The sequence below is a fragment of the Streptomyces cyaneofuscatus genome, assembly GCF_042718795.1.
GTDB lineage: Bacteria > Actinomycetota > Actinomycetes > Streptomycetales > Streptomycetaceae > Streptomyces > Streptomyces cyaneofuscatus_A.
The window spans coordinates 1-55,891 of sequence record NZ_JBHXOX010000009.1 but is presented as its reverse complement, the minus strand read 5'-3'; the positions used below and the strand labels follow the sequence as shown (position 1 = coordinate 55,891).

The window sequence follows — 55,891 nt, the reverse complement described above, 5'->3', positions numbered from 1 at the left end:
CCTACGCCGAGGGCTGGGAGCTGCTGGAGAAGGTCGACTCCGTCACCGACGTACGCGAGGTCTTCCGCTCCTGGCAGGAGGGCACGGTCATCCGCTCCTGGCTGCTGGACCTCGCGGTCAACGCCCTGGACGACGACGAGCACCTGGACAAGCTCCGGGGCTTCGCCGCCGACTCGGGCGAGGGCCGCTGGACGGTGGAGGCCGCGATCGACAACGCGGTGCCGCTGCCCGCCATCACGGCGTCCCTGTTCGCGCGGTTCGCCTCGCGCCAGGACGACTCGCCGCAGATGAAGATGATCGCCGCGCTGCGCAACCAGTTCGGCGGCCACGCGGTCGAGTCCAAGTCCGAGAACTGATCGGACCGCCGGCGGCGCGTCGGCAGTGAAACAACCAGCGAAGCACCACCGGGAGAGGTCGGCCACCATGCACGTCACCCATCTCTCGCTGGCCGACTTCCGCTCGTACGCCCGGGTCGAGGTCCCTCTCGACCCGGGCGTCACCGCGTTCGTGGGGCCCAACGGGCAGGGCAAGACCAATCTCGTCGAGGCCGTCGGCTATCTCGCCACCCTCGGCAGCCACCGGGTCTCCTCGGACGCCCCCCTGGTGCGGATGGGCGCCGAGCGGGCCGTGATCCGCGCGGCGGTGACCCAGGGCGAGCGTTCGCAGCTGATCGAGCTGGAGCTCAACCCCGGCCGCGCCAACCGGGCCCGTATCAACAGGTCCTCGCAGGTCAGACCGCGTGACGTGCTCGGGATCGTACGGACGGTGCTGTTCGCGCCGGAGGATCTGGCCCTGGTCAAGGGCGACCCCGGGGAGCGGCGGCGGTTCCTGGACGAGCTGATCACCGCGCGCTCGCCCCGGATGGCCGGGGTCCGCTCCGACTACGAGCGGGTGCTCAAGCAGCGCAACACCCTGCTGAAGTCCGCCGCGATGGCCCGTCGGCACGGCGGCCGGTCCATGGACCTGTCCACCCTCGACGTCTGGGACCAGCACCTGGGCCGGGTCGGCGCCGAGCTGCTCGCGCAGCGCCTGGACCTGATCGCCACGCTCCAGCCGCTGGCCGACAAGGCGTACGGGGACGTGGCGCCGGGCGGCGGCCCCGTAACGCTGGAGTACCGCAGCTCGGTGGGCGAGGGCATCGACCCGGCGAGCACCCGCGAGGTGCTGTACGAGCGGTTGACCGCGGCGCTCGTGGAGGTCCGCAAGCAGGAGATCGAGCGCGGGGTGACGCTGGTGGGCCCGCACCGGGACGACCTGCTGCTCGGCCTGCGGTCCATGCCCGCGAAGGGGTACGCGAGCCACGGGGAGTCCTGGAGCTACGCGCTGGCGCTGCGGCTGGCCAGTTACGAGCTGCTGCGCGCCGAGGGCAACGAGCCGGTGCTGGTCCTGGACGACGTCTTCGCCGAGCTGGACGCCCGCCGTCGGGAGCGGCTGGCGGAGCTGGTGGCCCCGGGCGAGCAGGTGCTGGTGACGGCCGCGGTGGCGGAGGACGTGCCGGGCGTGCTGGCGGGGGCGCGGTACGCGGTGTCGGCGGGCGAGGTGGAGCGGGTATGACCGGCCGGGACGAAGAGCCTGGGGGCGCTGCCCGTACGGACGGTACGGGGGCCGGAGCGGCCGGTACGCCGGCGGCCGCCGGGAGCCCCAAGCCGCCCGAGGTGTCCGGCGTCGACCTCGCCCGGGTCGCGCTGCGGGCGGCGAAGGAGCAGGCCCGGGCGCGGGGTGCGGCGGCCCAGCAGAAGAAGCAGGCCAGGCGGGGCGGCGGGCTGCGCTCCGGGGCCCGCTCGGACGGCCGCGATCCGCAGCCGCTGGGCTCCGCGATCAACCGCCTGATCACCGAACGCGGCTGGGAGACCCCGGCGGCGGTGGGCGGGGTGATGGGGCGGTGGCCGCAGATCGTGGGCGACGATCTGGCCAACCACTGCGTACCCCTCCGCTACGACGAGGACCCGGCCGCGCGGGTGCTCACTGTGAGCTGCGACTCCACGGCATGGGCGACCCAGCTCCGGCTGCTGGCCCCGCAACTGGTGGCCCGGCTCAACGCGGATCTGGGGCAGGGCACCGTACGGATGATCAAGGTGCTCGGTCCGGGGGGTCCGGAGCGCCGGTTCGGGCCGCTGCGGGCGCCCGGCAGCAAGGGGCCCGGGGACACCTACGGGTGAGCGTCCGGCTGTTGATCGTATGGGTTGCTTCCAAGCTCTGATCTGCACTTCTGGCTGAAACTTGTCGTGTTCCTGATACCTGCGCACGGGGCTCGGAGCTGTCCGGTGGTGCCGGTTCGCCGTGGTTCGTACCGGCGGAAACCGGGGGGTGTGGCCGGAGCGTCCCTCACCGTAGCGGGAGGTTGACAGGCCGAAGCGCTCAATGCCCGTCAGAGCCTCTTGGGGCCCCTCCCTGGATATGGGGAGTCGTCAACCGCCGATTCAGGGCGGCACATGCGTACTCAGGTACCGGCAAACCCCCATTCATGTCAGTGCTACCGGTAGACTGGTGAGTAATCCCGCCGCTGAGGCGGGAGTCGTCGATACAAGCCGAACGACGCAGCCGCTCCCGCCTGTCCGGAAGACGGCCTGTGCTGTGCCAGAAAGGGCGCTTCGTGGCCGATTCCGGCAACCCCAACGAGAACATTCCGTCCACAGCCGGTGAGCCGGGCGAGGCCACGGCCTCGTACGACGCCAGCGCGATCACCGTGCTGGAAGGGCTGGACGCGGTCCGCAAGCGGCCTGGTATGTACATCGGCTCGACCGGTGAGCGCGGCCTGCACCACCTCGTGCAGGAGGTCGTCGACAACTCGGTCGACGAGGCGATGGCGGGCCACGCGACCACGATCGACGTCACGATCCTCGCCGACGGCGGCGTGCGCGTGATCGACAACGGCCGTGGCATCCCGGTCGGCATCGTGCCGTCCGAGGGCAAGCCGGCCGTCGAGGTCGTGCTCACCGTGCTGCACGCGGGCGGCAAGTTCGGCGGCGGCGGTTACGCCGTCTCCGGCGGTCTGCACGGCGTCGGCGTCTCCGTCGTCAACGCCCTGTCCACCCGGGTCGCCGTCGAGGTCAAGACCGACGGATACCGCTGGACCCAGGACTACAAGCTCGGTGTCCCCACCGCTCCGCTGGCCAAGCACGAGGCCACGGACGAGACGGGCACGTCGGTCACCTTCTGGGCCGACGGCGACATCTTCGAGACCACCGAGTACAGCTTCGAGACCCTCTCGCGCCGCTTCCAGGAGATGGCGTTCCTCAACAAGGGCCTCACCCTCAAGCTGACCGACGAGCGCGAGTCGGCGAAGGCCACGGCGGGCGCCGACAGCGCCGAGGCCGTCGAGGTGCCCGAGGAGGAGACGACCCGCACGGTCACGTACCACTACGAGAACGGCATCGTCGACTTCGTCAAGTACCTCAACTCCCGCAAGGGCGACGTCATCCACCAGTCGGTGATCGACATCGAGGCCGAGGACAAGGACCGTCTCCTCTCGGCCGAGATCGCCATGCAGTGGAACACGCAGTACACCGAGGGCGTCTACTCCTTCGCCAACGCGATCCACACGCATGAGGGCGGTACGCACGAGGAAGGCTTCCGCGCCGCGCTGACCTCCCTGGTCAACCGGTACGCGCGCGACAAGAAGCTGCTGCGCGAGAAGGACGACAACCTCACCGGCGAGGACGTCCGCGAGGGCCTCACCGCGATCATCTCGGTGAAGCTGGGCGAGCCGCAGTTCGAGGGCCAGACGAAGACCAAGCTGGGCAACACGGAGGCCAAGACCTTCGTGCAGAAGGTCGTCCACGAGCAGTTGACGGACTGGTTCGACCGCAACCCCAACGAGGCCGCCGACATCATCCGCAAGGGCATCGCCGCCTCGACCGCCCGGGTGGCGGCCCGCAAGGCGCGTGACCTGACGCGGCGCAAGGGGCTCCTGGAGAGCGCCTCGCTGCCCGGCAAGCTCAGCGACTGCCAGTCGAACGACCCCACCAAGTGCGAGATCTTCATCGTCGAGGGTGACTCCGCCGGCGGTTCGGCGAAGTCCGGCCGCAACCCGATGTACCAGGCGATCCTGCCCATCCGCGGCAAGATCCTGAACGTCGAGAAGGCGCGGATCGACAAGATCCTCCAGAACACCGAGGTCCAGGCGCTGATCTCGGCCTTCGGCACCGGGGTCCACGAGGACTTCGACATCGAGAAGCTCCGCTATCACAAGATCATTCTGATGGCGGACGCCGACGTCGACGGCCAGCACATCAACACCCTGCTGCTGACGTTCCTCTTCCGCTTCATGCGGCCGCTGGTCGAGCAGGGCAACGTCTACCTCTCGCGCCCGCCGCTCTACAAGATCAAGTGGGGCCGGGACGACTTCGAGTACGCGTACTCGGACCGCGAGCGCGACGCGCTCGTGGCGCTCGGCAAGGAGAACGGCAAGCGGATCAAGGAAGACTCGATCCAGCGCTTCAAGGGCCTCGGCGAGATGAACGCCGAAGAGCTGCGCGTCACCACCATGGACGTCGACCACCGGGTCCTCGGCCAGGTCACGCTGGACGACGCGGCGCAGGCCGACGACCTGTTCTCGGTGCTCATGGGTGAGGACGTCGAGGCACGGCGCTCGTTCATCCAGCGCAACGCCAAGGACGTCCGCTTCCTCGACATCTGAGTCGGCCGTACCCGCGACGCCGCAGCTCGAAAGGACTTTGACCAGCAATGGCCGACGAGAACACCCCCGTGACACCTGAACCCGTGACGCCCGAGGAAGAGACCGTCCCCGGTGTGGGCATGCGTGTCGAGCCCGTCGGGCTCGAGACGGAGATGCAGCGCTCCTATCTCGATTACGCGATGTCCGTCATCGTCTCGCGTGCGCTGCCCGACGTACGGGACGGCCTCAAGCCCGTCCACCGCCGGGTGCTGTACGCGATGTACGACGGCGGCTACCGCCCGGAGAAGGGGTTCTACAAGTGCGCCCGCGTCGTCGGTGACGTCATGGGTACGTACCACCCGCACGGCGACTCCTCCATCTACGACGCCCTGGTGCGCCTCGCGCAGCCGTGGTCGCTGCGGATGCCGCTCGTGGACTCCAACGGCAACTTCGGTTCGCCGGGCAACGACCCGGCCGCCGCCATGCGGTACACCGAGTGCAAGATGATGCCGCTGTCCATGGAGATGGTCCGGGACATCGACGAGGAGACCGTCGACTTCCAGGACAACTACGACGGCCGCAACCAGGAGCCGACGGTCCTGCCGGCGCGCTTCCCGAACCTCCTGGTCAACGGCTCCGCCGGCATCGCGGTCGGCATGGCGACCAACATCCCGCCGCACAACCTGCGCGAGGTCGCCGCCGGTGCCCAGTGGTATCTGGAGCACCCCGAGGCCTCGCACGAGGAGCTGCTGGACGCGCTGATCGAGCGCATCAAGGGCCCCGACTTCCCGACCGGCGCGCTGGTCGTGGGCCGTAAGGGCATCGAGGAGGCGTACCGCACCGGGCGCGGCTCCATCACGATGCGCGCGGTCGTCGCGGTCGAGGAGATCCAGGGCCGCCAGTGCCTGGTCGTCACGGAGCTGCCGTTCCAGACGAACCCCGACAACCTCGCGCAGAAGATCGCCGACCTGGTCAAGGACGGCAAGGTCGGCGGCATCGCGGACGTCCGCGACGAGACCTCCTCGCGTACGGGACAGCGCCTGGTCGTCGTCCTCAAGCGGGACGCGGTCGCCAAGGTCGTCCTGAACAACCTGTACAAGCACACCGACCTCCAGACGAACTTCGGCGCCAACATGCTGGCGCTCGTCGACGGGGTCCCGCGCACGCTCTCGATCGACGCGTTCATCCGCCACTGGGTGACGCACCAGATCGAGGTCATCGTCCGGCGTACGAAGTTCCGGCTGCGCAAGGCCGAGGAGCGGGCGCACATCCTGCGCGGCCTCCTGAAGGCCCTGAACGCCATCGATGAGGTCATCGCCCTCATCCGGCGCTCCAACACCGTGGAGATCGCGCGGGAGGGCCTGATGGGCCTGCTGGAGATCGACGAGCTCCAGGCCAACGCGATCCTGGAGATGCAGCTCCGCCGGCTGGCCGCGCTGGAGCACCAGAAGATCACCGCCGAGCACGACGAGCTCCAGGCGAAGATCAACGAGTACAACGAGATCCTGGCCTCGCCGGCCAAGCAGCGCCAGATCGTCAGCGAGGAACTGGCCGCGATCGTCGAGAAGTTCGGCGACGACCGGCGCTCCAAGCTGGTGCCCTTCGACGGTGACATGTCCATCGAGGACCTGATCGCCGAGGAGGACATCGTCGTCACGATCTCCCGCAGCGGCTATGTGAAGCGCACGAAGACGGACGACTACCGCTCGCAGAAGCGCGGCGGCAAGGGGGTGCGCGGGACGAAGCTGCGGGAAGACGACATCGTCGACCACTTCTTCGTCTCCACGACCCACCACTGGCTGCTGTTCTTCACGAACAAGGGCCGCGTCTACCGGGCGAAGGCCTACGAGCTCCCGGACGCCGGCCGGGACGCGCGCGGCCAGCACGTCGCCAACCTGCTGGCCTTCCAGCCGGACGAGAAGATCGCGCAGATCCTCGCGATCCGCGACTACGAGGCCGTGCCGTACCTGATCCTGGCGACGAAGGGCGGTCTGGTGAAGAAGACCGCGCTCAAGGATTACGATTCGCCTCGCTCGGGCGGTGTCATCGCGATCAACCTGCGTGAGATGCCGGAGGGCGGCGACGACGAGCTGATCGGTGCCGAGCTGGTGTCGGCGGAGGACGATCTGCTGCTCATCAGCAAGAAGGCGCAGTCGATCCGGTTCACCGCGACGGACGACGCGCTGCGGCCGATGGGCCGGGCCACCTCGGGTGTGAAGGGCATGAGTTTCCGTGAGGGAGACGAACTGCTCTCGATGAATGTCGTCCGGCCCGGTACGTTCGTCTTCACCGCAACCGACGGCGGGTACGCCAAGCGCACCCCCGTCGACGAGTACCGCGTCCAGGGCCGCGGCGGCCTCGGCATCAAGGCTGCCAAGATCGTCGAGGACCGGGGCTCGCTCGTCGGTGCGCTGGTGGTCGAGGAGACCGACGAGATCCTCGCCATCACGCTCGGCGGCGGTGTGATTCGTACGCGAGTCAATGAAGTCAGGGAGACGGGCCGTGACACCATGGGCGTCCAACTGATCAATCTGGGCAAGCGGGATGCCGTCGTCGGCATCGCGCGCAATGCCGAGGCCGGTCGTGAGGCGGAAGAGGTCGATGGGGCCGATGATGCTGAGAGCGAGACGGCCGAGGTCCACGCCGCGAGCGTGGTAGAGGGCACTGTCGAGGGCACGGAGCCTTCGACCGGGGAGCACGAGGAGTAGAGCGTGAGTGGAGCCACGGGCGCCGGTTCGGCCGCTTCCGGAGCAGGAGCGAACGGTGCCCGTGGCCCTGCCACGGACTCCCAAGGGGGCACTGTGACGGACACACGAGGGCCTCAGCCCCAGTACGAGGGTTACGCGACCGGGCCGCTGCCCGGCGAGCGTGAGCCCGCACCGGGGCAGTCGGGGCCGTACCACCCGCCTCAGGCGTACCAGGCGCCCGGCGGTGGCACCCAGGGCGGCCAGCAGCGCCCCGGGCAGGGCGGCGGGGGCACGCTGGGCGGCGCGCAGGGCGTGGGCGGTGCCCAGGCGACGCGCAAGCCGCGTACGGGGGCGCGGACCACTCCGCGTACCCGCAAGGCCCGACTGCGGGTGGCCAAGGCCGACCCGTGGTCGGTGATGAAGGTCAGCTTCCTGCTGTCGATCGCCCTGGGCATCTGCACGGTGGTGGCGGCGGCGGTCCTGTGGATGGTGATGGACGCGATGGGCGTCTTCTCCACCGTGGGCGGCACGATCAGCGAGGCCACCGGCTCGAACGAGAGCAACGGCTTCGATCTGCAGTCGTTCCTCTCGCTGCCGCGGGTGCTCATCTTCACGTCGGTCATCGCCGTGATCGACGTGGTGCTGGCCACCGCGCTGGCGACGCTGGGCGCCTTCATCTACAACCTGTCGGCGGGCTTCGTGGGCGGCGTCGAGCTCACGCTGGCCGAGGACGAGTAGCGCGCCGAGTATCGATTTTGGGACTGGCCCCGACGTGCGCTAATCTTCAGAAGTCAGCGCGGAGCAACACAGCGCGGCGGGGCTATAGCTCAGTTGGTTAGAGCGCATCCCTGATAAGGATGAGGCCACAGGTTCAAATCCTGTTAGCCCCACCAGCACGAAGACCCCCAGCCATCAGTGGCTGGGGGTCTTCGCGTTGGTGGGGCGCGGGGGACGGGGTGTACGGGCGTCGGGCGTGCCGGAAGCCTGTTGTCGCAGTACGGCAGCGGCGCTCCTCCTCGGACAGCACACGCACTCCTTGTGCAGCAGGCGCTCCTCGTCCAGCACACGTTCCTCGTGCAGCACACGCTCCTCGTACGGTGCCGGTCGTGCGGCGCCGGCCCCGCCCCCGGGCGCACGGAAAGGGCCCCCGGCCGGTGTGAACCGGCCAGGGGCCCCGGGGTGCGGTGGGCGCCGGGATCAGGGGGGCGGTGCCGGGGAGTCGCCTTCCGGGGCCGTGTGGTGGGCGGCGGCGGTGGTGCGGGCCGTGGACGCCGGGTCGGCCGACAGGTGGCGGGTGGCCGGGGAGGAGCCGTGGGCCTCGGCCCGGATGCGCTGCTTCATCGTGGGCGGCAGGGCCCGGTCACGCGGAAGGGTCCATCGGACCGAGGGAGCGAGTGGAGTTGCCGCGGTGGCACCCGTGTGCTCCTGGGTCGTGGCGCTCGGCTGCGCGGCGTTCGTGGCGTTCGCGGCGCTCGCCGTGGCGGTGGCGAGGCCCAGCGACGCCAGCAGGGCGAAGAAGGCGGTGATGAAGGCGGTCCAGATGCTCTTGGGCTGGAAGGTGCTCATGGCCCCTCGCTTTCGGGTGGTCCGGTTGCTGACTTCTCCGATCATGTGGATCCGGGCCGCGATTTCGGGGAGCGACGCCCGCGCTGCGCCGATCTTCGGATGAACACCACTCGTATGGTGCAACCGGGGCTGACGAGCCGTCCGGAACGCGTTACGGGGGTCGGTGCGGGCTTCGTCGGGGCGCCGGGAGCGGGCTGCTTTTGGGTTCCAGGCAGGTCACCGATCGGTATCGGCCGGTGTGTATAGTCGGCGACAGAAGGCCCCTATTCCAAGGAAAGACGAGGTCGCGCGGTGAAGAAGCTTCTCCTGGTCGCACTGGCTGCCATCGGCGGGCTCCTCGTGTACCGCCAGATCCAGGCGGATCGCGCCGAGCAGGACCTGTGGACGGAGGCAACCGACTCCGTGCCCGCAGGTTCGGGTGTGTGAGACGGCACAGTCTGTTACGGGCCCCGGTCGCTGAGCGGCCGGGGCTTCGTGCTGTCCGGGGCTCGTGGGGGCGTTCGTGCGGGGTGGGCTGTTGCGTGACCGTGACGGCAGCCGCCTTGAGTTCACCTGAGCAAATTAGTAGCTTGCTGAAGCAAATGGACAGGGCTTCCTTCCGGGGGACAGTGGGCCCGGCGGTCGCGGCCAGTACCTGAACAAGTCGGGTGATCCGGCTTCCGCCGGAGACAGCAGTGGTGCGGTCGGGGCAGGATGGACCGGCAGTGCGGCCATGGGGACGACGAGGGGAAGCGCGTGAAGAGGCACCGCAACAGGGGGCGGGCGATGCTGGCGGCACTCGCCGCGATGTGCGCGACGGTGGTGGTGCTGCTGCCGGGACAGGCGTACGCGGACGGCCCGCCGGCGTACGCCTTCGACCCCGACGCGAAGAACGTGCAGGGTGCGGTGCGCAACGCCGAGGCGTCGGTCATGCAGCCGGGGGCGGTGTACCGCAGCTCCATCGAGCCGGGCGAGAAGCTCTACTACCGGGTGAAGCTCGACAGCCTCACCGACGCCTACGTCTCGGCGGTCGCGGTGCCGAAGAGCGGCGGCTCGGTGGCGTACGGGGACGGGATCACCGTCAGCATCCGGGACCTCAACGACTCGCGGTGCAGCTCCAACCAGACCACCTTCGGCTCGGGCGAGACGCCGCGGCCGATCGCCGCGTACGCGCACCGGACCATCGGCAAGGGGTCGAGCACCACCTGCAAGGAGGCCGGGACGTACGACGTCCTCGTCGAGCGCGAGAGCAAGCCCGACTCCAGCCCCGAGGCGTGGAACCTGGAGCTGCGCTTCGTCGAGGAGCCCGCGCTGAGGAGCGGCGGGCCCACGGAGACCACCGCACCGAAGGACTGGCCCTCGGCCACGCCCGCCCCGCTGGACGTGGAGGCGCAGAAGCGTACGGGCGGCAGCAGTTACTACGACGCCACCAGCCTGAAGACCGGTGAGTGGATCGACGGGATCGCCCCGGGGCAGACCCGCTTCTACCGGGTGCCGGTGGACTGGGGCCAGCAGATCTACGCCTCCGCCGTGCTCAGCAACACCACGGTCGACTCCACGGAGTTCATCGGCAACGCGCTCACCCTGTCGCTGGACAACCCGGCCCAGGGGCACATCACGGACACCTCCCTCTCGTACTCGGGCAAGTCCGCGAGCACGGCGCTGAAGCCGCTGCCGCCGGTGGCGTACCGCAACCGGTACGACTACAGCTCGCAGGTCAGCACCCTGCGCTTCGCCGGCTGGTACTACCTGTCGGTGACGCTCAGTCCGAAGGTCGCCGAGAGCTATGGCAAGGACCCGATCGCGCTGACGATGTCGGTCCAGGTGAAGAACGAGGCCGGCCCGTCGCCGTACGAGGGTGACCCCGGGATCTTCGCGGTGACCGAGAAGGACAAGGAGCTGGCCCAGAGCGGCGACAGCGCTCCGAAGGCCGCGAAGAGCGCGACGATGCAGGTTGTCGCGGCGGGGGCGCTCGGGACGGGCGCCGTGCTGGTGCTCGGCCTCGGCGCCTGGACGCTGCTGGCCCGCCGCCGCGCGGCCGCCGCCGGCGGAGCCGGCCAGGGCCACCAATAGCAACCGCCGTTCGGGGGGCCGCCGCAGCAGGGCTGGTGACGTCCGCCCTTACATCTGGGTCAGCGCCCAGATACCGACCGCGAAGCAGATCAGCGCCACCACCAGAACCGGGACCGCCACCTTCGGGGGCGGTCCCGGCCGCGTCTGCCGTACGGGGGCGTGCGCCGGAGTGTGGGCTGCGAGGGGTTGCTGCTGCTGGGCGGTGTAGGGGCGGGTGGTCGAGGCGTCGTACGGAACGCCGGAGGTCGGCGCCTGGGAGGGGTGCGGGGCTCCGACGGCGTACGGGGAAGGGGCGGCGGGCTGGGCGGGCAGCGGGGCCGGCGGCGGGGCGGTGGGCGTGGGCTGGTGGAACTGGGGCTGCTGCGGCTGTGGTTGCTGTTGCTGTTGCTGTTGCTGTTGTGGCGGGGGCGCCAGGTGGAAGCTGCCGGTCTCCGACATCGAGACGGGCGGAGGCGGCGAGACGGGCGGCTGCGGTGTCGCGGATGCCTGAGGCGCCTCGGATACCTCAGGCGTCTTCACGGGGCCGTCCGGGCCGAACCCCGCGGGCAGCGGCCCGATCTGGTCGAACACCTCCACCGGCTCGTCGTCCGGACCCGGCTCGGGCAGCATCTCGACCGCCGCGGTCAGGGCCTTGCGCGCCCCCGTCGCCGTACGGAACCGGGCCTGCGGGTCCGGCTGCAGCAGCCCGGCCAGCACCTGCCAGAGCGGCTCGGGGATGCCGTCGGGGGCGCCCGGGGTGCCGTGGGCGGCGAAGTGCTCCACCAGCGCCTGGGAGTCGGGCTTCCGGCCCTGGAGGAGGTAGAGGGCGACCAGGCCGACCGCGAAGAGGTCCGCGGGGAAGTCGGGCTCGGCGCCCATCATCTGCTCGGGGGCGAAGTAACCGGGCGTACCGACCACGTAGTTGGTCTCGGTCAGCCGGGGCTCGCCCTTGCGCATCGAGATGCCGAAGTCGGAGAGGCGCAGATGCGGGCGGCCCGAACCGGTCGCCTCCATCAGGATGTTGGCCGGCTTGATGTCGCGGTGCACCACTCCTTCGGCGTGCACCGTGGACAGCCCGGAGAGCAACTGATCCAGCAGCAGGCAGACGAAGCGCGGCGGCAACGGGCCGTAGTCGCCTATGACATGGGCGAGCGAGCCGCCGCTCACCAGGTCCATGGTGAACAGGACCTTGTCGTCGTCGGCGGCCCAACTGGCCGGGGCGAGGACATGCGGGTGCTCGATGCGCAGCGCCTGCTCGCGGACGAAGCGCAGCAGCGTGTGCGCGTCGCTCTGCTGCAGGACCTTGGCCGCGACGTACCTGCGGCGCCGTTGGTCCCAGGCCCGCCAGACCGCGCCGACCCCACCGCGTCCGATCGGATCGACCAGCTCGTACCGACCGGCGAAGACCTCACCCATTGCGCTGTGCCCGCTCCCAGTTCCTGTTGTCGCCGCGGCTCTGCGGGGACCAGGGACTCCGGCTGTGCGAGGCCCTGGTTCCGTCGTCGTGCGGCCGTACGGTCGTGCCGTCGTGCCGTCGTGATCCCGAGCCGCTAGCTCTGGTGTCCCTCGTAGTGCGCGACCGCGTCCGCGGTGCGGCCGGCTCCGTACACCCGGAGGAACTCTGCCAGTTCCGGGTGGGTCGGGGCGAGGGCGTCGGCGGCATCGATGATGTCGCCGGCCGCCGAGACCGACCTCAGCAGGGACTGGATCTCACGCACCACGCGGCGGACGGTGGGGGCGCCGCCGGTCGACGTGGTCTGGCCGGTGCCGGTCAGGACGGACCCGCCCTGCGATTTCTTGATCTCTTCCATCCGGTCGGTGGCCTCGCCCGCGCTGACGCTGCCGTCCGCGACCTGGCTCGACAGCTCCTGAAGGGCCTGGACGCGCTGGACGACCGCCGGGTTCCCGATCTTGGCCCGCTGGCCGCTCATCAGCTGGGAGAGCATCGGGGCGGACAGCCCGAGAACCGCGGCGAGCCGTGCCTGGTTCAGGCCGAGATCGTCGATCAGCCGACGGAAGAGCGCCCCCAGCGGCTCCCCGTACCAACTGCGCTGAAGCTCTCTGGCTCTTGCCGTCGCCTCTTGTTGCGCTGCGTCCATTGCGTCTCCCCTTCGCTGCGGCTTCGCTGCTGCGAACCTCGTCGAGCATCTTACGGAGCGTGGTCGTCCACCGGGAGTCCCTATCCTTTTGCAAGATGGGGTGGAGCACCCGGTATTCTGTCGGAGACGGTTGCCGCAGCACGGTGTGTTCCGGCGTTGTCCTTGTTTGCTGTGCTTCGGGGCCTTAGCTCAGTTGGTAGAGCGCTGCCTTTGCAAGGCAGATGTCAGGAGTTCGAATCTCCTAGGCTCCACCTCGATGAACACCCCCTGACCGACGGAAACGTCGGTCAGGGGGTGTTCTGCGTTCCACAGGCGTCGGTCCGGCGGTCACGGTGACGTCGTTGAGCAGAAGCAAAGCGGTCGGGGCGGCGGCGTCATCCGGAGGGCGACGGGGGCGGCACGTCGTCGAGGTTGATGCACTTCGTGTACGTCTTCACGGGCTCGACCAGGGCGGACAGGTCGACCAGGACGTCGTCCACGGCGGCCACGTCGTCGGAGACCACGGCCTCCACGGCCGGGTCGCGGCCGTAGGTGACGACCACCTTCCCGCCGTCCTTCGAGCGGTCCTCGCGGAAGACCCAGTCCACGCCCTCGACGGTCGCGCACGGGTCGAGGGTCGGTACGGGCAGCTCGACACCGCAGCGCAGCACGATCGCGTTCTCGCCCCAGACCGCGACGCCGGGGCGGTCGGTGAACGTCAGCTGCCGGCCGCCGAGGCGGTCCGGGTAGCGGTCGGCGAGCTGCTCGCAGGCGGCGTTTCCGGCGTGCGGTGCGGAGGTGACGCCTTCCCCCGGGGAGTCGGCCCCGCACGACACCAGGACACCGGCGGCCAGTGCGGAGGCCGCCGCCGCGAGGGCGGCCCTCCTCGGCCGGGGGATGCGCAGCACAGGAAGGACCTTTCGTGAGGGCGGGGACGTCCGGGGGAGGCTACTGCTCAGCGGCCGGCGTCCGCGCCGGCCCCTCGTGGATCAGTGTGTCACCCGCCCCTCGGCAGGCTGTGGGTGAGGGGGCACGGCTCGGGGTCCCGCCGGAGGCACCACGAAGAACGCCGGTCCGCCACAGGACCCGTGAAGGTCTGTGGCGGACCGGCGTTCTCTTCTTTTAGGTGCCGTTACGGCGGCGACGCCCTCAGGGGCGGTCGTCGAGGCCCGGGGTGTCCCCGTTCGCCTCGGCCTCGGCCTGCTTGGCCTTGACCTCCGGGTCGAGCACGGCCTGGCCGCTACCGTCGACCGAGCTCAGCGGCGAACGGTCGTCGCCCACCTCGGTGGCGACGGGCGGCTCGACCAGCCAGTCCGGGTTGGCCTGCTTGTCCCACCAGCGCCAGGCGGCATAGGCACCGCCGGCGACGATGCCCAGTACCAGGAGCCCCTTGGTCGCCCGGCCGGCCCTGGCCCGACGCTCGTGCTTGCGGGCCAGCTTCTGGATCTCCTTGGCCGTGACGTTGCTCCGCAGTGCGGCCAGTGCGGCGGCGCTGCGGGCGGTCGCCTGCTCGGCGACCGGCACGGCCACCGCCTTGGCGTGCTCGACGCGCGGCGCGGTGTAGTCGGCGGCGGTCCGGGCGGCCTTCCGGGTCGAGTGCGCCGCACGGTGCGCGGCCTCGTCGACCTTCGGCGGCACATGGGCCAGAGCCTGTTCGAGACGCGGTGCCAGATGGGACTCGTACTGGACGCGGGCCTGCTTGGCGGCCTTCGTCACCTTGGGCGCGAGCTGGACACGGGCCTCGTGCGCGTACAGTGCAGCCTGCTTCTTGGCCGTGTCGGCGTACGGCGCCACCACTTCCGCGGCGTGCTGCGCGCTGTCCCTGGCCGAGTCGGTTGCGGCGCGCACGCTGTCGATGCGGGTCACGGGATCCTCCTCCTTGGTGGCGGGTAGGTACTCCGCCTTTCCGCCCCATGCGAAATCATGCCTGTTGCGGCCATGACCGGCACTCAGAACGAGCATCCGGGTCATGATCGTCATTTCCGTCAAAACGGTTCAAGTAGATAAAACGGTGCAAGTGAAGTGTGCCGACGACAATGCCATGGTTCGGCGGTGAACGCGCCGTTCTGCCAGGCATCCGGCCGTACATTTCCCGGTACGTGGGAGGATCGGCGGACGTCAGCGAAGGATGAGGGAAGGCAGATCGTGGCCGAGGAGCTTTACGCCACCTTGAAGACCAGCCAGGGCGACATCGAGATCCGGCTTCTGCCGAACCACGCCCCCAGGACGGTCAGGAACTTCGTCGAGCTGGCCACCGGACAGCGCGAGTGGACCAACCCCGCGACCGGCGCGAAGTCCACGGACCGGCTGTACGACGGCACCGTCTTCCACCGGGTCATCAGTGGGTTCATGATCCAGGGCGGCGACCCGCTGGGCAACGGCACGGGCGGCCCGGGCTACAAGTTCTCCGACGAGTTCCACCCGGAGCTGGCCTTCACCAAGCCGTACCTGCTGGCCATGGCGAACGCGGGCCCCGGGACCAACGGCTCGCAGTTCTTCCTGACCGTCTCGCCCACCGCCTGGCTGACCGGCAAGCACACCATCTTCGGCGAGGTCGCCGACGAGGCGGGCCGCAAGGTCGTCGACGCCATCGCGGCCACCCCGACCAACCCGCGCACCGACCGCCCGATGCAGGACGTGGTCATCGAGTCGGTCGTCGTCGAGACCCGCTGACGTTCCGCTCCGACGGGAACCAACCGCCCTGCCCGTCCGTACTGTTACATAGCGGACCAGCGGGGCGGCCGTGCGTGCGGTGCCCCGGGGCGAGACCGAGAGGCAGGCCAGGACCGATGGACCAGCAGCCGCCGGCGGGCCGAGGCGTACCGGAGGGCGGGGAGGCCGTGCCGAGGTGCTACCGGCACCCCGACCGGGAGACCGGGATCAGCTGCACGCGCTGCGAGCGGCCGATCTGCACCGAGTGCATGGTCAGCGCCTCCGTCGGCTTCCAGTGCCCCGACTGCGTACGCCAGGGCTCAGGCACCGGCCACCACCCGGCCGCGAGCATGCCCCGCACGCTGGCCGGCGGCACCGTGGCCGCCGATCCGCGGCTGGTCACCAAGATCCTGATCGGCATCAATCTCGCGGTCTTCATCCTGGTCGCGGCCGCTCCGGAGTCCCTGCTCGACGATCTGGTACTGCTCGGCCGGGCCTGGGACCCGACGCCGCCGCCGGGCTCGGTCGAAGGCATCGCCGAGGGCCAGTGGTATCGCCTGGTGACCTCGATGTTCCTGCACCAGGAGGTGTGGCACATCGGGTTCAACATGCTGGGTCTGTGGTGGCTCGGCGGACCGCTGGAGGCGGCGCTCGGCCGGGTCCGCTATCTCGCGCTCTATCTGCTCTCCGGCCTCGCCGGCAGTGCCCTGACCTATCTGATCGCCGCGCCGAACCAGCCGTCGCTGGGCGCCTCCGGTGCGATCTTCGGCCTGCTGGGCGCCACCGCGGTGCTGATGCGCCGGATGAACTACGACATGCGCCCGGTGCTGGTCCTGCTGGCGCTGAACCTGGTCTTCACCTTCACCATGGGCGGGATCGCGTGGGAGGCGCATGTCGGCGGTCTCGTCGCGGGCGTCCTGATCGCGATAGGACTGGTGCACGCGCCGCGTGAGCACCGTACGGCCGTGCAGGCCGGGAGCTGTGCGCTGGTGCTGCTGGCGTCGGTGGCGATCATCGTGGCCCGGACGATGTCCCTGAGCTGAGCCGTGTTCGTAGCGCTTTCGTAGCGCTCATGAGAGCGCGAAAGGGGCCTCTGCCCCCAGGGCAGACCCCAGTTGTCCACAGTGAGGGCAGGATCTTGTGCATGGCAAGGGGAACATCTGTGCCTACCGTCGCTGAGCTGGGTTTTTTCCCTGGGAAATGGGGTGCAGCCCCCCTCGATGAGGGAGGCTGCAGTCACACCGGCGTCAACTTGGGTGCAGGTTATCCACAGATCGTCTGACCTTTTCCCCCGACTGTGGATAACTCTGTGGGTAACTCAGGGCAAGGCTTGCGTGAGGGCGCGCGCTACTTCCACTGCGTGGAGACGGCGAAGCCACCGGCGATGAAGCCGAAGCCCACGACGATGTTCCAGTTGCCCAGAGCGTCGATCGGCAGGTCGCCTTCGGTCACGTAGAACACCACGATCCAGGCCAGCCCGATGAGGAACAGGGCCAGCATCACCGGAGCGACCCAACTGCGGTTGGTCAGCTTTATAGCGGTTGCCTGCTTCGCCGCGGGCGGCGTGAAGTCGGCCTTCTTGCGGATACGTGACTTCGGCACGAGGGACTCTCCTGTCGATGCGCTGCGTGACCGCGCAGGGATCTGTGGCGGGCGCCGGGGCGGGGATGCCAGGGGGCATGCTGCCTCCCCCGGGCGTCCGTTAGCGTAGTGCTTCCATGGCGCCCGATGAGATAAGGGTACGTTGAGCAATTCTGCCGACTCTCCCGAAGGCCCGGTCCGGCACACCTCCGTGTGGGCGGCCCGGGGGCTCACCGCTGCTGTTTTCGCCCTGGCCGGGCTGATCTTCGTCACCAGCGCCAACACGGCCAAGGGCACCAATCTGCGCAGCGACTCCTCCTTGCTCAAGCTCTCCGACCTGATCAAGGAACGCAGCGAGAACAACGCCGGACTGAACGACTCGGTCGCCTCCGCGCGGGCGGACGTCGACGCGCTCGCCCAGCGCGACGACGGCTCCACCGAGGCCGAGGACGCCAAGCTGAAGGCCCTGGAGAAGGCGGCCGGCACCACGAAGATCACCGGCGACGCCGTCAGCGTCACCCTCGACGACGCGCCCCCCGACGCCACCGCCAACCCCGGCTACCCCGAGCCCCAGCCCAACGACCTGGTCATCCACCAGCAGGACCTCCAGGCCGTGGTGAACGCCCTCTGGCAGGGCGGGGCGCGCGGGATCCAGGTGATGGACCAGCGGCTGATCTCCACCAGCGCGGTCCGCTGTGTCGGCAACACCCTGATCCTCCAGGGCCGCGTCTACTCCCCGCCGTACAAGGTCACCGCCGTGGGTGACCCCGGCAAGCTCAAGCAGGCGCTCGACAACTCCACGGCGATCCAGAACTACCAGCTGTACGTGAAGGCGTACGGGCTGGGCTGGAAAGTCGACGAGGACGACGCGGTGACTCTTCCCGGCTACTCGGGCACAGTGGACCTCCACCACGCGAAGCCTGTGGAGTGAACCCGGGCTGACCCCCCGGGAGGCCGTCCGGTGTCGTCACGACCGTCGATGCGATCGGTGGGATCCGGAGGTCCGGCGCGATCGTTACGGCTCGTCGTCAGAACCTTCAGTGAACTGTGCATCACCGTGGGCGCCTTGATCGTCCTCTTCGTCGCCTACGTCCTGCTGTGGACGGGGGTCAAGGCAGCCGACGCGGCCGAGGGCGAGATCGAGACACTGCGCGGCCGCTGGGCCCAGGAGCCCGCGGCCCTTTCCCCGGGCCCCTCTCCGTCGCCGTCCCCGACCCCGTACCGCGATGGAAAGCCCTTCGCGACGCTGCACATCCCCCGCTTCGGCGCCGACTGGGAGTGGCCCGTCCTGGAGAACACCGAGGCCAGGACCTTGCAGAAGGGGCTCGGCCACTACAGCGGCACCGCCCGCCCGGGAGAGAGCGGAAACTTCGCGGTCGCCGGGCACCGCCGGACCTACGGAGACCCCTTCAAGGACTTCCCCCGGCTGCGCCCCGGGGACGCGGTGATCGTCAACGACGGCACGACCTGGTTCACGTACCGCATCGCCAAGGAGCCCTACCGGACCGTGCCCACCGACACCGCCGTCGTCGATCCCGTCCCCCGCCGCTCCGGCTTCGAGGGGCCCGGCCGCTATCTGACGCTCACCACGTGCGAGCCCGAGTGGGGCAGCAGCCACCGGCTGATCGCCTGGGCGCACCTGGACGCGACGCGGCCGGTGAGCGAGGGGAAGCCGCCGGACCTTACCGGCTGACCCGGGCCCGGCCGGGGTTTTCCACAGGCTGACCCACTCTCCGGCCGCGGCACTCTAATCTGGTGCGAGTACCGAACGGAGGGGTCAGCATGTACGGCTGGATCTGGCGGCATCTGCCGGGCAACGCATGGGTGCGGAGTGTCATCGCGCTCGTGCTGGTTCTCGCGGTCGTCTACGCGCTGTTCCAGTACGTCTTCCCCTGGGCGGAGCCGCTGCTCCCGTTCGGTGAAGTGACCGTCGACGGCGCGAGCGCCGGTGGGGCAGGAGCCGGGCAGTGAGCGCACGCATCCTCGTCGTGGACAACTACGACAGCTTCGTCTTCAACCTCGTCCAGTACCTCTACCAGCTCGGCGCCGAGTGCGAGGTGCTGCGCAACGACGAGGTGACCACCGCCCATGCCCAGGACGGCTTCGACGGCGTCCTGCTCTCCCCCGGCCCTGGCACGCCCGAGCAGGCCGGGGTCTGCGTGGAGATGGTGCGCCACTGCGCCGACACCGGCGTTCCGGTCTTCGGCGTCTGCCTGGGGATGCAGTCCATGGCCGTCGCGTACGGCGGTGTCGTCGACCGGGCCCCCGAGCTGCTGCACGGCAAGACCTCGCCCGTGGACCACGAGGGCAAGGGCGTCTTCGCCGGTCTGCCCTCCCCCTTCACCGCGACCCGCTACCACTCGCTCGCCGCCGAACCGGCCGCGCTGCCACCGGAGCTGGAGGTCACGGCCCGCACGGCGGACGGCATCATCATGGGGCTGCGCCACCGGGACCGGGCCGTGGAGGGCGTGCAGTTCCACCCCGAGTCGGTGCTCACCGAGTACGGACACCTGATGCTCGCCAACTGGCTGGAGCAGTGCGGCGACCAGGGGGCCGTCGCGCGGTCGGCGGGGCTCGCGCCGGTGGTGGGCAAGGCCGCGGCGTGACCGGACCTCGCCCCGAGGACGACACCGGACTTCAGGGCCCGTACGCGCGAGGGGTGTACGGGGCCGACGGGGCGTTCGTCGCGGCGGTGGACGGGCTGGCGGACCCGCTCAACGATCCGCTGCCTGGCCCGCTCCAGGACCCGCTCCAGGGCCCGTCGGCCGACCTGCTCGACGATCCCCTCAACGATCCGCTGCCCGGGCAGCACGCCTCCCCGTGGTTCCGGAGCGAGACCGTCCAAGGGGATCCGGGCGGCGGACGGCGGGACGCGGTGCCGGTGGAGGGGGCGGTGCCGCCGACGTCGGCGTACGGGGGGCCTCAGCAGCCGCAGGGGGGCCCGAGCGAGTGGTACGAACCCGAGGGGTACCGACGTGACCGGTACGGCTCCCAGCAGGCCCCTGCGCCCCCTCCCGTGCCTTCTCCCGCGCCGGCTCCGGCCGACGAGACCCTGGGGCTGCGGACCGCGGACACCCGCCGAATAGTGGTGGAGCCGTACGAACGGTCCGAACGAGCCGAGCCTGTTGAAGAAGCCGAGGCGGCCGAGCCGGTCACCGGAGGGCGGGCCGAGCGGCGCCGTGCGGCCAAGGGGCGCGGTGGCCGCCGTCCCGCCCCGGCGGGCACCCGTGCCACCGCGCCCTCCGCCCCCATGTCCCGGATGGAGGCGCGGCGCGCGGCGAAGGCGGCCAAGGACAGTCCCGCCGTGGTCGCCAGCCGGGCCGTCGGCGAGATCTTCATCTCGTTGGGCGTCCTGATGCTGCTGTTCGTCACCTACCAGCTCTGGTGGACCAACGTCCGGGCCGAGCAGATCGCCGGCAGCGAGAAGGACAAGATCCAGGAGGAGTGGGCCAAGGGGGCGGGCAAGCCCGGGGTGTTCGCGCCGGGCCAGGGCTTCGCCATCATGCACATCCCGAAGCTCGACGTCGTCGTCCCCGTAGCCGAGGGCATCAACAAGGAGAGGGTCCTCGACCGGGGCATGCTCGGCCACTACGGCGAGGGCAAGCTGAAGACAGCGATGCCCGAGGACAAGCAGGGCAACTTCGCCGTGGCGGGCCACCGCAACACCCACGGCGAACCGTTCCGCTACGTCAACAAGCTCAGCCCCGGCGACCCGATCGTGGTCGAGACGAGGACCGCGTACTACACGTACGAGATGACCAGCCTCCTGCCGTCCACCCTGCCGTCCAACGTCTCGGTGATCGAACCGATCCCGGTCGGATCGGGGTTCACCAAGCCCGGCCGGTACATCACGCTGACCACCTGCACACCGGAGTTCACGAGTACCTACCGGCTGATCGTCTGGGGCAAGATGGTCGACGAACGGCCGCGCAGCGAGGGGAAGCCCAAGGCGCTCGTCGGCTGAACATCATCACGACAGGGGCGGTGCGGTGACAGCGAGGACCGAGCACGACGAGCGGACCGACGTGTCCGCGCCCCCCGCGCCCCGGCCGATCAGGCACCCCGTCGCCACGGCCGTCAGCGTCCTCGGGGAGCTCCTGATCACCGCGGGGCTGCTGCTCGCGCTCTTCGTCGCGTACTCGCTGTGGTGGACCAACGTGCTCGCCGACCGCGAGGCCGACAAGCAGGGCGACACGGTCCGCAGCAAGTGGGCGGACGGGCCGGGCGCACTGGACACCAAGGACGGCATCGGCTTCCTGCACGTCCCCGCCATGAAGAACGGCGAGGTGCTGGTCAAGAAGGGCACCGACCCCGAGACCCTGAACAACGGCATCGCGGGCTACTACACGGACCCGATCCCCTCCGGCCTCCCCTGGGACGACGAGGGCAACTTCACGCTGGCCGCGCACCGGGACGGCCACGGCGCCAAGTTCCACAACATCGACAAGCTGAAGAACGGTGACGCGCTCGTCTTCGAGACCAAGGACACCTGGTACGTGTACAAGGTCTACAAGTCGCTCCCCGAGACGACGAAGTTCAACGTCGACGTGATCCAGCCGGTCCCGGAGGAGTCGGGCGTCAAGAAGCCCGGCCGCTACATCACCCTGACGACCTGCACCCCGGTCTACACCTCGAAGTACCGGTACATCGTCTGGGGCGAGCTGGAGCGTACGGAGAAGGTCGACAAGGACCGTACGAAGCCGGTGGAGCTGCTCTAGCCACTCACTCCGCCCGCCTGCCTGCCGGTACGACGAGGGGCCCCGGTCACCATCCACGGTGACCGGGGCCCCTCTTTCCGTACGTACGACACGTACGACGAGCGGGCGCTACTCGCCCGACGGGCCTCCGAAGAGACCGCCGCCGCCCTGGTCCCCGCCGCCGCCCGGGGTGGCGAAGATGTTGACCGCCGAGTTCTTGTCCACGGTCTCACCCGCCCCCGGCTGCACGACGGCCACGATGGCGTTGTCCTCCTGCGACCCCTGGACGTTGCCGACCTGGAGGCCCGCCTCCTGGAGCTTCGCCTTGGCCTCGCCCAGCGTCATGCCCTGGATCTGCGGGACCTGGGTCTTCTCCGGCTCCGGCGGCTTCGTCGGCTCCGGCGGGCCCTTGGAGACCTTGAGGACGATCTGCGCGTCCTTGGCGTGCTTGCCGGGCTGCGGGGTCTGCTCGACGACGGTGTCCTTCGGCTCCTCGGAGTCGACGTCGGTCCGCGAGATGTTGGTGAAGCCGATGCCCCGCAGTTGCTGTTCCGCCGCCGCGAAGGTGCGGGTGCGCATGTCGGGCAGGTCCAGGGTCTCCTTCTTGGCGACCGTGATGGTCACCTCGGAGCCGTCCTCCGCCTCGCTGCCGCCGTCGGGCTTCTGCCTGATCACCGTGCCCTCGGTCTTCTCGGACTCGACCGCGGTCACGTTGACCGTGAAGCCCTTGTCCTCCAGGGCCTTGCGGGCGCCGTCCTCGGACTTCTCCAGGACGTCGGGCACCTCGATCTTCGGGGCGCCGGTGGAGACCATGACCTCGACGGTCCCGTTCTCGTCCATCTCGCCGTTCTCCGGCGTCTGCGAGCAGATGTCGCCCTTCTCCTGCTGTTCGCACGGCTCCTCGCCGGCGACCTTCAGGACGACCCCGGCTCTCTCGACGAGCTGTTCCGCCTCCTTGACGGTGGAACCGACCAGGTTCGGCACGGGGACCTGGCTGTCGTTGCCGCTGTCGCTGAAGACGGACCGGCCGATCAGGATCGCGCCGATGAGCACCAGGATGCCCGCGACGACCAGCAGGATCGTCGAGGTGTTGCTCTTCTTCGGCTGCTGGCGACGGCGGCCCGCGCGGTCGTCGTAGCCGTAGCCGCCGTCGTCCGGGTTGACCGGGGGCAGCATCGAGGTCGGCGCGTTGTTCGGGTCGGCGGCGCGCAGGGCGGTGGTGGGCTGGTCGGCGTTGTAGCCGTCGTAGCCTCCGTACCCCACGGCGCCCATCGCCGCCGCGGCCGCGACCGGCCGGCCGTCGAGGCAGGCCTCGATGTCGGCCCGCATCTCGTCGGCGGACTGGTAGCGGTAGTCCGGGTCCTTGGTGAGCGCCTTCAGCACGATCGCGTCCATCTCGGGCGTGATCTCGGGGTCGAAGTTGCTCGGCGGCTGCGGCTCCTCGCGCACGTGCTGGTAGGCCACGGCGACGGGCGAGTCCCCGACGAACGGGGGCCGGACCGCGAGGAGCTCGTAGAGCAGGCAGCCGGTGGAGTACAGGTCGGAGCGCGCGTCGACCTGTTCGCCCTTGGCCTGCTCAGGGGAGAGGTACTGGGCGGTGCCGATGACCGCGGCGGTCTGCGTCATGGTCATGCCGGAGTCGCCCATGGCCCGGGCGATACCGAAGTCCATGACCTTGACCTGGCCGGTGCGCGTCAGCATGACGTTGGCCGGCTTGATGTCGCGGTGGACGATCTGGGCGCGGTGCGAGTACTCCAGGGCCTGGAGGATGCCGACCGTCATCTCCAGCGTCCGCTCGGGCAGCAGCCGCCGGCCGGAGTGCAGGAGCTCCCGCAGGGTCGACCCGTCGACGTACTCCATCACGATGTACGGGATGGAGACCCCGTCGACGTAGTCCTCGCCGGTGTCGTAGACGGCGACGATCGCGGGGTGGTTGAGCGAGGCGGCCGACTGGGCCTCACGGCGGAACCGGGCCTGGAAGGACGGATCGCGGGCCAGGTCGGCCCGGAGCGTCTTCACAGCTACGGTGCGGCCGAGCCGGGTGTCGTGGGCGAGGTAGACCTCGGCCATGCCACCACGGCCGAGCACCGAGCCCAGCTCGTACCGGCCGCCGAGGCGACGCGGCTCTTCCATAACTGTTCCAGCCCTCTCCGTCAGTCCTGACCGCACCCGTGTGTGTGGTCCGGCGGTGCGCTGTTCGCGCATACGCTACCGGGCACGGGTGACGTGATCGGCCCGCACCCGTCAGCCGATATCCGACCGGTATCCGATGTCCGGTATGGGCGGGCGGCCGCCGTGACGGGTCTCACTGCTTGCTGTCGACGACCGCCTTCATCACGTCGCGCGCGATCGGGGCGGCCAGTCCGCCACCGGAGATGTCGTCCCGGTTGGCGTTGCCGTCCTCGACCACGACGGCGACGGCGACCGGGGAGCCGCTGTCGGTCTTCGCGTACGAGATGAACCAGGCGTACGGCTTCTCGCTGTTGTTCAGACCGTGCTGGGCGGTACCGGTCTTGCCGCCCACTGTGACGCCGGGGATCTGCGCGTTGGTTCCCGTGCCCTTCTCGACGACGGTCTCCATCATCTGCTGGACCTTCTGGGCGTTCTCGCCGGACAGCGCCCGGCTCAGCTCCTCGGGCTCGGCGGTGTAGATGTCGTCCAGGTTGGGCGCCTGGCGCCTGGCGACCATGTACGGCTGCATCAGCTTGCCGTCGTTGGCGATGGCGGAGGCCACCATGGCCATCTGGAGCGGGGTGGTCCGGTTGGACGCCTGGCCGATGCCGGCCATCGCGTTCTGCGGCCGGTTGTCCTCGGGGTAGATGCTCGCGTCGGCGCGGACGGGCGTGAAGACTTCCTTGTTGAAGCCGAACTTGTCCGTCTGCTCGATCATCTTCTCGTTGCCGAGGTCGTCGCTGACCTTCCCGAAGACGGAGTTGCACGACACCCGCAGGGCTTCGCGCAGCGAGGCGTCCTTGCAGGGGATGTTGCCCTCGTTCTGCAGCGGGAGGGTGCTCTGCGGCAGCGTCCAGGGCAGCGGGGAGTCCGTCTTGGCGTCGATGTCGTCGTAGAGCCCGTTCTCCAGGGCGGCGGCGGCGGTGACGACCTTGAAGGTGGAGCCGGGGGGGTAGGTCTCGCGCAATGCCCGGTTGAGCATCGGCTTGTCCTTGTCCTTCAGGAGCGTCTGCCGGGCGTCCGAGTCCTTGAGCGAGTTCCCGGCGAAGACCGAGGGGTCGTACGACGGGGTGCTCGCGAGAGCGAGGATCGCGCCCGTCTGCGGGTCCAGGGCGACGACTGCGCCCTTCTTCTCGCCGAGACCCTTGAACGCGGCCTTCTGGGCGGCCCCGTTGAGGGTCGTGACGACGTTGCCGCCCTGCTTCTTCTCGCCGGTGAACATCGACATCGTCCGGTCGAAGAAGAGCTGGTCGTCGTTGCCGGTGAGGATGCCGTCCTCGAGGTTCTCCAACTGCGAGGAGTCGAAGGCCTGCGAGGAGTAGCCGGTCACGGGGGCCCAGAGAGGCCCGTCCTTCCAGACCCGCTTGTACGTGAAGTCGCCGTCCTCGGTCTCGACGGAGCCAGTGATGGCCTTGCCGTCCACGATGATGTCGCCGCGCTCGTGGGCGTAGCGCTCGATCTGGACGCGGCGGTTGTACTTGTGGCTGTTCAGCTCGTCCGCACGGACGTACTGGAGCCAGTTGTCCCGGATCAGGAGGGCCAGGACGAGGATGCCGCAGAAGATCGCGATCCGTCGCAGTGGCTTGTTCACGGTCGGACCACCTGCGTCATCTCTGCGTCGGTCGAGGGTGCGGGCGCCGGGGCCGGGCGGCGCGCGGTGTCGCTGATGCGGATCAGGATGGCGATCAGGGCCCAGTTGGCCAGTACGGAGGAACCGCCCGCCGCCAGGAACGGCATCGTCATACCGGTGAGCGGGATGAGACCCATCACACCGCCGGCGACGACGAACACCTGGATGGCGAACGATCCCGAGAGGCCGATCGCGAGGAGCTTGCCGAACGGGTCGCGGGCCGCCAGCGCGGTGCGCACTCCGCGCTCCACGATCAGGCCGTAGATGAGGAGCACACCCATCATCCCGGCGAGCCCCAGCTCCTCGCCGACGGTGGCGAGGATGAAGTCGGAGTTGGCGGCGAAGCCGATCAGGTCGGAGTGGCCCTGTCCGAGACCGGTCCCGAGGGTGCCTCCGGAGCCGAAGGCCATCAGGGACTTGGCCATCTGCTCGCTCGCCGCCTGCTCGCCCCAGCCCGCGAACGGGTCGAGCCAGGCGGTGACGCGCTGCTGGACGTGCGGTTCGAACGAGGCGACACCGACGGCACCGATCCCGGACATCAGCAGACCGAAGACGATCCAGCTGGTGCGCTCGGTGGCGACGTACAGCATCACGACGAACATGCCGAAGAAGAGCAGCGAGGAGCCGAGGTCGGTCTCGAAGACCAGGATCAGGATGGAGAACGCCCAGACCATCAGGATCGGGCCCAGGTCGCGGCCGCGGGGCAGGTACAGGCCCATGAACCGGCGGCTGGCCAGCGCCAGCGCGTCCCGCTTGACCATCAGGTAGCCCGCGAAGAACACCGCGATGATGATCTTGGCGAACTCACCGGGCTGGAGCGTACCGATGCCGGGGATCTTGATCCAGATCTTGGCGCCGTTCACCGCAGGGAAGAACATCGGCAGGATCAGCAGGAACAGCGCCACGAGCATGGAGATGTACGTGTAGCGCTGGAGGATGCGATGGTCCTTGAGGATGGCCAGGACCGCGACGAGCATGCCTACGCCGATCGCCGAGAACAGCAACTGCTTCGAGGCAGCGGGGGCGAAAGTCTTCAGAGCCTGGAACCGGTCTGACTGGTCCAGGCGCCAGATGAACGCCAGGCCGAGGCCGTTCAGGAGGACGGCCAGGGGCAGCAGCAGCGGGTCGGCGTACTTGGCGAACCTCCGCACCGCGAGGTGGGCGACGCCGCCGAGCAGGGCGAGCCCCGCTCCGTAACCGAGCATGCCCGAGGGCAGCTCGCCGTTGAGGGCGAGGCCCACGTTGGCGTAGGCGAACACCGAGATGGCGACGGCGAAGATGACGAGCGCCAGCTCGGTGTTGCGGCGGCTCGGTGCGTCGATCGCGCCGATGGTGGTCGTGTTGGTGACAACGCTCATGGTGCTGAAGGCCCCCTACGGCTTACTGCTTACCGCACTGCGGGACCAGCTTCTTCTCTTCCTCCGAGAGGCTGGGGCCGGGAGTGGGAGTCGCGGTGTTCGGCTTGGTCCCCGTGGTGGGGGGAGTGGCGGAAGTCTCGGCCTCGGCCTCGGCCGCGCGGCGCTGCGCGTCCTTCTTGCAGGCGGATGCCTGGGCGGCGAGCTCGTCGACCTTCTTGCGGGCGTCGGTGATGCTGCCCTCGGCGATCGTCGCCTCGACCTGCTTGCGCTGGTACGGCGGCAGGTACTTGAGCTCGATCTCGGGGTGGTTCTTCTCCACCTCGGAGAGCGAGATCCAGGCGAGGTCCTGGCTGATGCCGCGGAACAGCGCCACGTTCTCGTTCTGCGCGCCGACGTAGAACTGGGTCTGCGTCCAGCGGTAGCCGCCGTAGAGGCCGCCGCCGATCACGCCGAGGACCAGCACGGTGAAGACGGACCGCTTGAGCCATTTACGGCCGCCGCCGCGCGGCTTGTCGAGGTCGTCGTCGGCGTACGCGTCGTACGAGCCGTCCGGCAGGTCGCCGTAGCCGGAGTCACCGCTGCCGGGCGGGCCGAAGCCGCCCGAGGGGGGCGGGACGGGGCGGCCGAGACCGGCCGCGCGGCCGGCCGGGGTCTGCATGGCCCCGCCGTCGTTCAGCACCGCCTGGTTCTCGGCGACCGCGCCGACGACGACCGGGGTCTCGCTGAGCCGGCCGGCCAGGGTGTCGTTGTTGTCGACGTCCAGGACGTCGGCCACGATGCAGGTGATGTTGTCGGGGCCACCGCCGCGCAGAGCGAGCTGGATGAGCTCCTGGATGGTCTCCTGCGGGCCCTGGTAGCTGGCCAGGGTCTCTTCCATCGTCTGGTGCGAGACCACGCCGGAGAGGCCGTCGGAGCAGATCAGGTAGCGGTCACCGGCGCGGACCTCGCGGATGGAGAGGTCCGGCTCGACGTGGTCGCCGCTGCCCAGCGCCCGCATCAGCAGGGAGCGTTGCGGGTGGGTGGTGGCCTCTTCCTCGGTGATGCGGCCCTCGTCGACGAGGCGCTGCACCCAGGTGTGGTCCTGGGTGATCTGGGTCAGGACGCCGTCGCGCAGCAGATACGCGCGGGAGTCGCCGACGTGCACCAGGCCGAGGCGCTGGCCGGTCCAGAGAAGGGCGGTGAGCGTGGTGCCCATGCCCTCCAGCTGGGGGTCCTCCTCGACCATGACGCGCAACTGGTCGTTGGCCTGCTGCACGGCGGTGGCCAGGGAGGTCAGGATGTCCGAACCCGGGACGTCGTCGTCGAGCTGGACGAGCGTGGAGATCACCTCGGAGCTGGCGACCTCACCGGCCGCCTGGCCGCCCATGCCGTCGGCGATGGCGAGCAGCCGGGGTCCGGCGTAGCCGGAGTCCTCGTTCCCCTCCCGGATCATGCCTTTGTGCGATCCGGCGGCGAAGCGCAGGGACAGACTCATGCGCACCTGCCCCGTCGACGCCGCGTCGGGGTACAGCCTGTCTCGAGCCACACTGCCCACCCTCCGGTCGGGAACCGGGCAGCGTCCGTCGTCCAGGCTGCCGCGGCTCGCTCGCTCCGCTCGCTCATTGTCGTACTACTTCCGCAGCTCGATGACGGTCTTGCCGATACGGATCGGCGCGCCCAGCGGAACGGGCGTCGGGGTGGTGAGCCGGGTCCGTTCCAGATACGTGCCGTTGGTGGACCCGAGATCCTCCACGATCCACTGGCCGTCCCGGTCCGGGTAGATCCTGGCATGCCTGCTGGACGCGTAGTCGTCGTCCAGCACGATCGTCGAATCGTGGGCCCGTCCCAGAGTGATGGTCTGGCCCTGGAGCGCGACCGTGGTGCCCGTGAGGGTGCCTTCGGACACGACCAGCTTCGTTGGTGCCCCGCGGCGCTGGCGCCCGGGCTGCTGGCGCTGCTGGGGCGGCGCCGCTTGTTGTTGTTGGCGGCCCTGTTGCGGGCGCGCGTCGGCGGCAGTGCGGCGTGAGCCGCGCTGCGTGACACGCGTTCCGAACAGGTCGCTGCGGATGACCTGGACGGCCACGATCACGAACAGCCACAGAACAGCCAGGAAACCTAGCCGCATGACCGTCAGGGTCAGCTCTGACATTGCCCCCGCTTCACCCTTCGGCTTGCCGGTAAACGATGGTGGTGCTTCCCACGACGATCCGTGAGCCGTCGCGGAGCGTAGCGCGGGTGGTGTGCTGCCCGTCCACCACGATGCCGTTGGTGGACCCGAGATCCTGGATCGTCGAGGGCGTTCCGGTCCGGATCTCACAGTGCCGGCGCGATACGCCGGGGTCGTCGATCCGCACGTCGGCGTCGGTGGATCGTCCCATCACCAACGTCGGGCGGGAAATCTGGTGGCGGGTGCCGTTGATCTCGATCCAGCGCCGCACCTGGGCGTCCGGCAGGGCGCCCGGCCCGGCCGGCGGGCGCCGGTCGCTCGTGGGCGCCGAGGGCCGTCCACCGCCGGGCGGCGGGGCCGCGGGCATCGGCGGAGGGGCGGTCGGGGGGTACCCGTAGCCACCGGGGGCCTGCGGGGCGGCGGGCCGCCCGGGGGCAGGCCGCTGGGGCTGGTCGAACTGGTCCTGCTGTGACGAACTCGACGCCAGGGTGCGGCTGCGCACCCGGTAGAGACCGGTGTCGAGGTCGTCGGCCTTCTCCAGGTGGACCTTGATCGGCCCCATGAAGGTGTAGCGCTGCTGCTTGGCGTAGTCGCGCACCAGGCCGGAGAGCTCGTCGCCCAGCTGGCCCGAGTACGGGCTGAGCCGCTCGTAGTCGGGAGTGGAGAGCTCGACGATGAAGTCGTTGGGGACGACGGTCCGCTCGCGGTTCCAGATCGTCGCGTTGTTGTCGCACTCCCGCTGGAGAGCTCCCGCGATCTCCACCGGCTGCACCTCGGACTTGAAGACCTTGGCGAAGGTGCCGTTGACCAGCCCTTCGAGGCGCTGCTCGAAACGCTTCATGACCCCCATGGGGCACCTCCTCCGGTGTCATCGTCCCTGTACTGCTTACTGATCGTATCCACGCGTCGGGAAATCGGCTGGTTCCCCTTCTCTGCCCTGTGGATGAGTGTCACCCCTCACACGGATCGTAGAGGTGGCCTCCTCACAGTGTCCCGCACCCGCGATGCTCTCTGGAGGAGTGGGGGCGGCTGCTCCGCGTTCCCGTTTCCCCTCCCGGGATCGATGAAACAACGGATGTGAATCACCCTGTCCACCGTGCTAATCTTCCGTTTGTCGCCAGGCGCTCGCACCACACAGGTGAGAGAGGGTCTGGGAACACCACTCTTGCGCGAGTGGCGGAACGGCAGACGCGCTGGCTTCAGGTGCCAGTGTCCTTAGGGACGTGGGGGTTCAAATCCCCCCTCGCGCACAACGGCAGTCGCTTGCGGCTGTGAGTTGATTCGGGAGAACCCCCGCTTCGGAGAGATCCGGAGCGGGGGTTCTTCGTTGTTGCGTCGTAGGATCGCCGGCCGGCTGTGTCGGCGGTGGGGCGGCGGGGTAAACAGGGCGTGCGGTCGGTATGCCCGCCGAAGCCCGGGTGCTCACTGGAGCGGTTTCCGGACAGACCGATGGTCTGCGGGGCGGCTTCCATGCATACGCTGATTGCAGAGGCTGGATCGACGGCTGCTCGGCAGTGAAGGGCTGAGCGCACAGAACGTCCCGGAGGCAGGAAATGGCGAAGCAGGCTCGCGCGGTGCAGACGTGGCGCTCGATCGTGGATGCCGCGGCGAGCGTCTTCGACGACTACGGCTACGAGCGCGCCGCCATCTCGGAGATCCTCCGCCGGGCCAAGGTGACCAAGGGGGCGTTGTACTTCCACTTCGCGTCCAAGGAGGCCATCGCCCAGGCGATCATGGACGAGCAGACCTCCACGGTCGATTTCGCCCAGGAAGGATCGCCGCTCCAGTCGCTGGTGGACGGCGGCCAGCAGTTCGCCTACGCCCTGCGCCACAACGCGATGGCGCGCGCCGGGACCCGCCTCTCCATCGAAGGTGTCTTCCTCGGCGGGCCGCACCCCTGGGGCGACTGGATCGACGCGACGGCCCGGATGCTGGAGCTGGGCAAGGAGCGGGGCGAGGTGCTGCCGCATGTCGATCCGATGGTGTCGGCCAAGGTCATCGTGGCTTCGTTCACCGGTATCCAGCTGATATCGGAAGCCGACTCCGGGCGAGCGGATCTGCGCGAGCAGGTGGCCGAGATGTGGCGCCATCTTCTTCCGTCGATCGCCCACCCCGGTGTCATCGCCCACATCAAACCGGAGGGCCGGGTTGATCTCGCGGCCCAGGCGCGCGAGAAGGCGGAGCAGGCCGAGCGGGAGGCCCAGGAGATCGCCGCCGCCGCTGAGGCGGCCCGTGGGGCCGCCGCTGCCGGCCGGAACGGCGGGGGTGGCCCGCGCGGTGGTGGGGCCGGTCGCGGTACGCGGGACCAGCCCGAGGGGGAAGGCGCCGACGAACCTGCCGGGGGCGAGGTGACGGCGACGGCTGGAGGGCGGCTCTGACCGGAGCGTGCCGTGCCACGTCGTGCTTGGTTTCACGCTTGGTTTCACGTGAAACGTCCGGTTGCTGACTGCTGACTGCTGACTGTTCACAGCACAGGGCCGCGGAACTCGATCGAGTTCCGCGGCCCTGTTCTTCGTGGTGGCGGTGCCCGTCGGATCAGGCGGCGAGGCGGGTGGCGAGGGCCTTGGCCTTCTGCCGGGCCTCGTCGAACGCCTTGGCGCGGGAGGCCTCGGCGAGCGGGACCAGCTCGGCCATCGACGGCTGCGTGTGGGCGAGGGTCAGCTCCGGAACGATGAAGTCCACCTCGGCGGAGAACATGCTCGTGAGCAGCTTCTCCAAGTAATTCTGGACAAATTCGAAGTCCTCGCGCGGGGTGCCGGGCGCGTACGAGCCGCCGCGGCTGGCGACGACGGTCACCGGGGTCCCCGCGACGGGGGAGTCCGGTCCCGTGTTGTGCCCGACGACGATCACCTGGTCCAGCCAGGCCTTCAGGGTCGACGGGATCGTGAAGTTGTACATCGGTGCGCCGATCAGGACGGCGTCCGCCGCTGCCAGCTCCTCGGCCAGCTCCCGGCGCAGCGGGTCGTCGGCGCCCGCGACCACCGCTGCCGCGTCGAGGTGGGGTACCGGGTCGGCGGCGAGATCGCGGTGGACGACGGTTCCGTCCGGGTTCTCGTCGCGCCAGGCCTGGACGAACGCGGCGGTGACGTCCCGGGACGCGGAGCCCTGCGGGAGGACGGCGGAGTCGAGGTGCAGAAGCGTGGCCATGGGGATCTCCACAGAGAGCGAAGGGGAGGGGTGGCGGCGGATGGTGAGCGCCACCCCTTTCGTACGTAACTACTCATAGCATAGTCCCTTACTTTTCATAAGTGACCTACGGTGGCGCAGTACCCTGGGGGTATGGCAGATCACAGCGAGCAGACCTGTCGGCGGGTCGATGGGGGCATCAGTCGCGTCTTCGAGCTGTTCGGCAAGCGCTGGACCGGGCCGATCGTCTCGGTGCTGCTCCAGCGGCCCGTGCATTTCGCGGAGTTGCGCCGCGCGATTCCCGGGATCAGCGAGCGCATGCTCTCGGACCGGCTGACCGAGCTCGGGGCGGCCGGCCTGGTGATCCGTGAGGTCGACGAGGGGCCGCCGCTGCGCGTCGCGTACCGCCTCACCGAGGCCGGCGCCGCGATGGAGCCGGCGCTCAAGGAGCTCGGGCAGTGGGCGGACACGTACCTCGCGGAATCGGAGCCGGGCACCGGCTGCTGAGCACTTCTGAGCGCTCCGGAGGACTCCTGAGGGGTGCTGACGGCCGCGGGGAACGGCGGTACGGTCGTGCTCGGTCGGAGAGTTGACGAGGCGGGGGAGGCGGCGCTCCATGGGCGTCATCGAAGGCGTGGGCATGAGCGGTGCGGAGGCGGGCATCGGTGCGGGCCCGGCTTCGGAACAGCGGCTCCCGGGGGCGGAGCCCCGTACGGCGGAGTCTCGTACGGCGGATCCCCATGCAGCGGAGTCTCGTACAGCGGAGCCTCGTATACCGGTCGTGCCCGGGTTCGCCCGGCGCGGGGAGGCGGGTTCCGCCAAGGCCGCGGGCAAGGCGCTCCGCGACCGGGTTCCGCGTTCCGCGCACGGTTCGCTGGTCCTGCCGTCGGGCCGTCCCGACGCGGTGCGGGCCGTCGAGGAGTCCAACCGGGGCCGGGTGCCGGGGCTCGCGCCGATCCGGGTGGGACGGATGGCCGCCTCGCCCTTCGCCTTCCTGCGCGGCTCGGCCGGGCTGATGGCCCACGACCTGATGGGGACCCCGGTCACCGGGGTGGGTGCCCAGCTCTGCGGCGACGCGCACGCGGCCAACTTCGGGCTCTACGGCGATGCCCGGGGCAGCCTGGTCATCGACCTCAACGACTTCGACGAGACCGTCTTCGGCCCCTGGGAGTGGGACCTCAAACGGCTCGCCACCTCGCTCGTGCTGGCGGGCCGGACCGCCGGGGCGGACGAGGACACCTGCCGCAAGGGCGCGTACGACACCGTCGGCGCCTACCGGCGCACCATGCGGCTGCTGGCGCGGCTGCCCGCGCTCGACGCCTGGAACGCCATCGCGGACGAGGAGCTCGTCTCGCACACCGACGCCCGCGACCTGGTCGGCACCCTGGAAAAGGTCTCGGAGAAGGCCCGCAGGAACACCAGCGCCCGGTTCGCCGCCCGGTCCACGGAGGACTGCCTCGACGGCGGCCGGCGCTTCGTCGACGCCCTGCCGGTGCTGCGCCGGGTGCCGGACGCGGAGGCCTCGGCGGTCGCGGCGGGGCTCGGCGCCTATCTCGCCACGATCTCCGAGGACCGGGTACCCCTGCTGGCGCGGTACGCGATCCACGACGTGGCGTTCCGCGTGGTCGGCACCGGCAGCGTCGGGACCCGGTCGTACGTGGTGCTGCTGCTCGACCACCGGGGGGAGCCACTGGTCCTCCAGGTGAAGGAGGCGCGTCCGTCGGTGCTGGCGCCGTATCTGCCGGCCGTCGGCTTCGAGGCGCCGCGGGAGGGCCACGAGGGCCGTCGGGTGGTGCTCGGCCAGAAGCGGATGCAGGTCGTCAGCGACATCCTGCTCGGCTGGACGGACGTGGACGGCAGGCCGTACCAGGTGCGCCAGTTCCGCAACCGCAAGGGCAGCGTGGATCCCGCCGCGCTCACCGTCGAACAGGTCGACGACTACGGCCGGATGACCGGGGCCCTGCTGGCCCGCGCCCACTCCCACAGCGCCGACCCCCGGCTGCTCGCGGGCTACTGCGGCAAGAACGACGAGCTCGACGCGGCGATCGCCGACTTCGCGGTGGCCTACGCCGACCGTACGGAGGCGGACCACGCGGAGCTGGAGCGGGCGATCAAAGCGGGCCGGGTGGCCGCCGAGCGGGGGATATGAGGGCGCTGCGGTGACCTGCTCCGGCCCGGCGTCGGCTCCGCCGGGCCGGAGCCGGGGGCCGTGCGGTTCGGGGGCCTGAGCCCGGGGCGTGTGGCAGGGCGTGTGGCAGGGCGGGGGCCGTGCGTGTGGCCGGGCGTGGGGCCGTGCGGTTCGGGGCGTGCGGTCGTGGCCATACGCTGGACGGGTGACCCACGAAGCCGCCGGGGTGCCTCCCACCCGGAACGATGATGACCGGCAGGACGACGACCGGCCCGCCGAGCCGCAGCAGCCGCAGCAGCCCGCACAGGACGCTCAAGAAGCGCAGGACGCCGCGCCGCGTCCCGAGGCGCGGCTGGCCAAGGCCGTGCAGGTGGCCGAGCAGGCGCTGATCGAGTTCGAGATCGCGGTGGAGACCTTCCGGGTGGAGGTCGAGAACTTCTCCCGGCTGCACCACCAGAAGCTCGGCCCGATGTACGCGCGCCTCGACGAGCTGGACGCGCAGATCGCCGAGGCACGGGCCGCGAGGACCGGTGACCCCGAGGACCTGCGCAAGGCCAAGGAGGCGCGGGACATCGTCATGCCGATGCCCGGGGTCGACGAGCTCTTCCACGACTGGATGGACGGCGACGGGCTCTCCCCCGAGGCGTCCGCCATGCTCACCGAGCAGCCCGTACGGCCGCCGAAGCGGGTCAGGCCGAGCGAGGAGGCCCGCAAGCTCTACCGTGAGCTGGCCCGCAAGGCCCACCCGGACCTCGCCCAGGACGAGCCGGAGCGGGAGCGCCGGGACGAGTTCATCACCCGCGTGAACGCCGCCTACGGGCGCGGTGACGTCGAGCTGCTCAAGGAGCTGGCGGCCGAGTGGGCGGCGGGCCCGGCCCAGCCGCTCGCCCCGCTCAGCGAGAGCGAGGAGCTCTACGCCCGGCTGGAGTGGCTGAGCAGGCGCAAGGAGCTGCTCACGGTGCTCGCCAAGGAGCTGGAGGAGGGCGCGATCGGCTCGATGCTCCGGATGGCCCCGGACGACCCGGACCAACTGCTGGAGGACATCGGGGAGCAGCTGCTGGGCGAGGTGTCCCGGCGGGAGGCCGAGCTCGCGGGGATGGTGCAGTAGCGTTCCCGGTGACTTGGTGGGTTCCGGCGGACCCCCGGCCCGCGTACGTACGAGAGAAGGCATGACCCATGAATTTCGCCCCGCTGCCCTCGGTGGACGTCGCTCAGGTGCCGCTCGACGGCCTGGTCCTGGACGTCCGGGAGAACGACGAGTGGGCAGCCGGTCATGTCGAGGGCGCGCTGCACATTCCCATGAGCGACTTCGTCGGCAGGTTCGGTGAGCTGGCGGAGGCCGCCGGGGACGGCCGTCGCGTCCATGTCATGTGCCGGGTCGGCGGCCGGTCCGCCCAGGTCACGCAGTATCTGGTCCAGCAGGGGATCGACGCCGTGAACATCGACGGCGGCATGCTCGCCTGGGACGGGGCCGGGCGTCCGATGGTGACGGACGACGGGGCCTCGGCCTTCGTCCTCTGATCTTCGCTTCGGGCTCTCCGCGTCAGGACAGCGGGTGGGCGGCCAGCAGGTCGCCCAGTGCCTCCTCGTGGGCCGCCGCCGGGCCGAGGGAGAGCTCGATCTGCTTCGCCCAGGCGTGGAAGCGGTGCAGCGGGTAGTCGGTGTCCGCGCCGAAGCCGCCGTGCAGGTGCTGGGCGGTCTGCACGATGCGGCGCACCCCGTCGGAGGCCCAGATCTTCGCCACGGCGATGTCGCCCGCGGTGGGCAGCGGGCCCCCGGCACCGGTGGAGATCCGCCAGGCGGCCTGCCAGAGCGTCACCTCCATCGCCCGCAGGTCGATGTACCGGTCGGCGGCCTGCACCGCCACCGCCTGGAACGTGGCGACGGGAAACCCGAACTGCTCGCGCTTCCCGGTGTATTCGGCGGTCATCGCGAGCACCCGCTCGCCGAGTCCGAGCGCCAGGGCGCAGGTACCCGTGGTGAGCAGGTCCCGCAGCCGGTCCCAGGCCCCGGGCGCGTCGATCAGTTCGCGCGCCTCCACGCGTACGCCGTCGAGCCGGACCTCCGCCAGGCGTTCGCCGCTGGTGGAGACCTGGTCCGCGAGGGTGACGCCTTGGCGGGCGGGGTCCACGAGGGCCAGGACGGCCCGGCCCTCGCCGGTGTGGGCGGGGACGGCTATCCGGTCGGCCACCTGCGCCCAGGGGACCGCCGACTGCACGCCATCCAGCACCCAGCCCGAGGGGGCCCGGCCCGAAGGAGCGGCCCCGGGGCCCTCCGGCCGTGCGGTGACGGCGAGTTCGGCCGGGTCGTGGCCCGTGCGCCCGTTGGCCCCGGCGGTCAGGACCAGCTCGCCGCTGGCGGCCCGGGGCAGCAGCTCGGCGGCGAGGCCGCTCTCCCCGTACCGCTCGACGGTCATGGCGACCGCGCAGCTCTCCAGCAGCGGGACCCTGGCCAGCACCTTGGCCGACTCGCGCAGGACCAGGAAGAGCGCGACCGGGTCGAGCCCGGCGCCGCCGTACTCCTCCGAGAGCGTGAGGCCGAGCAGGTCCGAGCCCGCGAGCTCGCCCCACAGCCGCCGGTCGATGTCCTCGGCCACGGCCCCCGGCGTCAGGGCGGGGCTGGGCACGCTGTCGGGCGCGACGCCGGAGAAGACCGCCCGGGCCGCCTCCACGGCTGCCTGCTGTTCCTCGGTGAAGGTGAAGTCCACTGTCCCGGCCTCCCGTTGGCGGTCCCTGGCAGTCTCTGGCGTCCCTGGCGGTTTCTGGCGGGCCGTCAAGATAGAACAGGTTCTAGGAGAAGGGAACAGGTTCTACGGGAAGGGCGCGCCCGCTGCGGGAGGGGAGCGGCGTCAGCGGTCGAAGTCCAGCTCCACCTCCGGGGTGAGCGGATGCGACTGGCAGGCCAGCACGAAGCCCGCGTCCGTCTCCTCCGGCTCCAGCGCGAAGTTCCGCTCCATCCGGACCTCGCCCGAGACCAGGAACGCCCGGCAGGTCCCGCACACCCCGCCCTTGCAGGCGTACGGAGCGTCCGAGCGGCTCCGCAGCACCGTCTCAAGCAGCGACTCCGTGTCCTGGACGGGCCAACTGCCGGAACGGCCGTGCAGGGTGGCCGTCAGCGTGGCGTCGGAGGGTGCGGCGACCTTGACGACCGTGACATCGGAGAGGCCGTCGTCGACGTGGAAGATCTCCTGGTGGACCCGGGTCCGGTCGACGTCCAGCGCGCGCAGGGCCTTCTCCGTCCCCCGTACGAGACCGAGCGGCCCGCACAGGAACCAGCCGTCCACCTCCGCCACCGGAAGAACCGCCGGCAGCAGGGCGGTGAGCCGCTCGGTGTCCAGGCGGCCGGAGGGGAGCCCGGCCGACTGCTCCTCCCGGGAGAGGGCGGTGATCAACTGGAAGCGGTCCGGGTAGCGGTCCTTGAGGTCGGCCACCTCGTCCAGGAACATCGTGGAGGCCGCCGTGCGGTCGCTGCGGATCAGGCAGAACCGCGCCTTCTCCTCCCGCGCGAGGAGGGTCGCCGCCATCGACAGCACCGGGGTGATCCCGCTGCCGCCGACCACCGCCGCGAAGAGGCCCGGACGCGGCTCCAGCACGAAGCGGCCCATGGGAGGCATGGCCTCCACCTGGTCCCCGACGGACAGCTCCTTCAGGGCGTAGGTGGAGAACGCCCCGCCCTCGACCCCGCGGATGCCGACCCGGACCACCGGCTCGGCGGGCTGTTCGGTGGACGGCGCGCAGATCGAGTACGAACGGCGGATCTCCCTGCCGTCCACGCTGTAGCGCACGTTCAGATGCTGGCCGGGGGCGTGGCGGAAGACCTCGCGGAGCTCGGCCGGCACGGCGAAGGTCACGGCCACCGCATCGTCCGTGATCCGTTCGATCGCGCTGACCCGGAGCGGATGGAACATCTACAACTCCTTGAAGTGGTCGAACGGTTCGCGGCAGGCGACGCAGCGGCGCAGCGCCTTGCACGCCGTGGAGGAGAACCGGCTGAGCAGCTCCGTCTCCGTGGAGCCGCAGTGCGGGCAGCGCACCGAGAGCGTCAGGGGCACCGGCCCGCCGTCGGCGCTGTGGGCGCGCGGGGGCGCTATGCCGAACTCGGCGAGCTTGCGGCGGCCCTCGGCGCTGATGTCGTCGGTCGACCAGGCCGGTGCGAGCACCGTGACCACGGAGACCTCGGGCACGCCGTTCTCGTGGAGCACCCGCTCGATGTCGGCGGACATGGCCTCGATCGCCGGGCAGCCGGTGTACGTCGGGGTGAGCCGCACGGTCACCCGGCCCGGGCCCTCCACGTCCACGCCGCGCAGGACGCCGAGCTCGGCCAGGGTCAGCACCGGCAGCTCGGGGTCCGGGACGGAACCGGCGAGGGTGCGCAGCTCCGCCTCCAGCGGGGTGTCGGTCACCATGACGCCCCCGGGTGGCTGCGGTGCAGGTGCTGCATCTCGGCGAGCATCCGGCCGAAGGGCTCGGTGTGCACGCCCTGGCGCCCCGCGCCGGCCGTCCAGGCGCCGGTGCGCGGTCCGGTCGGCAGCGTCAGCGTGGCCCGCTCCAGGGTGCCGGTGACGGAAGCCAGCCAACTGCGCTCCAGCTCCTGAAGGTCGACGCCGGAGCCGGTGGCGTCCAGCCCCTCCACCGGCTGGAACATCTCGCCGGTGAAGCGCCAGAGCGCCTCCAGGCCGGCCTGCATCCGCTCATGGCTCCCGGCGGTGCCGTCCCCGAGCCGCAGGGTCCACTGCTCGGCGTGGTCGCGGTGGTAGGCGACCTCCTTGACGGCCTTCGCCGCGAGGTCCGCGAACTCACCGCCCCCGGCCGCCAGCCGCTCGTACAGCAGGTGCTGGTAGACCGAGAAACAGAGCTGCCGGGCGATGGTGTGGGCGAAGTCCCCGTTGGGCTGCTCGACGAGCTGGAGGTTGCGGAAGGCCCGCTCCTCGCGGAGGTACGCCAGCTCGTCCTCGTCACCGACGAGCGAGAGCAGCACCCGCGCCTGCCCCAGCAGGTCCAGGGCGATGTTGGCGAGCGCCACCTCCTCCTCCAGGACGGGGGCGTGGCCCGCCCACTCCCCCAGCCGGTGCGAGAGCACCAGCGCGTCGTCGCCGAGGGCGAGGGCGGCGCTCACAGGTGCTTCACCCCGTCCGGGATCTCGTAGAAGGTCGGGTGGCGGTAGGGCTTGTCGCCGGCCGGCTCGAAGAACGCGTCCTTCTCGTCGGGCGAGGAGGCGGTGATCTGGGTGGAGGGGACGACCCAGATCGAGACGCCTTCGGAGCGCCGGGTGTAGAGGTCGCGCGCGTTGCGCAGGGCCATCTCGGCGTCGGGCGCGTGGAGGCTGCCCGCGTGGGTGTGGGAGAGCCCGCGCCGCGAGCGCACGAACACCTCCCACAGCGGCCAGTCGGTCGAGCTGCTCATGCCGTCTCCTCCACGTGCGGTGCGGGCTGTGCTGTCCGGGTGGACGGGGTGGTGTGCTTGGCGGCGTACGCGGCGGCGGCGTCCCGGACCCAGGCGCCCTCTTCGTGGGCCCTGCGCCGCTGGGTGATCCGCTGCTCGTTGCACGGGCCGTTGCCCTTGAGGACCTCCTGGAACTCCGCCCAGTCGATCGCGCCGAAGTCGTGCTGGCCGCGCTCCTCGTTCCACCGGATGTCGGGGTCCGGCAGGGTCAGGCCCAGTGCCTGCGCCTGCGGCACGCAGATGTCCACGAAGCGCTGTCGCAGCTCGTCGTTGGAGTGCCGCTTGATCTTCCAGGCCATCGACTGCTCGGAGTGGGACGAGGCGTCGTCGGGCGGGCCGAACATCATCAGGGAGGGCCACCACCAGCGGTCCACCGCGTCCTGGGCCATCGCGTGCTGGGCCTCGGTGCCGCGGCTGAGGGCGAGCAGCAGCTCGTACCCCTGGCGCTGGTGGAAGGACTCCTCCTTGCAGATGCGGACCATCGCGCGGGCGTAGGGGCCGTAGGAGCAGCGGCAGAGCGGCACCTGGTTGGTGATGGCCGCGCCGTCCACCAGCCAGCCGATCGCGCCGACGTCGGCCCAGGTCAGGGTGGGGTAGTTGAAGATCGACGAATAGCGCTGGCGGCCGGCGTGGAGCTTGTCGAGCAGCTCCTCACGGCTGGTGCCCAGCGTCTCGGCCGCGCTGTAGAGATACAGGCCGTGTCCGGCCTCGTCCTGCACCTTGGCCATCAGGATCGCCTTGCGGCGCAGCGAGGGCGCGCGGGTGATCCAGTTGGCCTCGGGCTGCATGCCGATGATTTCCGAGTGGGCGTGCTGGGCCATCTGGCGGACCAGCGTGGCGCGATACGCCTCGGGCATCCAGTCGCGCGGCTCGATGCGGTCGTCGGCGGCCACGGCCGCGTCGAAGACCGCGAGGCGTGCCGCGTCTGCCGCGTCCGGGGCCGTACCGGCGCCCTGCCCCGCCGCTCCTGCCGTGCGTGAGGTGCTCTGCGTCTTCTGGTCCGCAGTCACTGCCGCCATCCCGGGCTCCCTACCGACCGATCGTTCGGTTCATTGACTTCAATGGTCGGTCGCAGGCCCGTAGGGTGTCAACCCTGTGGATAACCGAGTGGTGATCGATCGTGAGCGGGGCGGGATGGATGCGGACCACGACGGGAGCTCCGGACGCGGGGATTCCGGCAGCGTGCACGAGGACGTCCGGCCGCAGGCCGTGAGCCCCGAGCCCGTCGGACCGGACGCTCCGGCACCCGAAGCGGAGGCGCCGGAGCCACAGGTCCGGGCCGTCCCGGAGCCCCCCGCGGCCGGCGTCGGCATAGCCGGCCTCTCGTTCGGCTACCAGCTCGTCGCCGCCCTGGCCCTCTCCCTCATCGGGCTCCTGGCCTGCGCACAGGTGGCCATGGTCTTCCTGCACGTCGCCCCGTCCAACACGCTGACCAAGCAGCACGGCAAGACGGTCGACAAGTGGATCTACCCCGAGTTCGAGCAGAACTGGAAGCTCTTCGCCCCCAACCCGCTCCAGCAGAACATCGCCGTCCACGTCCGGGCCGAGGTGGCCGGGGCCGACGGGCGCCGCACCACCGAGTGGATCAGCCTCACCGATGCGGACGCCGACGCGATACGCGGCAACCTCTTCCCCAGCCATGTGAACCAGAACGAGCTCCGCCGGGGCTGGGACTTCTACGTGAACTCGCACGACGACCGGAACAAGCCCAACGGACTGCGCGGCGACCTCTCCGAGCGCTACATCCGGCGCATCGCGATGCTGCGGCTGAGCGGGGTCGACCTGGGCGGTACGGTCGAACGGATCCAGATGCGGTCGGCGAGCAGCCTGATCACCCCGCCCTCGTGGTCCACCGAGAAGGCCGACACCCGCCCCACCTACCGTGTCCTCCCCTGGTGGTCCGTGACCCCCGACGATCTGCCCGCACCGCGTGACGCGGCGCGCGCCGAGGAGGGGGACAAGTGACCACCACCCCGCCCACCGCACCGGTGGCGAGCCGACCCGCCCCCGCTCGGGGCCCTGCCGCACCGGGCCCCGGCGCACCCGACCGGATCGCCGCCGCCGGGGCCGCTCTGGCCCGCGCCATCCAGCGCGTCACCGCCTCGGCCCTCGGCCCGTACCAGAGCGCCGTCATCCGGATCGGCTTCGCCGCCACCTACCTGTTCTTCCTGGTGCGCGAGCTGCCGCACCGCCATGAGCTGTACGGCCCCGACAGCCCGTGGCACTGGGACCTGGCACGGCAGCTCACGGCGGGCAACGAGGCCTTCTCCGTCCTCCTCTGGTCGGACAGCGTGCTCTGGTTCGAGGTGGTGTACGCGCTCACCGTCCTGTCCGCCGCAGGACTGCTCCTGGGCTGGCGCACCCGGACCATGTCGGTCCTCTTCATGGTCGGCGTGCTCTCCGTACAGAACCGCAGCGTCTTCATGGGCGACGGCGGCGACAACGTCATCCACCTGATGGCGATCTACCTCGTGCTGACGCGCTGCGCCCAGGTCTGGTCGCTGGACGCCCGCCGCGCCGCCCGCGACGCGGAGCGCGACGCGCTCGGCCTGCCGCCCCGACGGGACGCGGTGGGACCGGTGCTCTGGGCGGTCCTCGGCCCGGTCCTGCTGGGGGCCACGCTGATGGGTGGCCTCGGCGGCACCTGGTGGCTTCCGGTGTTGCTCTGGATCCTCTGGCTCTCCGCCGCCGCCTGGTGGGCCGCGCACCGCTTCGCGCCCGGCGGGCAGCCGCGCGCCCTGCTCGATGTGCTGGCCAACCTCGCCCACAACGCGACGCTCCTCGTGATCATGGTCGAGGTCTGCCTGATCTACGCGACCGCCGGCTGGTACAAGATCCAGGGCTCCCGCTGGCAGGACGGCACCGCGCTCTACTACCCGCTCAAGCTCGACTACTTCGCCCCGTGGCCCGCCCTCTCGGACGTGCTCGCCTCCAGCGGGCTGATGGTCATGGTGCTGACGTACGCGACGGTCATCGTCCAGGTCGCGTTCCCGTTCACCCTGTTCAACCGGCGGCTCAAGAACGTCCTGCTGGTCATCATGATCGGCGAGCACGCCGGGATCGCCGTGCTGCTGGGGCTGCCGTTCTTCTCGATGGCGATGATCGCGGCGGACGCGGTGTTCCTGCCTACGGTCTTCCTCGCCTGGCTGGGGGGCCGCGCCGCGCTGGGCCGGCGGCGGCTGCTCGGATGGCTGCCGCGCCGGTCGCGCTCCCCCGAGGCAGGCGGCCCGCGGGAGGTGCCCACCGCACGCCCGGCGCCGGAGGAACGCGGCGGTACGGGGGAGGCCCCGCCGCACGGCACCGGCGGGGGCCATACGCTCGTCGGGTGAGCAGCGAGACCGGCAGCACCGGCAGTACCCCAGAGCCCGCGCCCGTGGACCCCGTCCCGGCGGAGCCCGTCCAGTACGACGACAGCTACGGGCAGGAGATCGGTGTCGGGCCGCACCCGCTGCCCTGGCCGGAGGGCGAGCGGTACGACCCCGAGCTGCTCGCCCACGGCGACCGGCGCAACGTCGGTGACGGCTACCGCTACTGGACGCGGGAGGCGATCGTCGCCGACCTCGACCTGCGGCGCCACGACTTCCATGTGGCCGTGGAGAACTGGGGCCACGACTTCAACATCGGCTCGGTGGTGCGGACCGCCAACGCCTTCCTGGCGAAGGAGATCCACATCGTGGGCCGGCGGCGCTGGAACCGGCGCGGCGCCATGGTCACCGACCGCTACCAGCATGTGCGCCACCACCCGGACACGGCGGACCTGACCGCCTGGGCGGCGGCCGAGGGGCTGCCGATCATCGGGATCGACAACCTCCCCGGCGCCGTACCGCTGGAGCGCACCGAGCTGCCGCGCCGGTGTGTGCTGCTGTTCGGGCAGGAGGGGCCGGGCCTGACCGAGGAGGCGCGCGAGCACGCCTCGATGGTGTGCTCGATCGCCCAGTTCGGCTCGACCCGGTCCATCAACGCGGGGGCCGCCGCGGCGATCGCGATGCACGCGTGGGTGCAGTGCTACGCCGATGTCCCCGACCCCCGTCGCTGACTCCTAGGCCTGGCGGCGGACCTCCACCACGCGGAAGCGGTTGGCGACGAAGGCCGCGTCGCACAGGGCCGCGTTGGCCGCCGGGTTGCCGCCGGAGCCATGGAAGTCGGAGAAGGCGGCCGTCTGGTTGACGTAGACCCCGCCGGTCAGGTTCAGCGAGAGCTGGGCCGACTCGTCCAGGCAGACGTCCTCGATCGCCCGCTCCACCTCGGCGGAGGTGGTGTAGGCGCCGACGGTCATGGCGCCCTTCTCCCGGATCGTGCGGCGCAGCAGCTCCAGAGCGGCGTCCGTCGACTCGACCGCCACGGCGAAGGAGACCGGGCCGAAGCACTCCGAGAGGTACGCCGCGTCCTCGTCGGTCTTCGTGCCGTCGAGCTTGACGACGACCGGCGTACGGACGACGGCGTCGGGGAACTCGGCGTTGGCGACCGTGCGCGATTCCAGGGCCACCTCGCCCAGCTCACCGGCCGCCTCGACCCGGGCCTTGACGTCCGGGTTGACCAGCGCGCCGAGCAGGGCCGCCGCGCGGGCGTCGTCGCCGAGGAGCTTCGTGACGGCCGCCGCGATGTCGGCGACGACCTCGTCGTACGACTTGGCGCCGTCGTCCGTGGTGATGCCGTCGCGGGGGATCAGCAGGTTCTGCGGGGTGGTGCACATCTGGCCGCTGTAGAGCGAGAGCGAGAACGCCACGTTGCCGAGCATGCCCCGGTAGTCGTCGGTGGAGTCGACGACGATCGTGTTGACGCCGGCCTTCTCCGTGTAGACCTGCGCCTGGCGGGCGTTGGCCTCCAGCCAGTCGCCGAAGGCGGTGGAGCCGGTGTAGTCGATGATGCGGACCTCGGGGCGGACCGCGAGGGTCTTGGCGATGCCCTCGCCGGGCCGCTCGGCGGCGAGCGCGACCAGGTCGGCGTCGAAGCCCGCCTCGGTGAGCACCTCGCGGGCGATCTTGACGGTGAGCGCGAGCGGCAGCACGGCCCTGGGGTGCGGCTTCACCAGCACCGGGTTGCCGGTGGCGAGCGAGGCGAAGAGGCCCGGGTAGCCGTTCCACGTGGGGAAGGTGTTGCAGCCGATGACCAGCGCGACCCCGCGCCCGGTCGTGGTGAACGACTTGCTGAGCTTCAGCGGGTCGCGCTTGCCCTGCGGCTTGGACCAGTCCGCGCTCTCCGGCGTGCGGACCTGCTCCTGATAGGCGTACGCGACGGCTTCCAGACCCCGGTCCTGCGCGTGCGGGCCGCCCGCCTGGAACGCCATCATGAAGGCCTGGCCGCTCGTGTGCATCACGGCGTGGGCCAGCTCGTGGGTGCGGGCGCTGATCCGCGCCAGGATCTCCAGACAGACCAGGGCCCGGGTCTCGGGGCCAGCCGCGCGCCACGCGGCCGTACCGGCCTTCATCGCCGGGAGCAGGACATCCAGGTCGGCGTGCGGATACTCGACGCCGAGCTCCGGGCCGTACGGCGAGGTCTCGCCGCCCGTCCAGCCGTCGGTGCCCGGCTGGCCGAGGTCGAGCCGGGTGTTCAGCACCGCGTCGAACGCGGCCTTGCCCTCGGCCGCCCCGAGACTGCCCGGGGCGCCGCCCTCGCCGTACGCCTTCGGGTGCTCGGGGTGCGGGGACCAGTACGCGCGCGTACCGATCGTGTCGAGGGCCTGGTCGAGCGTGGGCCGGTGGGTCTCGGACAGCTGCTGGGGGGTGAGCGCGGCGGCCATGGCGGACCAACTCCTCATCGAGCCGGGCGGGGACGTACGGACGGAGTTAGAGTAACCGAACGATCGGTCGGGACAAGGGTCCCCGGCGAACCTGTGGATAACTTCAACGGTCCCCGCCCGCACGGGGAGGGCCCCTCATGGGGGAGGATCGCGGACATGACCACGGCCAAGCGGGACACGTACACCCCGGAGACGCTGCTCACCGTCGCTGTTCGTGTCTTCAACGAGCGCGGTTACGACGGCACCTCCATGGAGCATCTCTCCAGGGCGGCGGGCATCTCCAAGTCCTCCATCTACCACCATGTGGCGGGCAAGGAGGAGCTGCTGCGCCGGGCCGTGAGCCGGGCGCTCGACGGGCTCTTCGCCATCCTCGACGAGCCGGGGGCGGTGCGCGGGCGCGCGATCGAGCGCGTCGAATACGTCACGCGCCGGACCGTGGAAGTGCTGATGGCGGAGGTTCCGTACGTCACGCTGCTGCTGCGGGTGCGCGGCAACACCCAGACCGAGCGGTGGGCGCTGGAGCGGCGGCGCGAGTTCGACCAGCGGGTGTCGGAGCTGCTGAAGGCCGCGGTGGCCGACGGGGACCTCCGGGCCGATGTGGACATACGGCTGGCCACCCGGCTGCTCTTCGGCATGGTCAACTCGCTGGTCGAGTGGTACCGGCCGCAGCCGGGCGGCTTCCCGGGGGAGGAACAGCTCGCCGACACGGTCGTCCAGCTCGCCTTCGAGGGGATGCGGGCGACCGGGGACCGGAAGGGCTGATTCCGTCAGGAAGGGCTGATTCCGTCAGGCCAGCTCGGCCGGGTGGTCCGGGCGGGGGCTGAGGTCCGTCTCCTCGAACACCAGCAGGGTGCGCGTCGACAGCACCTCGGGGATCGACTGGATCCGGGTGAGCACCAGCTCGCGCAGCGCCCGGTTGTCCGGCGTGTGCACCAGCAGCAGGACATCGAAGTCGCCGCTGACCAGCGCGATGTGCGTGGCCCCGGGCAGCGCCTGGAGCTGCTCGCGGACGGTGCGCCAGGAGTTCTGCACGATCTTGAGCGTGATGTAGGCCGAGGCGCCCTGCCCGGCCCGCTCATGGTCGACCCGGGCGCCGAAACCGCGGATCACGCCGTCCTCGACCAGCCGGTTGATCCGGGCGTAGGCGTTGGCGCGCGAGACATGGACCCGCTCGGCCACCGAGCGTATGGAGGCGCGGCCGTCCGTCTGGAGGATGCTCAGGATGTCGCGGTCGATGGCGTCCAGGGGGCGCGCGGGCGGGGGCGTGGGGGACGCCGGGACCGCTGAGGTGGGCGGTGGTGTCGTGGCCGGGGGCGCCGAGATGGGCGGTGGTGTCGTGGCCGGGGGCGCTGAGGTGGGCGGTGGTGTCGTGGCCGGAGGCACGGGGCGGCCGGGGTCTTCGCCCGGTCCGGCCATTTGTTCAGCTGCCATCTGCCCGCGCCTCCCTGTTGTGGACGACCTGCCTCCATCCCAAGCTGTGGAGAACCGTTTGTCCACAGGCTGAAGGTGCCTGTAGCCAAAATGCGCTCGCGACCGAACAATCGGTAGGTGAGGCACACCACACCGGTGCCTCGCATGCTCGGCGACACCCTCGCGACATCTCTTGCCATCACCACCCCTGTCGACACCCTCGATCTCCCGATCGCCCGATCGCCACCCTGATCTCCATCGATGCCTGGAGGTGCCTTCCATGACGGTCCAAGAGCTGCCCGGCGCGGCCACCTACCGGCCCACGCCGCCCCCGGCCTGGAAGCCGATCACCGACCCCGCCCCGCTGCTCCCGGACCCGGAGCCCTACCGGGTGCTCGGTACGGACGCGGTCGCCGACGTCGACCCCGAGCTGCTGCTCCGGCTCCACGCCGAGCTGGTGCGCGGCCGCCGGTACAACACGCAGGCCACCGCGCTGACCAAGCAGGGCCGGCTGGCGGTCTACCCCTCCAGCACCGGCCAGGAGGCGTGCGAGATCGCCGCCGCCCTGGTGCTGGAGGAGCGGGACTGGCTCTTCCCCAGCTACCGGGACACGCTGGCGGCCGTGGCGCGCGGACTCGACCCGGTCGAGGCGCTGACCCTGCTGCGCGGCGACCGGCACACCGGCTACGACCCGCGTGAGCACCGCATCGCCCCGCTCTGCACCCCGCTCGCCACGCAGCTCCCGCACGCGGTGGGCCTGGCGCACGCCGCCCGCCTCAAGGGCGACGACGTGGTGGCGCTCGCCATGGTCGGTGACGGCGGCACCAGCGAGGGCGACTTCCACGAGGCGCTGAACTTCGCGGCCGTCTGGAAGGCACCGGTGGTCTTCCTCGTGCAGAACAACGGCTTCGCCATCTCCGTACCGCTGGCCAAGCAGACCGCCGCCCCCTCCCTCGCGCACAAGGCCGTGGGATACGGGATGCCGGGCCGACTGGTCGACGGCAACGACGCGGCCGCCGTGCACCAAGTGCTCAGCGAGGCCGTGGCCCGGGCCCGGCGGGGCGGAGGGCCGACGCTGATCGAGGCCGTCACCTACCGTATGGAAGCCCACACCAACGCCGACGACGCCACCCGCTACCGGGTCGACAGCGAGGTCGAGGCCTGGCGGGCGCACGACCCGGTCCAGCTCCTGGAGCGCGAGCTGACCGGCCGCGGGCTCCTGGACGACGAGGGCATCGCGGCGGCGAAGGAAGCGGCCGAGCGCATGGCGGCCGCACTCCGCGACCGGATGAACGCCGATCCGGAGCTGACCCCGATGGACCTCTTCACCCACGTCTACGCCGAGCAGACCAGCCAGCTCCGCGAGCAGGCGGCCGCCCTGCGGGCCGAGCTGGACGCCGAGCAGGACCACGAGCACAGCGCGGAGGAAAGCCGATGACCACCGCGGCGACGAAAGCCGGCGGACGTACGGCGAAGGCGAAACCGGCCACCATGGCGCAGGCCCTCGGGCGCGCGCTGCGCGACGCGATGGCCGAGGACCCGACCGTGCACGTGCTCGGCGAGGACGTCGGCACCCTGGGCGGGGTCTTCCGGATCACGGACGGGCTGGCGAAGGAGTTCGGCGACGACCGGTGCACCGACACTCCGCTGGCCGAGGCGGGCATCCTCGGGGCGGCGGTCGGCATGGCGATGTACGGGCTGCGGCCCGTGGTGGAGATGCAGTTCGACGCGTTCGCCTACCCGGCGTTCGAGCAACTGATGAGCCATGTCGCCAAGATGCGCAACCGCACCGGGGGAGCCATGCCGCTCCCGATCACCGTGCGCGTTCCGTACGGCGGTGGCATCGGCGGGGTCGAGCACCACAGCGACTCCTCCGAGGCGTACTACATGGCCACCCCGGGCCTCCACGTCGTCACCCCGGCCACGGTGGACGACGCCTACGGCCTGCTGCGGGCCTCCATCGCCTCGGACGACCCGGTGGTCTTCCTGGAGCCCAAGCGGCTCTACTGGTCCAAGGCCGACTGGTCGCCGCAGGCCCCGGCCGCCGTCGAGCCGATCGGCAAGGCCGTGGTCCGGCGGACCGGCCGCAGCGCCACGCTGATCACGTACGGGCCGTCCCTGCCGGTCTGCATGGAGGCCGCCGAGGCGGCGGTCGCGGAGGGCTGGGACCTCGAAGTCGTGGACCTGCGCTCGCTGGTGCCGTTCGACGACGAGACGGTCGCGGCCTCGGTGCGGCGTACCGGCCGCGCGGTCGTCGTCCACGAGTCCCCCGGCTTCGGGGGCCCCGGCGGTGAGATCGCGGCCCGGATCACCGAGCGGTGCTTCCACCACCTGGAGGCCCCGGTGCTGCGGGTGGCCGGCTTCGACATCCCGTATCCGCCGCCCATGCTGGAGCGGCACCATCTGCCGGGAGTGGACCGGGTGCTCGACGCGGTGGCCCGGTTGCAGTGGGAGGCGGACAGCTGATGGCCCAGGTCCTCGAATTCAAGCTGCCGGACCTCGGCGAGGGTCTGACCGAGGCGGAGATCGTGCGCTGGCTGGTGGAGGTCGGCGATGTCGTCGCCATCGACCAGCCCGTCGTCGAGGTCGAGACGGCCAAGGCGATGGTGGAGGTCCCCTGCCCCTACGGGGGTGTGGTGACCGCGCGGTTCGGCGAGGAGGGTTCCGAACTTCCGGTCGGAGCGCCGCTGCTGACGGTCGCCGTGGGCGCGACGGACGCCTCCATCGCTTCCCCGGGGGATGACGGTGCCGCCGCCGAGGAGTTCTCCGGCGAATCCGGCTCCGGTTCCGGTTCCGGGAACGTGCTCGTCGGGTACGGGACCGGCGCGCCGGCCGCCCGGCGCCGGCGCATCCGGCCGGAGCGGAACACCGTCCCCGCCGCTCCCGCCGTTCCCGCCGTTCCCGCTGTGGTGTCGGCTCCCAGCCGATCCGCACCGGTCGCGGTCGCGGTCGGTGAGGTGAACGGCCGGCAGGGGCCCGTGGCCGTGGTCTCCCCGCTCGTACGCCGGCTGGCCCGGCAGCACGAGATCGACCTGCGGGGGCTGACGGGTTCGGGGCCCGACGGGCTGATCCTGCGGGCCGACGTGGATTCCGCGATCCGGCGGGGGGCGGACCAGGCCACGGAGACGGCGGCCCGTCCGGCTGTCGAACCCGTCGTGGCGGAGGCGTCCACGGCCGTCGCGAGCCCGGCCGCACCGGCGGCCGCCGAGCGGATTCCGCTGCGCGGGGTGCGCGGAGCGGTTGCGGACAAGCTGTCACGCAGCCGGAGCGAGATCCCCGACGCCACCTGCTGGGTGGACGCGGACGCCACCGAGCTGATGGCCGCCAGGGCCGCGATGAACGCCGCGTCGGGCCCGTCCGGCGGGCCCAAGGTGTCGGTGCTGGCCCTGCTGGCGAGGATCTGCACGGCGGCCCTGAACCGGTTCCCGGAGCTCAACTCCACCGTGGACACGGCCGCGCGGGAGATCGTGCGCCTGCCCGGCGTGCACCTCGGGTTCGCGGCCCAGACCGAGCGGGGCCTCGTCGTCCCGGTCGTCCGTGACGCGCACACCCGCAACGCCGAGTCGATCGGGGCCGAGATCGCCCGGCTGACCGAGCTGGCGCGGACCGGGAAGCTCAGCCCGGCCCAGTTGACCGGCGGCACGTTCACGCTGAACAACTACGGGGTGTTCGGGGTCGACGGCTCGACGCCGATCATCAACCACCCCGAAGCGGCGATGCTCGGCGTCGGCCGGATCATGCCCAAACCCTGGGTGCACCACGGTGAGCTGGCCGTACGTCAGGTCGTCCAGCTCTCGCTCACCTTCGACCACCGGGTGTGCGACGGCGGAACGGCCGGGGGATTCCTCCGGTACGTCGCCGACTGCGTGGAGCAGCCCGCGGTGCTCCTGCGCACCCTGTAGGGCCTGCCGTTACGCGGACGCCCCCTCCGGGCCCGGCCTTGTCGGCCACCCGGAGGGGGCGTCGGCGTCAGGTGGTGCCCATACTCGACGTATGACCGCCTACGACGTGATCGTTCTGGCCGGCGGGGCCGCGAAGCGGCTCGGCGGCGCCGACAAGCCGGCTGTACGGGTCGGCGGCCGCGCGCTGCTCGACCGGGTGCTGGCGGCCTGCTCCGGCGCGGGTGCCACCGTCGTGGTCGGCGGCCGCAGGCCCACCTCCCGGCCGGTCACCTGGACCCGCGAAGTCCCCGAGGGCGGCGGTCCGTTGGCGGCGCTCGGCGCTGGGGTGCGGCTGACGGCGGCGGAGCGGGTGCTCGTCCTCTCCGCCGACCTTCCGTTCCTGGGCCCCGCCACGGTCGGGGCGCTGCTCGCCGCCGCCGGTGAGGACGGCCGGGACGGCGCGCTCTGCACCGACCCCGACGGTCGCGACCAGCCGCTCGTCGCCGTCTACCGGGGCGAGCCGCTCCGCCGCGAGCTGGCGCTGATCGCCACCGAGCACGGTGGCCTGGCCGGGCTGCCGCTCCGGCTGCTGACCGGGGAGCTCGATCTCGCCCGGGTCGACGCCGGGCCGCACGCCGCGTTCGACTGCGACACTTGGGACGACATCGCCGCCGCCCGCGCCCGGATCAGGGAGCATGGGGCCGTGCTGGACGAATGGATCACCTCGGTCAAGAACGAACTGGGAATCGAACTCGACGTCGATACCGACGTCCTGCTCGACCTCGCCCGTGACGCCGCGCACGGGGTCGCGCGGCCCGCCGCACCGCTCACGACCTTCCTGGTCGGGTACGCGGCGGCCCGGGCGAGCGCCGGCGCCGGGCCGGAGGAAGCCGCGGCTGCGGTCGCCGAGGCCGCCCGCAAGGCCACCGCGCTCGCCCTGCGCTGGGAGGCCGAGGCTGGGGCCGAGGCCGAGGGCGCGAAGAAGGGGCCCGGTCCGGCGGAGAGCGGCGAACAGGCCGGAACACCGTGACCCGCGACGACGCCGAAGAGCTGGCCGTCGAACAGGCCCTGGCGCTGGTCGGCGGCCGGAACCAGGCGCGCGGCCGAACCGGCGATCGGGCGGGCGATCAGGCGCGCGGCCGAACCGACGCTCGGGCGGGCGACCGAGCCGGTGATCAGGCGCGTGGCCGAGCTGACCATCAGACGGGCGATCAGGCAGGCGATCGGACGGGCGATCAGGCGGGCGATCAGATGCCGCACAACCAGAGCCCCGGTGAGCCCGCCGACCTGCACCCCACCTCGTACGCCGTACCCTCCCCCGCCCCGACTCTCCCCTGGGACCGCGCGCGGGCCGTAGCCGGGCGGGCCGGGCGGGGCGGGCCGCTCGCCGTGGTCCGGCTGCCGCTCGACCGCGCCCTGGGCCATGTGCTCGCCGAGCCCCTCGCCGCCCTCACCGACCTGCCGTCCTTCGACACCTCGGCCATGGACGGCTGGGCCGTCGCCGGACCCGGCCCCTGGACGTACGAGGAGGGCACCGGGCTGCGGGCAGGCGACGACCCCGCCACCGCGCCCCTGCCCGACGGCACCGCCGTACGCATCGCCACCGGAGCCCGTACCCCCGCCGACACCACCGCGGTCATCCGCAGCGAACACGCCCACGTCGACGAGGCCAGGGGCCTGCTCTCCACCCGACGGCCCGTCGTCACCGGCCAGGACATCCGCCCCCGGGGCCAGGAGTGCCGCTCGGGCGACCAGTTGGTGCCGGCCGGCACGGTGGTCACCCCGGCGGTGCTCGGGCTCGCCGCGGCCGCCGGGTACGACGCCCTGCCCGCCGTCCCCCGCCCCCGCGTCGACGTCCTCGTCCTGGGTGACGAACTCCTCGCCGCGGGCCTCCCGCACGACGGCCTGATCCGCGACGCCCTCGGCCCCATGCTTGCCCCCTGGCTGCGGGCCCTGGGTGCCGAGGTCTCCGCCCCCCGTCGCCTCGGGGACGACGCCGAGGCCCTGCATACGGCCCTCACCTCCTCCGACGCCGACGTGATCATCACCACCGGCGGGACCGCCTCCGGCCCGGTCGACCATGTGCACCCGGTCCTGGCCGCCCTCGGGGCCGAACTGCTCGTGGACGGCGTCACCGTGCGCCCTGGCCACCCCATGCTGCTGGCCCGGCTCACCCCGGACGGACCCCACCTGGTCGGGTTGCCCGGCAACCCGCTCGCGGCCGTATCGGGGCTACTGACCCTCGCCGAACCGCTCCTCGCGGGGCTCGCGGGCCGCCCGGCCCAGGATGCGTACCGGGCGCTCGTCCACGCCGATGTGCCCGGCCATCCGCACGACACCCGCCTCGTCCCGGTGGTCCACCGCGCGGGCCGGGCGGGCGGCCGGGACCAGGTGGCGCCCCTGCGGTACAACGGTCCCGCCATGCTGCGTGGGATCGCCGCGGCGGACGGGTTGGCAGTGGTGCCCGCCGGCGGGGTACGGTCCGGCACCGAGGTGGAGATTCTGGATCTCCCATGGGCCCCGGCGACGCCGTGGACGGAAGGGTGTTTCACGTGAAACTTCCCGACCACGAGAAGGGGTGTTTCACGTGAAACTTCCCGGCCAGGACGCGATGGCCCGGCGGGCCGACGAACACGTCGTATCGACGCGGGTGATGCTCCCCCGCCGGGTCACCCACGGTCCGGCCCGGCAGGTCGGCAAGCGGCTGCTGATGGCGCTGCTCGTGCTGGCCGCGACGGTGCTGATCGTCTGGCTCGACCGCGCGGGCTACAACGACAACGCCGACGGCAAGGTCGATCTGCTCGACGCGGTCTACTACGCCACGGTCACCCTCTCCACCACCGGGTACGGCGACATCACCCCGTACAGCGCCGGGGCCCGGCTGATCAACGTGGTGCTCGTGACACCGCTGCGCGTGATGTTCCTGATCATCCTGGTCGGCACCACTCTCGAGGTCCTCACGGAACGGACCCGCGAGGACTTCCGGCTGAAGCGTTGGAGAGCCAACTTGCGTGACCACACCGTCGTCGTCGGCTTCGGCACCAAGGGCCGTTCGGCGATCCAGACCCTCTGCGCCACCGGCCTGCCGAAGGAGCAGATCGTCATCGTCGATCCGGCTTCCAAGGTGATCGAGGCCGCCAACGCGGAGGGCTTCACCGGCGTGCTCGGCGACGCCACCCGCAGCGATGTCCTGCTGCGGGCCGAGCTCCAGAAGGCGCGTCAGATCATCATCGCCACCCAGCGCGACGACACCGCCGTCCTGGTGGCGCTGACCGCGCGTCAGCTGAACCGCGGGGCCAAGATCGTGGCTGCGGTCCGCGAGGAGGAGAACGCGCCCCTGCTGCGGCAGTCCGGTGCCGACGCGGTGATCACCAGCAGTGGCGCCGCCGGACGGCTGCTCGGCCTCTCCGTCCTCAGCCCGAGCGCGGGCACGGTGATGGAGGACCTGATCCAGCAGGGCAGCGGCCTCGATCTCATCGAACGGCCGGTGATAAAGGCCGAGGTGGGCAAGAGCGTCCGGGAGACCGAGGACCTGGTCGTCAGTGTGCTGCGCGGCCACCGGCTGCTCGGTTACGACGACCCGGCGGCCAGCCCGTTGCAGCTGACGGACCGGGTCATCACCATCGTGCGCGCCAGCCCGCCCTCCGGCTCCGGCCCGTCCGGCCCCCACCTGCCCCATATGCCGCACCGGCCCTGACTCCGACAAGAACCGGAGCCCTGACTCCGACAAGAACCGAGGGCAGGCCCCGACAAGAACCGAGGGCAGGCCCCGACAAGAACTGGGGGCAGGGCCCCGGCGGAACCGGCGTACGGGCGGCGCCGGGAGTAGCCTCGCGGCCATGCATGCGATCACGATCCCCGAACCCGGTGGCCCCGAGGCGCTCGTCTGGGCCGAGGTGCCCGATCCCGTACCCGGCGACGGCGAAGTCCTCGTCGAGGTCGTCGCCAGCGCCGTCAACCGTGCCGACGTCCTCCAGCGGCAGGGCTTCTACAACCCGCCGCCCGGCGCCTCCCCCTACCCCGGTCTGGAGTGCGCGGGCCGGATCGCGGCGCTCGGCCCGGGGGTGACCGGCTGGGCGGTCGGCGACGAGGTGTGCGCGCTGTTGTCCGGTGGCGGCTACGCGGAGAAGGTCGCCGTACCGGTGGGCCAGCTCCTGCCCGTACCGGACGGCGTGGATCTGACGACGGCCGCCGCGCTGCCCGAGGTGACCGCGACCGTCTGGTCCAACGTCTTCATGGTCGCCCACCTCCGCCCCGGCGAGACCCTCCTCGTCCACGGCGGCTCCAGCGGGATCGGCACCATGGCGATCCAACTGGCGAAGGCGGTCGGCGCCCGGGTGGCCGTCACGGCGGGCAGTCCGCAGAAGCTCGCCGAGTGCGCGGCGCTCGGCGCCGACATCCTCATCGACTACCGCGAGCAGGACTTCGTGGCGGAGCTGGCGAAGGCGACCGACGGGGCGGGGGCCGACGTCATCCTGGACATCGTCGGCGCCAAGTACCTGGACCGGAACGTGAAGGCGCTCGCCGTCAACGGCCGCCTGGCGATCATCGGCCTCCAGGGCGGTGCGAAGGGCGAGCTGAACCTCGGCGCGCTGCTGACCAAGCGGGCCGCCGTCACCGCGACCTCCCTGCGCGGCCGCCCGCTCGGCGAGAAGGCGTCCATCATGGCCGCCGTACGCGAACATGTGTGGCCGCTGATCGCGGACGGGGTGGTCCGGCCCGTCGTGGACCGTACGGTGCCCATGGAGGACGCCGCCCAGGCGCACCGGGTGCTGGAATCCAGCGCCCACATCGGAAAGGTGCTGCTGGTCGCGCCAGGCGCGTAGAAAGGCCGCGGGGCCCGGCACACACGGTGGTGTGTGCCGGGCCCCCCCGCCGTTTGACGCCGGGAAAGGTGACGGCCCCCACCGCCCCGTTTAAAGTTCGGCCCCCAGCGGGGGGGGGCCGGG

The 55,891-nt window shown here is 71.0% G+C and carries 53 protein-coding genes and 3 tRNA genes (1 of these 56 cut by a window edge); 35 read left to right on the top strand and 21 right to left on the bottom strand.

The window, feature by feature from the left end; genetic code table 11:
* From gnd to ACFWRT_RS11965, 7 genes are all read left to right on the top strand, one after another.
* Positions 1 to 356, top strand: the final stretch of a protein-coding gene (gnd, locus tag ACFWRT_RS11995) for a phosphogluconate dehydrogenase (NAD(+)-dependent, decarboxylating) (protein ID WP_380954119.1). The gene continues 529 nt to the left of window position 1, outside the view; 356 of the gene's 885 nt are visible here — the last part of the coding sequence; the start codon falls outside the window, past its left edge; the stop codon is at positions 354 to 356.
* A gap of 67 nt (positions 357 to 423) precedes the next feature.
* Positions 424 to 1,554, top strand: coding sequence for a DNA replication/repair protein RecF (gene recF / locus ACFWRT_RS11990; protein ID WP_380954121.1), 1,131 nt, complete (start codon positions 424 to 426; stop codon positions 1,552 to 1,554).
* Between the two features lie 101 nt (positions 1,555 to 1,655).
* Positions 1,656 to 2,159, top strand: coding sequence for a DciA family protein (locus ACFWRT_RS11985; protein WP_018513883.1), 504 nt, complete (start codon positions 1,656 to 1,658; stop codon positions 2,157 to 2,159).
* A 410-nt stretch (positions 2,160 to 2,569) separates the two neighbouring features.
* Positions 2,570 to 4,639 carry a DNA topoisomerase (ATP-hydrolyzing) subunit B gene (gene gyrB / locus ACFWRT_RS11980; protein WP_380954123.1) on the top strand — a complete coding sequence of 690 codons (2,070 nt, stop codon included), beginning with the start codon at positions 2,570 to 2,572 and terminating at the stop codon, positions 4,637 to 4,639.
* Between the two features lie 47 nt (positions 4,640 to 4,686).
* Positions 4,687 to 7,326 (top strand): DNA gyrase subunit A, encoded by a 2,640-nt coding sequence (gene gyrA / locus ACFWRT_RS11975; protein WP_380954125.1) that lies wholly within the window; start codon positions 4,687 to 4,689, stop codon positions 7,324 to 7,326.
* A gap of 93 nt (positions 7,327 to 7,419) precedes the next feature.
* Complete coding sequence (locus tag ACFWRT_RS11970) at positions 7,420 to 8,043, top strand: DUF3566 domain-containing protein (RefSeq protein ID WP_380954127.1); 624 nt, start codon at positions 7,420 to 7,422, stop codon at positions 8,041 to 8,043.
* A gap of 78 nt (positions 8,044 to 8,121) precedes the next feature.
* A tRNA-Ile gene (locus ACFWRT_RS11965) sits at positions 8,122 to 8,198 on the top strand.
* A 304-nt stretch (positions 8,199 to 8,502) separates the two neighbouring features.
* On the opposite strand, the gene ACFWRT_RS11960 is transcribed toward ACFWRT_RS11965, so the two are convergent.
* Positions 8,503 to 8,871, bottom strand: a complete 369-nt coding sequence (locus tag ACFWRT_RS11960) for a DUF6344 domain-containing protein (RefSeq protein WP_380954129.1) — start codon at positions 8,869 to 8,871, stop codon at positions 8,503 to 8,505.
* Between the two features lie 291 nt (positions 8,872 to 9,162).
* Here ACFWRT_RS11960 and ACFWRT_RS11955 point away from each other — a divergent pair, with 291 nt between their 5' ends.
* Positions 9,163 to 9,297 carry a DLW-39 family protein gene (locus ACFWRT_RS11955; protein ID WP_003958712.1) on the top strand — a complete coding sequence of 45 codons (135 nt, stop codon included), beginning with the start codon at positions 9,163 to 9,165 and terminating at the stop codon, positions 9,295 to 9,297.
* A gap of 339 nt (positions 9,298 to 9,636) precedes the next feature.
* The gene (locus ACFWRT_RS11950) at positions 9,637 to 10,923 is read left to right on the top strand and encodes a hypothetical protein (protein WP_380954183.1); all 1,287 of its coding nucleotides are present in this window, start codon (positions 9,637 to 9,639) and stop codon (positions 10,921 to 10,923) included.
* Between the two features lie 48 nt (positions 10,924 to 10,971).
* Here the strand turns inward: ACFWRT_RS11950 and ACFWRT_RS11945 are convergent, their stop codons facing one another.
* Together ACFWRT_RS11945 and ACFWRT_RS11940 are read right to left on the bottom strand one after the other, a co-directional pair.
* Entirely contained in the window at positions 10,972 to 12,318 is a 1,347-nt protein-coding gene (locus ACFWRT_RS11945; RefSeq protein ID WP_380954131.1) for a serine/threonine-protein kinase, read from the bottom strand.
* A gap of 134 nt (positions 12,319 to 12,452) precedes the next feature.
* The gene (locus tag ACFWRT_RS11940; RefSeq protein WP_073875146.1) at positions 12,453 to 13,001 is read right to left on the bottom strand and encodes a helix-turn-helix domain-containing protein; all 549 of its coding nucleotides are present in this window, start codon (positions 12,999 to 13,001) and stop codon (positions 12,453 to 12,455) included.
* 178 nt (positions 13,002 to 13,179) lie between these two features.
* Here ACFWRT_RS11940 and ACFWRT_RS11935 point away from each other — a divergent pair.
* Positions 13,180 to 13,252: transfer RNA gene (locus ACFWRT_RS11935), tRNA-Ala, on the top strand.
* 123 nt (positions 13,253 to 13,375) lie between these two features.
* Here the strand turns inward: ACFWRT_RS11935 and ACFWRT_RS11930 are convergent.
* Together ACFWRT_RS11930 and ACFWRT_RS11925 are read right to left on the bottom strand one after the other, a co-directional pair.
* A complete protein-coding gene (locus ACFWRT_RS11930; RefSeq protein ID WP_380954133.1) occupies positions 13,376 to 13,888 on the bottom strand; it encodes a DUF3515 family protein in 513 nt (170 codons plus the stop codon).
* A 241-nt stretch (positions 13,889 to 14,129) separates the two neighbouring features.
* Positions 14,130 to 14,846: a DUF5324 family protein gene (locus ACFWRT_RS11925; protein ID WP_380954135.1), complete on the bottom strand. Its 717-nt coding sequence runs from the start codon at positions 14,844 to 14,846 to the stop codon at positions 14,130 to 14,132.
* A 279-nt stretch (positions 14,847 to 15,125) separates the two neighbouring features.
* On the opposite strand from ACFWRT_RS11925, the gene ACFWRT_RS11920 reads away from it, so the two are divergent.
* Positions 15,126 to 15,653 carry a peptidylprolyl isomerase gene (locus tag ACFWRT_RS11920; protein ID WP_380954137.1) on the top strand — a complete coding sequence of 176 codons (528 nt, stop codon included), beginning with the start codon at positions 15,126 to 15,128 and terminating at the stop codon, positions 15,651 to 15,653.
* 116 nt (positions 15,654 to 15,769) lie between these two features.
* Positions 15,770 to 16,675 (top strand): rhomboid family intramembrane serine protease, encoded by a 906-nt coding sequence (locus tag ACFWRT_RS11915; protein ID WP_380954139.1) that lies wholly within the window; start codon positions 15,770 to 15,772, stop codon positions 16,673 to 16,675.
* A gap of 304 nt (positions 16,676 to 16,979) precedes the next feature.
* Here ACFWRT_RS11915 and crgA read toward each other — a convergent pair whose 3' ends face one another.
* A complete protein-coding gene (crgA, locus tag ACFWRT_RS11910; RefSeq protein WP_018513895.1) occupies positions 16,980 to 17,234 on the bottom strand; it encodes a cell division protein CrgA in 255 nt (84 codons plus the stop codon).
* Positions 17,235 to 17,376: 142 nt separating this feature from the next.
* Between crgA and ACFWRT_RS11905 the strand changes: the two genes are divergently transcribed.
* The 6 genes from ACFWRT_RS11905 (at position 17,377) to ACFWRT_RS11880 (ending at position 21,931) form a co-directional block, all read left to right on the top strand.
* Positions 17,377 to 18,144 carry a DUF881 domain-containing protein gene (locus ACFWRT_RS11905; protein ID WP_380954141.1) on the top strand — a complete coding sequence of 256 codons (768 nt, stop codon included), beginning with the start codon at positions 17,377 to 17,379 and terminating at the stop codon, positions 18,142 to 18,144.
* A 48-nt stretch (positions 18,145 to 18,192) separates the two neighbouring features.
* A complete protein-coding gene (locus ACFWRT_RS11900; RefSeq protein ID WP_380954184.1) occupies positions 18,193 to 18,906 on the top strand; it encodes a class E sortase in 714 nt (237 codons plus the stop codon).
* A gap of 89 nt (positions 18,907 to 18,995) precedes the next feature.
* Positions 18,996 to 19,184, top strand: coding sequence for a hypothetical protein (locus ACFWRT_RS11895; RefSeq protein ID WP_161269151.1), 189 nt, complete (start codon positions 18,996 to 18,998; stop codon positions 19,182 to 19,184).
* Entirely contained in the window at positions 19,181 to 19,819 is a 639-nt protein-coding gene (locus ACFWRT_RS11890; protein WP_018513899.1) for an aminodeoxychorismate/anthranilate synthase component II, read from the top strand. Before ACFWRT_RS11895 ends, ACFWRT_RS11890 begins: the two co-directional genes overlap by 4 nt.
* A complete protein-coding gene (locus ACFWRT_RS11885) occupies positions 19,816 to 21,177 on the top strand; it encodes a class E sortase (RefSeq protein ID WP_380954143.1) in 1,362 nt (453 codons plus the stop codon). The genes ACFWRT_RS11890 and ACFWRT_RS11885 overlap by 4 nt, the downstream gene beginning before the upstream one ends.
* Positions 21,178 to 21,202: 25 nt before the next feature.
* Positions 21,203 to 21,931 (top strand): class E sortase, encoded by a 729-nt coding sequence (locus ACFWRT_RS11880; RefSeq protein WP_380954145.1) that lies wholly within the window; start codon positions 21,203 to 21,205, stop codon positions 21,929 to 21,931.
* Positions 21,932 to 22,039: 108 nt separating this feature from the next.
* On the opposite strand, the gene pknB is transcribed toward ACFWRT_RS11880, so the two are convergent.
* From pknB to ACFWRT_RS11850, 6 genes are all read right to left on the bottom strand, one after another.
* On the bottom strand, positions 22,040 to 24,043 hold the full coding sequence (gene pknB / locus ACFWRT_RS11875; RefSeq protein ID WP_380954147.1) for a Stk1 family PASTA domain-containing Ser/Thr kinase: 2,004 nt from the start codon (positions 24,041 to 24,043) through the stop codon (positions 22,040 to 22,042).
* Positions 24,044 to 24,215: 172 nt separating this feature from the next.
* Entirely contained in the window at positions 24,216 to 25,673 is a 1,458-nt protein-coding gene (locus ACFWRT_RS11870; protein WP_380954149.1) for a peptidoglycan D,D-transpeptidase FtsI family protein, read from the bottom strand.
* Positions 25,670 to 27,070 (bottom strand): FtsW/RodA/SpoVE family cell cycle protein, encoded by a 1,401-nt coding sequence (locus tag ACFWRT_RS11865; protein ID WP_380954151.1) that lies wholly within the window; start codon positions 27,068 to 27,070, stop codon positions 25,670 to 25,672. Before ACFWRT_RS11865 ends, ACFWRT_RS11870 begins: the two co-directional genes overlap by 4 nt.
* Positions 27,071 to 27,092: 22 nt before the next feature.
* Positions 27,093 to 28,544, bottom strand: coding sequence for a Stp1/IreP family PP2C-type Ser/Thr phosphatase (locus tag ACFWRT_RS11860; RefSeq protein WP_380954153.1), 1,452 nt, complete (start codon positions 28,542 to 28,544; stop codon positions 27,093 to 27,095).
* A gap of 135 nt (positions 28,545 to 28,679) precedes the next feature.
* Positions 28,680 to 29,198, bottom strand: coding sequence for an FHA domain-containing protein FhaB/FipA (locus ACFWRT_RS11855; RefSeq protein WP_003967913.1), 519 nt, complete (start codon positions 29,196 to 29,198; stop codon positions 28,680 to 28,682).
* Between the two features lie 10 nt (positions 29,199 to 29,208).
* Entirely contained in the window at positions 29,209 to 30,066 is an 858-nt protein-coding gene (locus ACFWRT_RS11850; protein ID WP_380954155.1) for an FhaA domain-containing protein, read from the bottom strand.
* A 317-nt stretch (positions 30,067 to 30,383) separates the two neighbouring features.
* Between ACFWRT_RS11850 and ACFWRT_RS11845 the strand changes: the two genes are divergently transcribed.
* A tRNA-Leu gene (locus ACFWRT_RS11845) sits at positions 30,384 to 30,466 on the top strand.
* Positions 30,467 to 30,769: 303 nt separating this feature from the next.
* Complete coding sequence (locus ACFWRT_RS11840; protein WP_380954156.1) at positions 30,770 to 31,594, top strand: ScbR family autoregulator-binding transcription factor; 825 nt, start codon at positions 30,770 to 30,772, stop codon at positions 31,592 to 31,594.
* Positions 31,595 to 31,751: 157 nt separating this feature from the next.
* Here ACFWRT_RS11840 and ACFWRT_RS11835 read toward each other — a convergent pair whose 3' ends face one another.
* Positions 31,752 to 32,363 carry an FMN-dependent NADH-azoreductase gene (locus ACFWRT_RS11835; protein WP_380954157.1) on the bottom strand — a complete coding sequence of 204 codons (612 nt, stop codon included), beginning with the start codon at positions 32,361 to 32,363 and terminating at the stop codon, positions 31,752 to 31,754.
* Positions 32,364 to 32,495: 132 nt separating this feature from the next.
* On the opposite strand from ACFWRT_RS11835, the gene ACFWRT_RS11830 reads away from it, so the two are divergent.
* From ACFWRT_RS11830 to ACFWRT_RS11815, 4 genes are all read left to right on the top strand, one after another.
* Complete coding sequence (locus ACFWRT_RS11830) at positions 32,496 to 32,849, top strand: winged helix-turn-helix transcriptional regulator (protein WP_380954159.1); 354 nt, start codon at positions 32,496 to 32,498, stop codon at positions 32,847 to 32,849.
* Between the two features lie 133 nt (positions 32,850 to 32,982).
* A complete protein-coding gene (locus ACFWRT_RS11825) occupies positions 32,983 to 34,491 on the top strand; it encodes a DUF2252 domain-containing protein (protein ID WP_380954186.1) in 1,509 nt (502 codons plus the stop codon).
* 184 nt (positions 34,492 to 34,675) lie between these two features.
* The gene (locus tag ACFWRT_RS11820) at positions 34,676 to 35,578 is read left to right on the top strand and encodes a J domain-containing protein (protein ID WP_380954160.1); all 903 of its coding nucleotides are present in this window, start codon (positions 34,676 to 34,678) and stop codon (positions 35,576 to 35,578) included.
* Positions 35,579 to 35,646: 68 nt separating this feature from the next.
* Entirely contained in the window at positions 35,647 to 35,991 is a 345-nt protein-coding gene (locus ACFWRT_RS11815) for a rhodanese-like domain-containing protein (protein ID WP_327219282.1), read from the top strand.
* Positions 35,992 to 36,013: 22 nt separating this feature from the next.
* On the opposite strand, the gene ACFWRT_RS11810 is transcribed toward ACFWRT_RS11815, so the two are convergent.
* The 6 genes from ACFWRT_RS11810 to paaA all read right to left on the bottom strand — a co-directional run bounded on the left by ACFWRT_RS11810 (position 36,014) and on the right by paaA (position 40,930).
* Positions 36,014 to 37,177: an acyl-CoA dehydrogenase family protein gene (locus ACFWRT_RS11810; protein ID WP_380954163.1), complete on the bottom strand. Its 1,164-nt coding sequence runs from the start codon at positions 37,175 to 37,177 to the stop codon at positions 36,014 to 36,016.
* A gap of 141 nt (positions 37,178 to 37,318) precedes the next feature.
* Positions 37,319 to 38,377, bottom strand: coding sequence for a 2Fe-2S iron-sulfur cluster-binding protein (locus ACFWRT_RS11805; RefSeq protein ID WP_380954165.1), 1,059 nt, complete (start codon positions 38,375 to 38,377; stop codon positions 37,319 to 37,321).
* On the bottom strand, positions 38,378 to 38,875 hold the full coding sequence (gene paaD, locus ACFWRT_RS11800; RefSeq protein ID WP_018513915.1) for a 1,2-phenylacetyl-CoA epoxidase subunit PaaD: 498 nt from the start codon (positions 38,873 to 38,875) through the stop codon (positions 38,378 to 38,380).
* Entirely contained in the window at positions 38,869 to 39,585 is a 717-nt protein-coding gene (gene paaC, locus ACFWRT_RS11795) for a 1,2-phenylacetyl-CoA epoxidase subunit PaaC (protein WP_380954167.1), read from the bottom strand. The genes paaD and paaC overlap by 7 nt, the downstream gene beginning before the upstream one ends.
* Positions 39,582 to 39,872, bottom strand: a complete 291-nt coding sequence (gene paaB, locus ACFWRT_RS11790) for a 1,2-phenylacetyl-CoA epoxidase subunit PaaB (protein ID WP_326704810.1) — start codon at positions 39,870 to 39,872, stop codon at positions 39,582 to 39,584. Before paaB ends, paaC begins: the two co-directional genes overlap by 4 nt.
* Positions 39,869 to 40,930 carry a 1,2-phenylacetyl-CoA epoxidase subunit PaaA gene (paaA, locus tag ACFWRT_RS11785; RefSeq protein WP_380954168.1) on the bottom strand — a complete coding sequence of 354 codons (1,062 nt, stop codon included), beginning with the start codon at positions 40,928 to 40,930 and terminating at the stop codon, positions 39,869 to 39,871. The genes paaB and paaA overlap by 4 nt, the downstream gene beginning before the upstream one ends.
* Before the next feature lie 115 nt (positions 40,931 to 41,045).
* Here paaA and ACFWRT_RS11780 point away from each other — a divergent pair, with 115 nt between their 5' ends.
* From ACFWRT_RS11780 to ACFWRT_RS11770, 3 genes are read left to right on the top strand one after another with little or no spacing between them, the layout of a single operon-like run.
* Positions 41,046 to 41,876, top strand: a complete 831-nt coding sequence (locus ACFWRT_RS11780) for a DUF5819 family protein (RefSeq protein WP_380954188.1) — start codon at positions 41,046 to 41,048, stop codon at positions 41,874 to 41,876.
* Complete coding sequence (locus ACFWRT_RS11775) at positions 41,873 to 43,240, top strand: HTTM domain-containing protein (protein ID WP_380954169.1); 1,368 nt, start codon at positions 41,873 to 41,875, stop codon at positions 43,238 to 43,240. Before ACFWRT_RS11780 ends, ACFWRT_RS11775 begins: the two co-directional genes overlap by 4 nt.
* Entirely contained in the window at positions 43,237 to 43,947 is a 711-nt protein-coding gene (locus ACFWRT_RS11770; RefSeq protein WP_380954170.1) for a TrmH family RNA methyltransferase, read from the top strand. Before ACFWRT_RS11775 ends, ACFWRT_RS11770 begins: the two co-directional genes overlap by 4 nt.
* A 3-nt stretch (positions 43,948 to 43,950) precedes the next feature.
* Here the strand turns inward: ACFWRT_RS11770 and paaN are convergent, their stop codons facing one another.
* Positions 43,951 to 45,651: a phenylacetic acid degradation protein PaaN gene (gene paaN / locus ACFWRT_RS11765; protein ID WP_380954171.1), complete on the bottom strand. Its 1,701-nt coding sequence runs from the start codon at positions 45,649 to 45,651 to the stop codon at positions 43,951 to 43,953.
* A 156-nt stretch (positions 45,652 to 45,807) separates the two neighbouring features.
* Here paaN and ACFWRT_RS11760 point away from each other — a divergent pair, with 156 nt between their 5' ends.
* Complete coding sequence (locus ACFWRT_RS11760) at positions 45,808 to 46,413, top strand: TetR/AcrR family transcriptional regulator (RefSeq protein ID WP_380954172.1); 606 nt, start codon at positions 45,808 to 45,810, stop codon at positions 46,411 to 46,413.
* 24 nt (positions 46,414 to 46,437) lie between these two features.
* Here ACFWRT_RS11760 and ACFWRT_RS11755 read toward each other — a convergent pair whose 3' ends face one another.
* Positions 46,438 to 47,082 (bottom strand): Lrp/AsnC family transcriptional regulator, encoded by a 645-nt coding sequence (locus tag ACFWRT_RS11755; RefSeq protein WP_380954173.1) that lies wholly within the window; start codon positions 47,080 to 47,082, stop codon positions 46,438 to 46,440.
* A 259-nt stretch (positions 47,083 to 47,341) separates the two neighbouring features.
* On the opposite strand from ACFWRT_RS11755, the gene pdhA reads away from it, so the two are divergent.
* From pdhA to ACFWRT_RS11720, 7 genes are all read left to right on the top strand, one after another.
* Positions 47,342 to 48,499: a pyruvate dehydrogenase (acetyl-transferring) E1 component subunit alpha gene (gene pdhA, locus ACFWRT_RS11750; RefSeq protein ID WP_380954174.1), complete on the top strand. Its 1,158-nt coding sequence runs from the start codon at positions 47,342 to 47,344 to the stop codon at positions 48,497 to 48,499.
* A complete protein-coding gene (locus ACFWRT_RS11745) occupies positions 48,496 to 49,527 on the top strand; it encodes an alpha-ketoacid dehydrogenase subunit beta (RefSeq protein WP_380954175.1) in 1,032 nt (343 codons plus the stop codon). The genes pdhA and ACFWRT_RS11745 overlap by 4 nt, the downstream gene beginning before the upstream one ends.
* On the top strand, positions 49,527 to 50,963 hold the full coding sequence (locus ACFWRT_RS11740) for a dihydrolipoamide acetyltransferase family protein (RefSeq protein WP_380954176.1): 1,437 nt from the start codon (positions 49,527 to 49,529) through the stop codon (positions 50,961 to 50,963). Before ACFWRT_RS11745 ends, ACFWRT_RS11740 begins: the two co-directional genes overlap by 1 nt.
* A 91-nt stretch (positions 50,964 to 51,054) precedes the next feature.
* Positions 51,055 to 51,972: an NTP transferase domain-containing protein gene (locus ACFWRT_RS11735; RefSeq protein ID WP_380954177.1), complete on the top strand. Its 918-nt coding sequence runs from the start codon at positions 51,055 to 51,057 to the stop codon at positions 51,970 to 51,972.
* The gene (locus ACFWRT_RS11730; protein ID WP_380954178.1) at positions 51,969 to 53,498 is read left to right on the top strand and encodes a molybdopterin molybdotransferase MoeA; all 1,530 of its coding nucleotides are present in this window, start codon (positions 51,969 to 51,971) and stop codon (positions 53,496 to 53,498) included. Before ACFWRT_RS11735 ends, ACFWRT_RS11730 begins: the two co-directional genes overlap by 4 nt.
* 31 nt (positions 53,499 to 53,529) lie before the next feature.
* On the top strand, positions 53,530 to 54,639 hold the full coding sequence (locus ACFWRT_RS11725) for a potassium channel family protein (RefSeq protein ID WP_380954180.1): 1,110 nt from the start codon (positions 53,530 to 53,532) through the stop codon (positions 54,637 to 54,639).
* Positions 54,640 to 54,781: 142 nt separating this feature from the next.
* A complete protein-coding gene (locus ACFWRT_RS11720) occupies positions 54,782 to 55,768 on the top strand; it encodes an NAD(P)H-quinone oxidoreductase (RefSeq protein WP_380954181.1) in 987 nt (328 codons plus the stop codon).
* Positions 55,769 to 55,891 lie beyond the last annotated feature (123 nt).

Bases quoted from the DNA above. Each gene is read 5' to 3' on its own strand.
- recF (WP_380954121.1), top strand. From the start codon at position 424: ATGCACGTCACCCATCTCTCGCTGGCCGACTTCCGCTCGTACGCCCGG.
- gyrA (WP_380954125.1), top strand. From the start codon at position 4,687: ATGGCCGACGAGAACACCCCCGTGACACCTGAACCCGTGACGCCCGAG.
- ACFWRT_RS11960 (WP_380954129.1), bottom strand. From the start codon at position 8,871: ATGAGCACCTTCCAGCCCAAGAGCATCTGGACCGCCTTCATCACCGCC.
- ACFWRT_RS11950 (WP_380954183.1), top strand. From the start codon at position 9,637: ATGCTGGCGGCACTCGCCGCGATGTGCGCGACGGTGGTGGTGCTGCTG.
- ACFWRT_RS11945 (WP_380954131.1), bottom strand. From the start codon at position 12,318: ATGGGTGAGGTCTTCGCCGGTCGGTACGAGCTGGTCGATCCGATCGGA.
- ACFWRT_RS11940 (WP_073875146.1), bottom strand. From the start codon at position 13,001: ATGGACGCAGCGCAACAAGAGGCGACGGCAAGAGCCAGAGAGCTTCAG.
- ACFWRT_RS11915 (WP_380954139.1), top strand. From the start codon at position 15,770: ATGGACCAGCAGCCGCCGGCGGGCCGAGGCGTACCGGAGGGCGGGGAG.
- ACFWRT_RS11900 (WP_380954184.1), top strand. From the start codon at position 18,193: ATGCGATCGGTGGGATCCGGAGGTCCGGCGCGATCGTTACGGCTCGTC.
- ACFWRT_RS11895 (WP_161269151.1), top strand. From the start codon at position 18,996: ATGTACGGCTGGATCTGGCGGCATCTGCCGGGCAACGCATGGGTGCGG.
- pknB (WP_380954147.1), bottom strand. From the start codon at position 24,043: ATGGAAGAGCCGCGTCGCCTCGGCGGCCGGTACGAGCTGGGCTCGGTG.
- ACFWRT_RS11865 (WP_380954151.1), bottom strand. From the start codon at position 27,070: ATGAGCGTTGTCACCAACACGACCACCATCGGCGCGATCGACGCACCG.
- ACFWRT_RS11860 (WP_380954153.1), bottom strand. From the start codon at position 28,544: ATGAGTCTGTCCCTGCGCTTCGCCGCCGGATCGCACAAAGGCATGATC.
- ACFWRT_RS11855 (WP_003967913.1), bottom strand. From the start codon at position 29,198: ATGTCAGAGCTGACCCTGACGGTCATGCGGCTAGGTTTCCTGGCTGTT.
- ACFWRT_RS11850 (WP_380954155.1), bottom strand. From the start codon at position 30,066: ATGGGGGTCATGAAGCGTTTCGAGCAGCGCCTCGAAGGGCTGGTCAAC.
- ACFWRT_RS11840 (WP_380954156.1), top strand. From the start codon at position 30,770: ATGGCGAAGCAGGCTCGCGCGGTGCAGACGTGGCGCTCGATCGTGGAT.
- ACFWRT_RS11835 (WP_380954157.1), bottom strand. From the start codon at position 32,363: ATGGCCACGCTTCTGCACCTCGACTCCGCCGTCCTCCCGCAGGGCTCC.
- ACFWRT_RS11830 (WP_380954159.1), top strand. From the start codon at position 32,496: ATGGCAGATCACAGCGAGCAGACCTGTCGGCGGGTCGATGGGGGCATC.
- ACFWRT_RS11825 (WP_380954186.1), top strand. From the start codon at position 32,983: ATGAGCGGTGCGGAGGCGGGCATCGGTGCGGGCCCGGCTTCGGAACAG.
- ACFWRT_RS11815 (WP_327219282.1), top strand. From the start codon at position 35,647: ATGAATTTCGCCCCGCTGCCCTCGGTGGACGTCGCTCAGGTGCCGCTC.
- ACFWRT_RS11805 (WP_380954165.1), bottom strand. From the start codon at position 38,377: ATGTTCCATCCGCTCCGGGTCAGCGCGATCGAACGGATCACGGACGAT.
- paaD (WP_018513915.1), bottom strand. From the start codon at position 38,875: ATGGTGACCGACACCCCGCTGGAGGCGGAGCTGCGCACCCTCGCCGGT.
- paaB (WP_326704810.1), bottom strand. From the start codon at position 39,872: ATGAGCAGCTCGACCGACTGGCCGCTGTGGGAGGTGTTCGTGCGCTCG.
- paaA (WP_380954168.1), bottom strand. From the start codon at position 40,930: ATGGCGGCAGTGACTGCGGACCAGAAGACGCAGAGCACCTCACGCACG.
- ACFWRT_RS11780 (WP_380954188.1), top strand. From the start codon at position 41,046: ATGGATGCGGACCACGACGGGAGCTCCGGACGCGGGGATTCCGGCAGC.
- paaN (WP_380954171.1), bottom strand. From the start codon at position 45,651: ATGGCCGCCGCGCTCACCCCCCAGCAGCTGTCCGAGACCCACCGGCCC.
- ACFWRT_RS11760 (WP_380954172.1), top strand. From the start codon at position 45,808: ATGACCACGGCCAAGCGGGACACGTACACCCCGGAGACGCTGCTCACC.
- ACFWRT_RS11755 (WP_380954173.1), bottom strand. From the start codon at position 47,082: ATGGCAGCTGAACAAATGGCCGGACCGGGCGAAGACCCCGGCCGCCCC.
- pdhA (WP_380954174.1), top strand. From the start codon at position 47,342: ATGACGGTCCAAGAGCTGCCCGGCGCGGCCACCTACCGGCCCACGCCG.
- ACFWRT_RS11745 (WP_380954175.1), top strand. From the start codon at position 48,496: ATGACCACCGCGGCGACGAAAGCCGGCGGACGTACGGCGAAGGCGAAA.
- ACFWRT_RS11740 (WP_380954176.1), top strand. From the start codon at position 49,527: ATGGCCCAGGTCCTCGAATTCAAGCTGCCGGACCTCGGCGAGGGTCTG.
- ACFWRT_RS11735 (WP_380954177.1), top strand. From the start codon at position 51,055: ATGACCGCCTACGACGTGATCGTTCTGGCCGGCGGGGCCGCGAAGCGG.
- ACFWRT_RS11720 (WP_380954181.1), top strand. From the start codon at position 54,782: ATGCATGCGATCACGATCCCCGAACCCGGTGGCCCCGAGGCGCTCGTC.